Raw genomic sequence first — 56,595 nt, 5'->3', positions numbered from 1 at the left:
GCCCGCACCGGTCCCGACCGGTCCCGTGCCGCTTCCCGAGGAGACATCACCATGGCTGCCACCGATGCCGCATCAGCCGTCCGGACCGCTTCCGCGCCCGACGTCCCGTCGAGGCGCGCCCGCTGGCCGCTGTTCGGCGTCGCCGCCGGACTGCTCGGCACGGTGGCCACGCTGGTCACCGACGTCCACCCCGAGGAGCGCCCCGGCGGCTTCACCTCGACGGTGATCTCGGACGTCTCCCGGACGAAGGCGCATGCCGGCATCGTCGCCGGATTCCTCGTCGTGGCGCTGCTGCTGGTGCTGGCCGGGGCGTGGCGGCGCCGGGTCGAGCCGCAGGTGCCCGGCAGCACGGCGGCCCATGTGGTCAGCGGCGCCCTGGCCGTCTACCTGCCCGGAGGCATGGACGCGGGCGCCTTCGACCGTGCGGGCCTGTATGTGCTGTTCATGCTCAACGACTTCGGCAGCTTCATCGGCTGGCTCGGTGTCGTGGTCGCCGCCGGCGCGATCGCCTGGATGGCGCTGCGGGAGCGTACGGTCTCGCGTTGGATCGGCGCGGTCAGCGTGCTGCCCGTGCTGGTGGTGACGGGGTTCGTGAGCGCCACCGGTCTGCCCGGTTTCCAGGGCATCGTGGGCCCGCTGTGGCTCGTGGTGGCGTTCCTCGGCCTGTCCTTCGGCCGCAGCCCGATCGTCAGGTGAGACCGGGGTGAGGAGACCGGTGGGACGGTCCGGTCGCCGGCGGCATCTGGTCCTGGTGCCGGCCGGCGTCCCGGTCGGGCATCAGCGCCGCGCGTGACGGATCGTCAGCGTCCGAATCCCATGGTGCCGGAGATCCGGATCGTCGGCCCGCCGGGGCCGGAGCGCCGCCGGGCCTTGTAGCGCGTGTCCTTCCATTCGGTACGCAGGCCGTCGAAGTCGACGATGGCGTCGCGGGGCACCGTGATCGTGGCCTTGCCAGTGCCGAGCTGCAACTCGATGTCGACCAGCGGGTGCTCGATGACCGCCTCGGACAGGTCCAGGTGCACGCGTCCGTACGCGGACTCGACCTTGAGAGCCCGCGGCACCCGCCAGGGACCGCGCCGGCTGATCCGTCCGCCGGCCGCGGCGATGAGGGACGTCGTGCCCGGGTTCTCCGGCGGGAGCGAGGCCAGGACCGGCGAGAGCTCGCCGTGCGTCCTGGCGGTCAGCGCCCGTTGGAGACGTTCGTCCATCTCCTCGTGCGAGAGGTGCCCGGCGGCGTACGCCTCCTGCACACGCCGGACGGCCGTGTCGCGGTCGTCTTCGCCGAGCGGGAGCGACGGGTTTTCCGGCAGGGAGGTCACCGTCCCACTGTAGTGGGCGTCGCGGGCACGGGCGGAACGGAACGGCCCGCGCGAACCCCGTTTCGCGCGGGCCGTTCTGACGTCACGTCACCGGAATCGACGCGGATCCTTCAGCACAGGCACGGCTCCGTACCCCAGCCCAGACCGAGGATGTCCCGGTCCCTGAACGCTCCGGAGTAGGCCTGCACCTCGTCCACGTCGCCGTGCAGGTATTCGCCCCAGCCGTCGCCGGCCTTCGCCCGGCCGACCTGGAGGGCGCCGGCGCTGTGCCAGCCGTCGGGCAGGGTCGCGGTCGCCTGGGCGTTGGTGTAGCCGTCGAGGTACAGCTTGATCGTGTCGGTGGCGTCGTCGTAGACCACGGCGAGGCGATGGCCCTGTCCTTCGCCTCCGTCGGCGGCCTCGATCTGTGAGACCACCCGCTCGGGTGCTCCGGCCTCGTCCTTCTCGGGCATCACCAGCTGCCAGGCGTGCGTGGACGGCTCGTAGCGCACCCTGAAGGCGTCGGTGTGCTCGCCGGCCTGCGACAGCGCGGTCATCGGGTGGGCCGGCTCGGCGTCGGCGAGGCGTACGACGACACCCAGGGTGAAGCTGTCCGCGGTGTCCACCACGGGCCCGTCGGCGGCGGCGTACCCGGTCTCGCCGTCCAGCGTCAGGTGGCCGTCGCCGACCAGGGCCGGCGGCACGTAGGGGCAGTCGGGGTCGAGTTCCGGGATGCAGGAGCCGTCGGAGCCCCGGTAGATCGAGGCCCCTGTGCCGAGCCGCAGCGGCGGGCCGTCCGACTGCTCGGGGCTCGCGCCGTCCGTCGCGGTCTCGAACGACCAGTGACCGAGCGACTTCGCTTTGCGCAGCGCCAGTTCGGCCACCTCGTTCGGCACCACGACCCGGTCGTGGACCCGTACGTCGCCGATGTCGCCGTGCCACCGGTCGCGGTAGCCGGTGGTGTCCCTGGCACGCCCGATCTGGAACGCGCCGGACGCGTCGTCGGGAGTCGCCCGCACGGCGGTGCCGGTCTCGTGGCCGTTGACGTACAGGTGAGCGAGGCCCGTCTCCGCGTCGTACAGCCCCAGCAGGTGGGCCCACTCGCCGGTCTCGGGGGCGCCGCCGGACACCCGCGCGTCTCCGATCGAGAACGTCCAGGCGGATCCGGAGTCCCGGCTGCGCAGCCCGAGGGCGAACTCGGGCTCGCCGTCCGCGTCCTGGCTGGCGACGGTCATGTTGCGGTCGGTTTCGGCGGGCCGCACCCAGGCGCTGACGGCGAAGGTCTCGCGGATGTCGGTGGCCGGGGCGTCCGGGGTGAGGAAGCCGTGCGCGCTGCCGTCGAGGGCGGCCGTGGCGGTGGCCGTGGTGCCGCTGGGCGCGGGGCCGCCGAAGGTCACGCCGGTGCCGGCCCGGGCGGCGGTGCCCGTCTCGGCGGCGGCCGAGCCGGAGCCCGCGGGGTCGTCCAGCTTCCAGCGGGCGACGGGGGCGCGGCCGGACTTCACGTTGAAGTCGTACTGCGTCTGCGCGCTGCTGCGGCCGGAGCGGTCGACGGCGTGGACCGTCAGCGACTTGGGCCCGGAGGTGAGCGGCAGATAGGGGATGGTGACGGCCGCTCCCAGCCGCGGGGCGGAGACGGTTCCATAGGGGCCGCCCAGGAACTCGTACCGGTACGACACCACGTCGTCGGAGGGCGAGTCCACCGTGAAGTGGCCGTAGACGCCCACTCCGTCCACCCAGAACTGCTCATCGGGGGTGGGGTATTCGGGGGAACCGACCGTCGGCTTGTCGGGGCTCACGTCGTCGTGGACGAACGAGCAGACCGAGCCGTCGCCCTCGTCGCTCCACGCGGAGGTCGCCTCGCCGTCATCGGCGCGGACGTGCTAGGAGATGATGGTGTTCGCCGGGATGTCGTCCGGCATCTGCCAGTACTGGCGCGAGCCCGACGACAACGTTGCCGAGGTGTAGGTGCGGCGCTGCTCCGCCCCCGCCGTGTCGGTCCACCAGGCTTCGAACTCGCCCGTGACCGGGCTGTATTCGGACGGCTGGTTGTCCTCCTCCGGGTCGTACAGTACGGCGCTCAGCCTCGGCGGTGCCGAGACGTACGCCGTGGCGTCGCCCGTTCCGCACGCCTTGCCGCCGGACTTGAGGTCCTGGACGAGCGGCTGCTCGGGCGGCAGGTTGTCCACCGCGTACGCCGTGCCGCCGCCCGCGGTCAGCAGCGCCGCCAGGCAGGTCGCCACCACGGTCCCTCGGTGTCTGCTCGCCCTTCGTAACCTGGTCAAGTGTCCCTCCCCTGTGAGCCCTTGAGGCACGTGGATCACATGAATCACACGCACCGGATCAAGCTAACAGGGGCCACTGACAAGCCGTCTGGAATATCGGCGCCGGCAGCGTTCAGCGCGGTGCGGGCCGGCGCGGTGCGGGCCGGCGCGCGGGGTGAGCCGGTGCCGCGCGGACCGCGCGGCGGCCGGGGCGGGGCGGGCCGGTGGGGGTCAGAGCCAGTGCCAGGTGAGCGGGCCCTCGCACTGGCCCGCGAGGCGGCCCAGCCGTGGGTGGAGGCCGAGGCGCTGATGGTGCTGGGCCAGGTCGCCCGGGCGAGCGGCGACCTGGCGGCGGCCGACGCACTGATCGTCCGCGCGGTATCGGCGGCCCACGCGTCGGGGCACGAGTGGGCCGCGCTGTCGTCCACCTGGATCGGCCTGAAGATCGCGATGGACATGGGCGACCGGGATCATCTGGTGCGCCGTGCCCGGGAGTTGGTGCAGGAGCTGTACGAGGAGTGGGACGTCACCTCCTGGCTGGTCGGCCTGCACTCGCTCGCGGGCTGCCTGACGCTGCTGGGCCGCCCCGGGGACGGCGCCGTGCTGCTGGGCACGGTGGCGGCGATCGGCGGGCGGATCGGCTTCTTCCCGGAGCGGATGGACCCGCTGGACGGGCCGCGCAACGCCGAGGCCGTGCGGGCGGCGCTCAGCGCGGAGGAATTCGACGCGCGGTTCGCCGAGGGACGCGGGATGGCACGCGCCGAGGCGACCGCGTACATCCGGGACCTCCTGGGATGAGGCCGCCCGCAGGGTGCGCCGCCAGGTGCGCGGGGCGCCGGTGCCGCGGGGCGCCGGGTGTCCGGAGCGCCGTACGGGCCTGTCTGGAATCTCTCTGGAATCGGATCCTCCGTTTCCGATCCGGTTCCCAGCCGCTTCCCAGCCCCGGCGGACACCCTGGGGGCATGGCAGGCGGCGAGACCCCTCATCGGCACCCTTCGCCGCCGTGCCGCGACCGGCCTTCCGGCGCCGTACGGGGGGCGGCGCCGGGCAGCCGGGTCTCATTTCTCCAGGTCGGCGCGCATCGCGACGAACAGCTTGCCCGCCTCGGCCGGGGTGCTGCCGGGGAAGTGGGCCACGCCCGCGGTGCCGGCGTCGGCCCAGCCGCAGATGACGTCGCCGTCCTCGGCGAGCGAGGCGAGCATGCACTCCACCGAGCCGCCGAGGGCGCCCGGGTCGTCGACCGGCCGGGCCTCGGGCCGGCCCTGGTCGTCGTCCCACCGGATGTGGTCCAGCATGCCCCGCCACAGGTGCTCGCGGCGCCCGGTGGTCTCCTCGGGCACGTTGTCGACCGCGACGACGAGGACGGCGTCGCCGCTCCCCGCGCCGGAGCGGGCGTAGCCGTTCACCACCAGGCGCATGCCGCCGCGCATCTCGCCCGGGTCGATGACCGTGTCGCCGGGCGCGTCGGGCCCGGTGACCCTGGCCAGTCCGCCCGCCGTGGCGGCGTCGACCACCCGGCGCGTGCTCGGGGTGGCGGTGGGCCGGGCGGTCCGCGTCTTCCCGGGCCCGGCGGACGGACCCGTCCTGGAGGAGCCCTTGGACATGCCCTTGGAGGAGCCCCTGGAGGTGCCCTTGGAGGTGCCCTTGGACGATCTGCCGTGCGCGCCCCCGAGGCCGTCGGTCCGGCAGCCGGCCAGCAGCACGAGGGCGAGGACGGCGGCGGTGAGTGCGGGAATACGCGTGACGCGCATGAACGGCTCCCCCTGACGACCGGCGGTCTGCCGCCGGCCGGATCGACGCGGACGGGCGCGGCGCTCGGAACGAGGCCCGCCCTCGATATGACGAGGCGTCACCACAGGACCGGTGACCGCCTTCCTGTCAGACGGTGCCGTCGACCGCTGGCAATCACCTGGGAAGCGACTGGATACGCGCACCCAGTGCTCGCACGGGCCGGCGTCCACGGCGTGGCGGCTGGGGGACGGCACCGCTCTCCGGCCCGCCCGGCGGGGCCTTCCGACCGCCGGTCAGGGGCGGCGGACGGCGTAGGCGACGGTCTCGCCGAAGGTGAACGAGCGGCCCACGGCGACGGCCTCGTCGAAGGCCGCGGCGCCCAGCGTCTCGCGGGCGTGGACGGCGGCGGCGTCACGCAGCGAGTCGTCCGGCTGGTAGTAGCCGTAGACCGGGGAGCCCACGGACTCGCGCAGGAACTGTGCGGCGCCCAGCAGCGTCGCGACGCGTACGGCGTCCCCGGCGGCGTCCTCCACGACCGCCAGCGCGTCGAGGAAGTAGGCCAGGTTGGCCAGGTCGCGCGTCTGTTCCGACAGGCGCACGCCCTCCTCCAGGTGCTCCCTGGCCCGCTCGTGGTCGCCCTCGCTGATCCTGGCCTGGGAGAGGTTGAACAGCGCGACGTAGATCGCGAGGAGGTCGCCGCGGCTGCGTGCGGAGGCGAGCCCGAGTGCGATGTACGGGACGGCGTCCGCGGGACCCGTCTCCATCATGATCGCGGTGCCGAGCCACACGTGGATCAGCGACCACAGCCACGGGCCCGTCTCACCGGCCCGCTCCGCCAGCGGGATCGAGTCGCGGAACAGGGCCGCGGCCTTCCCCGGGTCGCCTTCGGCGAGCGCGACCAGTCCGATGCCGGGCAGCGCATGTGCCCGCGCCGCCACGTCCCGCGCCGCCTCCCCGTCCGCGTCCGCCTGCTGCCACCAGCGGCCGGCGGCCGCGAAGTCGCCCTGCGCGAAGGCCATCGCGGCGGCCGCGGACCGCACCCGGGAGCGCAGCCCGGCCGGCAGCGGCTGCTCCAGGGTCGCCTCCAGCGCGCGGCGGCCGACCAGCAGGTCCCCCCGCAGCCACCAGTACAGCCACAGTGCCCAGCCCAGCCGTCCCGCGGTCTCGGGCGAGCCGTCGCTGAGCGCCCAGTGGATCGCCCGGGTCATGTTGCCGTGCTCGGCGTCGGTCACCTCCAGCCAGCGCACCTGGTCGGCGCCCATGTGCTCCAGCGCGGCCCGCTCGGCCAGCGCCAGGAAGTGGGCGGCGTGGGCGTGGCCGGCCGCCCAGGCTTCCGCACGGCCGCGGGCGAGGTGGGTCCGGGCGTACTGGGCCACCGGTTCGAGCATGCGGTAGCGGAACCGGCCGTCCCTGTCGGTGACCGTGACGACGAGCGACTGGTCCACCAGTTCCGCCAGCGGCCCGAGCACCGGGTCGTCGCCGTCCGGGCCGGAGCCGACGGCCTCCGCGGCCTCCAGGGTGAAGCTGTCGGAGAAGGCCCCCAGCCGCCGGAACAGCCGTTGTTCGGGCTCGCCGAGCAGGCCGTAGCTCCAGTCGAGGGTGGCGCGCATGGTCCGCTGGCGGTCGGGCAGGTCCCGCGCCCCGTCGGCGGTCATCGCCTCGTCGAGCCGGGCGAGCAGCAGCGACGGGGGCAGGAAACGGGCCTTGGCCGCGGCGATCTCCAGGGCCAGCGGGATGCCGGCGAGCCGCTCGCAGACGGCGGCCACGGTGGGGGCGTTGTCCGGGGTGAGCGCGAATCCGGGCGCCACCGCGCGGGCGCGTTCGACGAACAGCCGCACCGCGGAGGCCGACCCGACCGCCTCCGGGTCGGTCCGCGAGCCGGACGGCAGGTCCAGGGGGTGCACCGGGTGGACGGTCTCGTCGCGGACGCGGAGCGCCGCCCGGCTCGTCACCAGCACGCTCAGCAGCGGGCACGCGGCGACCAGCCGGGCCACCGCCGGAGCGGCGTCGATGACGTGCTCGAAGTTGTCGAGCACGAGCAGCATCCGCCGGCCTTGCACCTGGTCGACGACCAGCGCCTCGACGTCCAGCCCCTCCTGCGCTCCGGGCACGACGGCGTGGCCGACGGCCGACAGCACCAGCGCCGGGTCGCGCACCGAGGCGAGCGCCACGAAGACGGTCCCGTCGGGGAAGTCGTCCGCCAGCCGCCGGCTCACCGCCACGCCCAGCCGCGTCTTGCCCACCCCGCCCGTGCCGGTGAGCGTCACGAGCCGGTGCTCCGGCCGCCGCAGCAGCGCGGCGACCTCGGCGATGTCGCGGTCCCGGCCGACCAGCGGCGTGCCCGGCGTGTGCGGCGACCGGCGCGCGGCGGCGACGGCGTCCGAGGTGTCCGGCGGGCGCGCGGCCACGGGTGCCGCTTGCGCGCCGTCCGGGTCCGCCGGTGGCGGCGCGGGCGGCCACAAGGACGGCCGGACCGCGGGCCGCGGCGCGGCCGACGCCGGCCGGGCAGCGGGGGGCGCGGCGAGGCCGTCGTCCTGCGCGAGGACGGCCGTCTCCAGCTGCCGCAGCCCGGGCCCGGGGTCGACGCCCAGTTCCTCGGCGAGGGTGCGGCGTGCGGCGCGCAGGGCGCCCAGCGCGTCGCCCTGGCGCCCCGACCGGTACAGGGCCAGCGTCAGCAGCTCCCAGCCGCGTTCGCTCAGGGGATGCTCGGCGGTGTGCTTCTCCAGGTCGCCGACGATCACGGCGTGCCGGCCCGCCGACAGTTCGGCGGCGTACAGGTCCTCCTGGGCTGCCAGGCGCAGACCGTCCAGGCGGGCGATCTCGGGCAGGGCGAAGGTGGCGTCGGCGAACTCCGCGTAGGCCGGGCCCCGCCACAGGGCGAGTCCCTCGCGCAACGCCGCCACCGCCGCTGCGGCGTCGCCGCCCTGGAGGAGGTGCTGCCCGCGTTCGGTCAGCGTGGTGAACCGCTCGGCGTCCACCGCCTCCGCGTCCAGCCGCAGCGCGTAGCCGACGCCCTCGCGCACCAGGACCTGGGCGGGCTGCCGGGCGGGGCGGCCGGGTTCCAGCAGCTTGCGCAGTTCGCCGACGTAGGAGTGGAGCGTGGCCGCGGACGCGCTGCGTGTCTGCCCCCAGGCGTCGGCGCGCAGCCGGTCCTCCGGGACCATCCGGCCGCGCGCGGCGACCAGCACGGCGAGGACGGCGCGCTGCCGCAGTCCGCCGAGGCCGGTGTGCCGGCTCGAGACCGTGGCCGTCATCGGCCCCAGCACACCGACCTGTATGTCCACCGATGCCCCGCCTTTTCTCACAGTTCCGGCGCATAGCGTGCCAGACGGCGGCGGTTCACGGCGACAGCGGGATCACCGGGGACGCAGAGGATGCAGGGGACATAAGCGCTGAAGGTGACATACCGGTCGGCGGACCGGCGTGGTGGCCCGCGTCATGGCTTACGGCAAAGGGCTCGAAACCTCGCGGTGTGCGAGGCCCCGAGCCCTTCGACGGTCCGGCCGCCGGGTCAGTAGCCGCCCGTGGCGCCGCTGTCGGTGCCCATGTCCCACATGCCCCCGTCGCTGCACGCGCCCGTGGGGCGGACGGTCGCCGACTGCACGAGGTCGGGTGCGACCACGTTGACCTGCGCGGCGGCGAGCGAGTTGCTCATGATGTACTCCGAGTGGAAGAAACTCTTCGTCACCGACGTCTTGCCGGCCGGGACGCTCAGCGTCTCCTCCTTCATCGTGTCCTTCATCGTGTCCTTCATCGTGCTGCTGGTCGCGCCGTAGCGGACGGTGACCTTGCCTCCCCGGTGCCCCTCGGCGAGGGTGATGACCGCCGTGTAGCTCTCCGGCACGGCCGTCTTGCACTTCACCGAGGTGAGACTGGCGGGCACGACGGCCAGCGACACGCCCGTGACCCTGAGGCCGCCGCCGGCCGACCCCTGGTCCGCCCCGTCCCCCGCGGCGGAGGTCCCGGCCGACGGGCGGCCGGTGCCGTCCACGTCGATGGCGGCATCGTCCGTGCGGCATCCCGAGGCGAGCAGGACGCCGCCGACGGCCGCCGCCACGAGACCGCGCCGGATCCCCCGCGCTCCCCCGCTCCCGGCCACCCGAAAGTACCTCTTGGTCCCCTTCGTCCCTGTCTCACCCATGCGGCGTTCCCCGTTCCCCGTCGTCCGTCAAGCCCGGCGCACCGGGCGGCTGCGGTGAGGCGATCGCCTCACCGCCCACGATGGGCGACGGCACTGGCAGTCGGCTGGGAGCGCGCTGGACGGGGGCCGGGCATCCGCCTCCGAACGAACAACGCCTTCGCGGCGTCGGTGTTCAGGGAGTCCGACGCGTTCTCTTCGCGTGTTCGGCCTCCGCGTCCGCGGACGGAACGTCCGAGCCGATGTGACATGAGGAGGCATGGTGATGAGGGCTCTGCGCGCGACCGGCGGAACGGGATCAGCATGGGCGCTGGCGGCGGTGGTCACGGCCACGGCGGCTGTCGGCTGCACGGCGTCGGGCAGCGGGGGTGACGGCGGGTCGGCGGCCTCCTGCGCGTACCTGGTGAGGTATCAGGAGCGCACGTACCTGGGTACGGGAGTCGCCGGGTTCACCATCGGCGAGGAGCTCGGTGCCGCCACGATCCCGCCGTGCGACGACACACCGGACGACGACAGCGACGGCCGAACGACGCCGGACCTGACAACGGCGTACTCGATCAAGGGGGTCGACCCGAGCGTCGCCATCGCGTTGGAGCGGGCCGGGGACGACGTCATGTTCGTCGACGTCGATTCGGGCAAGAGTCTGCCCGAGATCAAGGAGCTGATCCACGGCTCCTGACCGGGGCCGCGTGGGGGGATCAGGGGAAAAGAGGAAAGCAAGGAGTGCACCCACTCCTTGCCACTCTCAACCTATAGCGTACCGGGGGGCTTGCGGCAAGGCCCCGTCGGTGTCGCACAATCACCGGCCTGGCCATCACCACGGCCGCAGCCGCCGTCGTGCGGCTCTGCCCTCGCCTTGCCGCCGCGCGCCATGTCCGGTGCGGCCCCAGATCGGAGCCCATTACCGTGAAACCGCTGACCACCAGCGTGTTCGACCTTCCCGACCGCCTGTCCGCCAAGGCCGACCCGGCACTGATCGCCGACGACGAACGGCACTTCGCGGCCATCGCGGAGTGCCTGGAGCTGACGATCGCCGAACTGTCCGGCCGCCTCGACGCCGAGCGCAGGGCACCCGGTGGGCTGGGGCGGCAGGCGATGGACCGGGACGCGGAGATCCACCGGCTGACCGCGCGCCTGCGCGCACTGCGCCGCTTCGGTCTGGACCTGTGCCTCGGACGCATGGTCGGCACGGACGACCCCGAGCCGGTGTACGTGGGCCGGCTCGGCCTCACCGACAGCACCGGCCGCAGGCTGCTGGTCGACTGGCGTTCCCCCGCGGCCGAACCGTTCTTCGGCGCCACCCACGCCAACCCGATGGGGCTGACGAGCCGGCGCAGGTATCGCTGGAGCCGCGGCCGGATCGGCGACTACTGGGACGAGGTCTTCACCGCCGACGGGCTGGAGCGGCACGCCGCGCTCGACGACCAGTCCGCCTTCATCGCCAGCCTGGGCGGTACGCGCTCGCCGCGGATGCGGGACGTCCTCGGCACCATCCAGGCCGACCAGGACGCCGTCATCCGCGCGGGATCCCGCGGCGCACTCGTCGTCGACGGCGGTCCGGGCACCGGCAAGACCGTCGTCGCGCTGCACCGCTCGGCCTACCTGCTCCACTCCGACCCCCGGCTCGGTCACCGCCGGGGCGGCGTGCTGTTCGTCGGCCCGCACCGGCCCTACCTCGCCTACGTCGCCGATGTGCTGCCCAGCCTCGGTGAGGAGGGCGTGCAGACCTGCGTCCTGCGGGACCTGGTCGCCGAGGGCGCCGGGGCGACCGTCGAGACCGACCCGGAGGTGGCCCGGCTGAAGTCCTCCGCGGACATGGTCCGGGCGATCGAGACGGCCGTCAGGTTCTACGAGGAGCCGCCCACCGAGGGGATGACGGTCACCACCCACTGGTCCGACATCCGGCTGAGCGCCGACGACTGGGCCGTGGCGTTCGACGCCGCGGAACCCGGAACGCCGCACAACGAGGCACGCCACCAGGTCTGGGAGGAACTGCTCACGATCCTCGTCGACAGGCACGAGGGCGAGGTGGAGGGCGAGGGCGAGGTCTCGCCCGATCTGCTGCGGCGCTCGCTGCGGCGGAACAGGGAGCTGGTGACGGCCTTCGACCGCTCATGGCCGCTGCTCGAAGCGGCCGACCTGGTGTCGGACCTGTGGACGGTGCCCGCCTATCTGCGCCTGTGCGCCCCGTGGCTGAGCCCCGACGAGGTGCGCAGGCTGCGGCGCGCCGACGGCCGCGCCTGGACGGTGTCCGACCTGCCGCTGCTGGACGCGGCGCGGCAGCGGCTCGGCGATCCGGAGACGGCGCGGCGCAAGCGCCGGCAGGAGGCGGTGCTCGCCGCCCAGCGCGAGCGGATGACACGGGTCGTCGACACGCTGATCGAGGCCGTGGCCGACTCCGGGGCCGACGGTGACGACGGCGAGGGCCTGGTGACCATGCTGCGCGGCGCGGACGCCCGGGTCAGCCTGGTCGACGAGTCCGAACTGCCCGTCGTCGACCCGGACCTGCTGGCCGGCCCGTTCGCGCACGTCGTCGTGGACGAGGCGCAGGAACTGACCGACGCCGAGTGGCAGATGCTGCTGGCGCGGTGTCCGTCGCGGAGTTTCACCGTCGTCGGGGACCGCGCCCAGGCCCGGCACGGGTTCACCGAGTCGTGGCAGGAGCGGCTGGAGCGGGTCGGGTTCGACCGGATCCGGCTGGCCTCGCTGAGCATCAACTACCGGACGCCGCGGGAGGTCATGGCGGAGGCCGAGCCGGTCATCCGGGCCGCGCTCCCGGACGCCAACGTGCCTGTCTCCGTCCGCGGCACCGGCGTCCCCGTCGAGCACGGCTCCGTCGCGGACCTGGACGCGGTCCTCGGCGCCTGGCTCACCTCGCGCGCCGACGGGATCGCCTGCGTCATCGGCGATCCCGGGTTCCGGCCGACGGCCCGTGTCCGGTCGCTGTCCCCGGAGCTGGCGAAGGGGCTCGAGTTCGACCTGGTCGTCCTCGTCGGTCCGGAGAGGTTCGGCGACGGCATCGAGGGGGCGGTCGACCGTTACGTCGCGATGACCCGGGCGACCCAGCGACTCGTCGTCCTCACCGGCTCCTGAGGCCGGCCGGGCGTGACGTGCTCGCGGACGCCGACAGGCACCCGGTAGGCCGGATCTGACGGGGTATCCGGGCAGGGACCGCGTATCCCGTCGTCCCCGAGGAGGCAGGTGCGATGCGCGCCTTGAACCGCCGGCTCGAACGCAGTCTCACCGCGCAGGCGCTCATGGTCTTCGTGCCGGCTCTGGGCATCACCGCCCTGGTGCGCCGCAACGAGCATCCGGCGGTGTGGGTGGTCCAGTCCGTCCTCTACACCGCCATCGCCGTCGCCTTCCTGGCCGTGCAGCGTCGCCGGGCCGCCCGCGCGGCCGGCACCGACCCGGGCGGCGTGGCCGAACTCAACCGCAAGATCCGGCGCCGCGAGGTGCCGAGGGATCCCGGGGAACGGGCGGCCATGCGGCGGCTGCTCACCCAGCACCTGGGCCAGATGGAGCGGGGCCGCCGCTGGCTGCCGTACTGGCTGGGCTTCATGGGCCTGATCGCGGCCGGCGTGCTCGTCCTCGGGGTCGTCAACGGGCATCCGGTGTTCCCCGCCTTCTCCGCCCTCGCCGTCGCCGGGTTCTGCTATTGGACCCTGTGGATGCGTCGCCGCTCCCTGGAGCGCTGCCGCTTCATGCGCGACGCCCTGCGCGACGCCCTGCGGGACGGAAGCGAGCGGGCGGCCTGAGCTCCGCGCCTGGCCCGCACGGACGGCACCGCTCCCCCACCCACCTGCCTTCTGACGTCACGTCAGGTCGCCCGTCGCGCCGTGCGCCGTGCGCCCTGCGCCGTGCGTGGATCTTGGCGGGTAGCCGTGCGGCGGGCGGGTACCCGCGGCCGTATGGGATCTCTGGGCTCACCCGTGCTGCTGTTGCTGTTCCTCGCGAGCGCCGCCGTGATCTGGTACGCGGGGATCAAGCTGTCCGGCACCACCGACGTGCTCTCCGAACGGCTGCACCTCGGCAGTGCCCTGGGCGGGCTGATCCTGCTGGCCATCGCCACGAACCTGCCGGAGATCGCCATCACCGCGACGGCGGCCGTGGGCGGGCAGCTGGAGGTCGCGGTCGGCAACATCCTCGGCGGCATCGCCGTACAGACGGTGGTGCTGGCGGTGCTGGACGCCGTCGGGGCCGGGCCGCGGGCGCCGTTGACCCGCATGGCCGCCAGTCTCGTACTGGTCCTGGAGGGCGTCCTCGTCATCGTGGTGCTGGCCGTGGTCGTCATGGGCACCCAGCTGTCCGGGGACCTGTCGTTCGCCCGCGTCACCCCCGCGCCGCTGGCCGTCGCCGCGCTGTGGGTGATCGGCCTGGTGCTGCTGGACCGGGCCGGCAAGGGACTGCCCTGGCGCGAGGGCGGGGACGCCCCCGGCGCGCAGCCGGAGCCGCGCGGGCACTCCAAGGGCAAGAAGGAGAAGGCCGCCACGGACCAGGGAGTCAGCACCCTGCGCGCGGTCCTGGTGTTCACCGCCGCCGCCGCGGCGACGCTGGCCGCCGGGGTGGTCATCGAGCGCAGCGGTGAGACGTTCTTCGCCCGCCAGGGTCTGAGCGGCATCCTGTTCGGCGCCACGGTGCTCGCCGTGGCCACCTCCCTGCCCGAGATCAGCACCGGGCTGACGTCCACGAAACTCGGCGACCACCAGCTCGCCGTCAGCGACATCTTCGGCGGCAACGCCTTCCTGCCGGTGCTGTTCCTGCTCGCCGCCGTCCTCTCCGGCAAGCCGGTGCTGCCCGCCGCGCACGACACCGACGTCTACCTCACCGCCCTCGGGATCGTCCTGACCGGCGTCTACGTCGCCGGTCTGGTCTTCCGGCCGCACCGCCAGTACCTGCGGATGGGCGTCGACAGCGTCGCCGTCGTGGTGCTGTACGGCGTCGGTGTCGCGGGTCTGGCCACCATCGGGTCCTGAGCCGCCCGGGCGGCCGCGCGGCCGCCCGGCCGACGAGGGCTTTTCGACGGGCGTGATCAGGGAACCCGGTGGCCCGTGCGCATCGCCCGGACGGATCCCGAACCGATGAGGAGGCCGACGTGAGCCACGAGCGGGACGCCCAGCAGGACCCGACCACGCAGCACCCCCGGCCCGACTTCCCCTCGCAGGACCAGCCGCATCCGGGCTGGACCGGCCCGATGGACCCGCCGCCCGACCACGGCGAGGAGTCCTACCGCGGTTCCGGGCGCCTGGAGGGGCGCAAGACGGTCGTCACGGGCGGGGACTCCGGCATCGGCAGGGCCGTCGCGCTGGCCTACGCGCGTGAGGGCGCCGACGTGCTGTTCACCCACCTGGAGGAGGAGGCGGACGAGGCGCGCGAGACGTCCCGGCTGGTGGAGGACGCGGGCCGCAAGGCGGTCGCCGTCTCGTGCGACATCCGCGAGGAGGACCACTGCCGGGCGCTGATCGAGCGCGCGGTCGCGGAGTTCGGGCGCATCGACGTCCTGGTGAACAACGCCGCCTACCAGATGTCGCAGCCGGACGGCATCGAGGCCATCACGACCGCGCAGTTCGACCGGGTGCTGCGCACGAACCTCTACGGGATGTTCTGGCTGACCAAGTTCGCCCTGCCGCACATCCCCGCGGGCGGCAGCGTCATCAACTCCGCGTCGGTGCAGGCGTACAAGCCCAGCCCGCACCTGCTGGACTACGCGATGACCAAGGGCGCGATCGTCACCTTCACCCAGGGCCTGGCGCAGATGGTCGCGGAGCGCGGCGTCCGCGTCAACGCGGTCGCTCCCGGCCCGGTGTGGACGCCGCTGATCCCGGCGACGATGCCCGACACCGCGGAGTTCGGCAAGCAGAGCCCGCTGGGCCGTCCGGCGCAGCCGGCGGAACTGGCGCCGGCGTACGTCTACCTCGCCTCCCAGGACGCGAGCTTCGTCACCGCGGAGATCCTCAACGCCACCGGCGGCACCCCCCTGCCGTAGGTCCCGGCCCGGTCACCGCACCCCACCACCCATCGAGTTCACCCACGGAGGCTCACGTGAGCACGCACACCCTTGTCCTTCAGCCGTCGGCGGGCGTGGTCCCTCCCTGGGCCGCCGTCGCCGTCCTCGTACTGGTCATGACCGCGGTGCTGGTGGCGCGCACCTACCGCAGGGGAGACCGGTACCGGAGATGAGACCGGCGCCGGAGGCGGGCCGGTGACCGCCGTGCGCCGTGCCCGGCCCGGTGGCCGTCATCGGGCCAGGGCGGAGGCGAGTTCCCGGGTGGCCTGGACGAGTTCGGCGTTCCGCTCGGCGAGCAGGCGCGGGATGGCGCCGCTCTGGTCGCGTACGGCGCGGCGGGCCGCCGACTCCCATTCGACGTAGTCGTTGTGGTGACGGCGCAGCTTGGGGTAGGCGGCGGCCGTGGTCTCCCACTGCCGCGCGTCCGCGATGTTCTTCAGCAGCCGCAGGATCCGCGCCCGGCAGGTGACCTGGGGGCGCTGGGCGAGGTCCCACAGGAAGGGCACGGTGACGGCGGTGGCCTGGCCGACGACGAAGCCGTACTGGCAGATGCGGTGGCGCAGCCTGTCCAGCGCGGTGTCGGCGGCGGCCGGGTCGCCGGAGGCGATGGCGGCGAGCAGGAACGGGATGGCCGCGGCGGACCCGGTGGCGTCCTCGATGTCGCTCCAGGGCACGCGTACCAGGTCCCCGAACACCGGTGCCGGTTCCGTCTGGGTCGGGACGCCTGTCATGGGTCTTCTCCGAGCCGTCGTCTCAGGGGCACGACCGGGTGGGCAGCATGGCCCAGACGGTCTTGCCGGCGGGGTTGCACCTGGTCCAGCCCCAGTGTTCGGACAGGGCCTCGACGATGTGCAGGCCGCGTCCGTGCTCTTGCAGCGGGCTGGTCAGGGGCCGGTACAGGGGCAGGCTGTCGCTTCGGTCGGTGACCGCGCACACCAGGTGGCGGGGGCGCAGGGTGAGCTTCAGTCGCGCCCCGAAAGCGGTCTCGTCGGCCGGGGTGGGCGGCCGGGCGTGCAGCACGACGTTGCCGACGAGTTCGCTGACGACGGCGAGCGCGTCGTCACGGCAGTGCTCCAGCTCCCAGGCGGCGAGGGTGCGGCCGGTGAAGTCCCGCGCCCCGGCGCAGCCGTGGTCGTCGCCGGTCAGCCACAGGGTGGCGGTCAGCGGTGCGTCGCGCCGGGAAGCACCGGCCGGTGGGGTCCGCTTCGCCGACCGGGCGGGCGGGACTTCCGCACCAGGCCCCGACCAGGGTGCTGGGTGCACGGGCAGCGACACAGCGCCTCCCTGAGGTGACGTCAGGACAAAGCGTCAGCGCGGACGTTGACGCCTTGGCTATTATCCACGCCGTCAGCGACTCCGTGCAATTTCACGGAAAATTGCGCACGGTCGAGTGAAGGAGCCGCCACGCGGAGCACGCCGCTTCAGAGCGGCCGGCGTGACGGAACACGTGGAGGAGGATGCCGTGGCATCGGTTCCGAACGGAGTGCGGGCGAGTTCATTGGGCGTCGACTGGATCAAGAGCCACCACAGCAACGCCGAGGGCAACTGCGTCGAGGTCGCCGCCCTGGCCGGCGGAGGCATCGCCATGCGCAACTCCCGTGATCCGCACGGGCCGGCGCTGATCTACACGCCGGCCGAGGTGGCCGCCTTCCTGGCGGGCGCGAAGGAGGGCGAGTTCGACCACCTTCTGTGACCCGGAGACACGACCGCCACCGCACCCGGAGACGGCTGGGGCACGGCCAGGACACAGCCCCGAGACTGCTCGTTCTCCGCACCCCTTGAGACGACCCGTTCTCCGCAGCCCCGAGACGGCCCGTCCTCCGCACCCCCGAGACGGCCCGTCCTCCGCAGCCCGGAGGCGGACAGCGGCCCTCCGCTTCGGTCGGTGCATGCGACAGCGGGTCCCGCAGTGCGATAATGCGTCCTGTCGCCGTCTGCCCACCGGGAGTCAGGATGCCCTCCGAGTCACCGCGTATCTCCCGCCTGGAAACGTATCTGAGCCGCACCGAACCCGCCCCGACCCTGCTGAAGATGCTGGTCGGCGTGCAGTTGGCGGGCCTCCGGGAGGACGCGGGCCTCGCACAGGAGCAGGCCGCCCGCGCGGTGGGCTTCAGCGCGGCGAAGCTGTCGCGGATCGAGGCGGGCAAGGGCCGCCGGCCGCCCACCGAGGCGGACGTCCGCGCGCTTCTGGAGCTGTACGGGACCGGGGAGCACGAGACGTCGGTGCTGCTGCAGTTGCTGCGGCGGGCCGGGGAGCCGGGATGGTGGCAGCGGTTCGACAAGCGGCTGATGCCGGAGTGGTTCGACCGGCTGGTCGGGCTGCAGGAGGCGGCCGACGCCATCCGTACCTTCGAGATCCAGTACGTGCCCGGACTGCTGCAGACACCGGCCTACACCCGAGCCGTGGTGGAGCGCGGGCTGCCCACGGCGACGGGCCGCGAGGTCGAGCGCCGCGTCGAACTGCGCATGCGGCGGCGGGAGTTGCTGGAGCGGCCGGACGCGCCGCAACTGTGGGCGATCATCGACGAGTCGGTGCTGCTGCGGGTACTGGGCAGCCGAGAGGTGATGCGGGAGCAGCTCGAGCACCTGATCAAGATGGCCCGGCTGCCGCACGTGACGCTGCAGATCGTGCCACTGGACGTCACGAACGCCTCCGCGCCCGCCATCCCCGTCACCTACCTGCGGTTCGGCGGCGCCGACCTGCCCGACGTCGTCTACCTCGAGCACATCAGGAGCGCCACGTTCCTGGAGGACCGCGACGAGACGGAGGAGTACCGGGTGGCTCTGGACCGGCTGGCCGACGAGGCCCTCAACCCCCGTGAGTCCCTGGTCCGCCTCCGCGACACCGCCGTCCAGCGGTACGCGGAGACGTGACCGGGATACCGGCTAGCGCAGGCGCCCCACTCCCCCGAACTCGATCCACTCCTGGGTGAGCTGACGGGGCGCCACCTCGCTGTCGGGACGCCAGGTGGACACCTCCACCAGGCCCGGTTCGAGGATGTCCATGCCGTCGAACCACTCCGCGACATCCTTCTCCTCGCGCACCCGCCCCCAGTTGCCCTGCGTGGCCTGGCCCATGAAGTCGGTGACGAACTTCCGCACCTCGGGGTCGTCGCTGACCAGCTGGCACATCACCAGGTGGCTGCCCGGCGCCAGCCGTTCGGTCACCCGCCGGATCACCGCGAGGGGGCCGTCGGTGTCACTGTCCGGGATGCAGTGGAACACCGAGTTGAACAGCACCGCCACCGGCTGGGAGAAGTCGATCAGCCGCTGGGTGTCGGGGTGGGACAATATGCTTTCGGTGTCGCGGAAGTCCGCCTGGATGACGGCGGTGCGCTCGTTCTGCTCCAGCAGGGCACGGCCGTGCACCAGGACCATCGGGTCGATGTCGACGTACACCACGCGCGAGGACGGGTCGATCGCCTGGGCCACGTGGTGCACGTTGTTCTGGGTGGGCAGCCCGGATCCGTGGTCGAGGAACTGCCGCATGCCGTACTCCTCGGTCAGCGTCCTGACCACGCGCTGCAGGAAGCGCCGGTTGTTCAGGGCCAGCGCCCGCGTGCTCGGCACCACCTTGTCCAGTTCCTCGCAGGCGGCCCGGTCGGCGGCGTAGTTGTCCTTGCCGCCGAGGTAGTGGTCGTACATGCGCGCAGCCGTCGGCACCGTGGCATCGATCTTGGTGGACAACTGCTGCTTCCCGGACTCCATCGTCTCCCCAACTCCCTGCGCGCACATGGCGGCTTCGCCCTTGAGGCAGTCCATCCTAGGGACACGTCACCTTGTACGACCACCGGTTGACGGTACGTCAGGCAGGGGTCAGCTCCGCCGCAGTCCCGCGACGAGGAGTCCGACCAGCCGGCGCGCGTCGTAGCGGGGATCACCCTCCGCGCCGATGCAGAGGTTGCCGGCGCCACGCATGAGCGCGAAGGCGTCCATGCCGGGGCTGATCTCGCCGGCGTCGGCCGCGGCGTCGAGCAGCCGGGCGCACACGGGCACGAGGCGGTCGAGGAAGTAGGCGTGCAGCGCCTCGAAGCCGGCGTCGTCGGACTGCAGCACGGCGGCGAGGCCGTGCTTGGTGACCAGGAACTCGACGAAGCGGTCGATCCACTCCCGCAACGCGTCGTACGGGGTCGCGCAGCTCGCCAGCAGAGCGGGACCGGCCTCGGCGCAGGCTTCGACCTGGTGCCGGTAGACGGCGATGATGAGGTCCGCCCGCGTCGGGAAGTGCCGGTAGATCGTGCCCAGTCCGACGCCGGCCTTGGCCGCGATGTCCCGCACCGGCGCCTCCACGCCCGAGGCGACGAAGACCGCGGCGGCCGCGTCCAGCAGCGTCTCCTTGTTGCGCCGGGCGTCCGCCCGCCTGGACGGGACCGCGCGCCCCGCACCCTCCTCGCCGTCGTTCACGGCGCACTCCTTCCACGGCCGGGCCTTGCTAAACGGAACAACGTTCCGTATCTTCGGTTCCGGAACGACGTTCCGTTTCTCATGATGCCAGAGCGGGAACCCCCGGCCAAGCCGTGCCCCCGCCGGCACCCCACCCCTTGCCTCCCGGAGGAACACAGCCATGCAGTACCGCACCCTGGGCCGCACCGGCGTTCAGGTCAGCTCCCTCGCGCTCGGCGCGATGAACTTCGGAAGGATCGGACGGACCAGCCAGGACGAGGTCACCGCCCTCGTCGACACCGCCCTCGAGGCCGGGATCAACCTCATCGACACCGCCGACAAGTACGGCGACGGCGAATCGGAGGAGATGACCGGCAAGGCGATCGCCGGACGCCGCGACGACGTCGTGCTGGCCACGAAGGCCGGACTGCCCATGGGCGACGGGCGCAACAGCCGGGGCGGTTCGCGCCGTTGGCTGGTCACCGCGGTGGAGGACAGCCTGCGCCGTCTCGGCGTCGACCACATCGACCTGTACCAGATCCACCGGTGGGACCCGAGCACCGGCGACGAGGAGACCCTGTCGGCGCTGACCGACCTGCAACGCGCGGGCAAGATCCGCTACTTCGGCTCCTCGACCTTCCCGGCGCACCGCATCGTGCAGGCCCAGTGGGCGGCCCGCGAGCACCGCCTGGGCCGGTACGTCACCGAGCAGCCCGGCTATTCCGTCCTGCAGCGCGGGGCCGAGACCCATGTGCTGCCGGTGACCGAGGAGTACGGCCTCGGCGTACTGGTGTGGAGCCCGCTGGCCTCCGGCTGGCTGTCGGGCGCGATCCGCGAGGGCCGGGAGATCACCACCAACCGTTCGACGTTCATGCCGCAGCGGTTCGACACCGCCATCCCCGCCAACCGGGCCCGGCTCGACGCCGTCGAGCGGCTGGCCCGGATCGCCGACGAGGCCGGCCTGACCATGATCCAGCTCGCGCTCGGATTCGTGACCGCCCACCCGGCCGTGACCTGCGCGCTCATCGGCCCGCGCACGCAGGACCACCTGCGCGCACAGCTCGCCGCCGCCGACACCGTGCTGTCCGCCGACGTCCTCGACGCGATCGACGCCGTCGTCGCCCCCGGCGTCGACCTCGCCCCCCACGAGAAGAACGACACCCCGCCCTCCCTCCTCGACCCGGCACTGCGCCGACGGTGACCGTCCCGCCGTCCCGCCCGCAACCGCCACGCCCACGCGGCGGCCGTCCGTTCCTACACTGACCGCAGAACCGGGCAGGGGAACCAGGCAGGGGAACCGGGCAGGAGACCCAGGGACGAGGAGGTGCCGCGGGTGACGTCGGCGACGCGGAAGCGGCCCACGGGGCTCTTCGTCGGACTGTGCACCCTGGACGTCATCCAGCTCGTCGACCGTCCGCCCGGTCCGGACGAGAAGGTGACCGCGCGGGAGCAGGTCGTCGCCGCGGGAGGCCCGGCGGCGAACGCGGCGGCGGTCTTCAGCCACCTGGGCGGTACGGCCGCGCTGCTCACCGCGATCGGCCGGCACCCCCTGGGCGTGGCTGCCGCGGCGGACCTCGCCCGGCTGGGCGTGCGCGTGACGGACCTGGCGGCCGACTCGCCCGGACCACCGGCGGTGTCCTCGATCCTGGTGACCGCGTCCAGCGGGGAGCGCGCCGTCGCCTCGACCAACGCGGCGCGGCACCGGCTGCTCCCGCCCGACGGCCTCGACGAGCTGGTGGCCGGCTACGACATCGTCGAGTCCGACGGCCACCATCCGCGGCTGGCCCTGGCGGCCGCCCGCGCCGCACGTGCCGCCGGCCGCCCGGTCCTCTACGACGGCGGAAGCTGGAAGGACGGCACCGACCGCCTGCTGCCCCTGACCGATGTCGCCGTCTGCTCGGCCGACTTCCGCCCGCCCGGCACGGGCTCGCCCACGCAGGTACTGGAGTTCCTGCGGGCCCACGGCGTCACCTGGTCGGCGGTCAGCCGCGGCGGGCGGTCCATCGTGTGGGCGGGACCCGAGGGAGGCGGCACGGTGGAGGTGCCCGCCGTCAGCGTGGCGGACACGCTCGGCGCGGGGGACGTCCTGCACGGCGCCCTCGCCCACCACCTCGCCGCCCACGGCCCCCTGACGACGCGGGCCTTCGTCACGGGCCTGCGGGCAGCCGCCGCGCTCGCCTCGCAGGCGTGCGCGACGTTCGGCACCCGCGCCTGGATGCTCGGGCGGTGACCGGGAACCCGTCGAGGTGCGTCCGGGGGTGACCGCCGTCAGAGTGGACCGCGGACGTGCCCGACCCCGCCCACGAGGAGGCCCGCCCATGGCGAAGGACAAGGACAGCTCGCCGAAGAAGGACTCGAAGAAGGGACCGGAGAAGGGACCGGAGAAGGGACCGGAGAAGGCATCGGAGAAGGGATCGGGGGGATCGGAGACGGAACCGCACAAGGGCGACAAGGTCGCCTGGCGCACGCACGGCACCGAGACCACCGGCACCGTCGAGCAGAAGATCACCGAGCGGACGGAGGCGGCCGGACGCACGGTCGACGCCTCGCCCGACGACCCCCAGTACCAGGTCCGCAGCGACAAGTCCGGCCGGTCGGCGGTGCACAAGCCGTCCGCCCTGAAGCGGAAGAAGCAGGCGTAGGCGCAGGCAGCGGGCCCGGACGCGGTGGGCTCCCCCGCCCTCCTGGCCCGGAACGGAAACCGCCCCATGCAGACGTTTCTGCCCCACCCCGACTTCCGGCTGTCGGCGCTGGAACTCGACCGGCGCCGGCTGGGCAAGCAGCGCGTCGAGGCGCTGCAGGTGCTGCGCGGCCTGACCGTCCCGGGGTACGGATGGCGTCACCACCCCGCCGTGCGCATGTGGACCGGGTACGAGGAGGCGCTCGTGCGCTACGGGCTGGAGGTCTGCCGGGTGTGGCGCGAGCTGGGCCACCAGGACAGCTGTGCCGCCACCCTGGTGGCCGACTTCGCCGCCTTCCGCCCCGGCACTCCGCCGCGCGGCCAGGCGGAACTGGCGGCGGCCGGCGAGTTGCCGCCGTGGCTGGGCGACGAGGCCTTCCACCTCAGCCACCGGTCCGCCCTCGTCCGCAAGGACCCGGACGTCTACGCCGCCAGGTTTCCCGGAGTGCCGGACGACCTGCCCTACGTCTGGCCGGACTCCGACCGGCGGCACCCGGACGGAGCCGGCCGCTGAGCGCGTCCGTCCGCGGCCACGGGCGGACCTCAGACGTCCTCGACCGTCGCCGTCACCGGCGTACCGGTCTCGACCGTACGGCTGACCGTGCACAGCCGGTCGTGCGAGGTCCTGACCGCGCGGGGCAGGATGGCGCGGGCGCGCTCGGCGCCCGCGCCGTCCTCGAAGGCGACGGAGAAGGTGACCGTGAGGTCGGTCAGCCGGTTGCCGAGCTCGTCGTCGGTCTTCCGGCCGGTCACGGCGACGGAGAACCGGGTGGGCTCCGCGTGCCGGGTGGTGGCGAGGTCGACGTCGACCGCCGTGCACCCGCCCAGCGCGGCGAGCAGCAGCTCGACCGGGGTGAACTCCTCCGCCCCGTCGGGACCGGCACCGGTGCCGAAACTGATCGTGCCGCCGCGGGCGTTGGTGGCGGTGAAGCGGCCGGGGCCGGTTCGCTCGACGGTGACGGAGCGCAGACTGTCGTCGGTCATGACGGCGACCCTAACGCGGACGTGCCGAGGACGCCCCAAAGGCTATCGCCCTCGGCAACGCGGCGGCCCGGTGTCAGCGCCGGCGGCGCGGCACGGACCATGCGCTGCCGATGCCCGCCAGGTGCAGGGCCAGCGCGGTGAGGCCGAGCAGCATCACGTTGGTCGAGGTGAAGGTGTCGTTGGTCGAGATGTCGGCCGCGTTGATGAGAAACGCGATGAAGAACAGGACCGCGGAGAAGATCGCCAGCACGGGGGCCGTCCCTTCGGATCGTCGAATCCGTCACGGTGCGTGCGGTCCTGATGCCCCCGACTCGCCGGGGCACACGCCGCAACCGGAGGCCGGTCCGCGGCGGAATCACTGTCGGTACCTGTCGGCGGGCGCGGAGGAGGAGGGCTGAGGAGCCGTGGACATGTGGAGGGTACGTCCGGACGGCGGCCGGCCGGAGGGGCGTGGCTGCGCTCACCTGGGCGGCAGCGCTCCCGTCGCCGTGCCGGAGCGCCCGCCGGGCTGCGCGCGGTGCGCGGCCCGCGGGCGGACCTGGCTGCACCTTCGGACGTGCCTGACCTGCGGGCACGTCGGCTGCTGCGACAGTTCCGCCGGAGCCCACGCGACCGCGCACTACGAGGAGACCGGGCACCCGGTGGCGTGCTCCGCCGAGCCCGGCGAGGTGTGGGCCTGGTGCTACGCGGACGAGGTCTATCTGGAGCCGGCGCCCGGCGTCGGTCCGGAGCCGGCGCCGGGCGGCGGAAACGAGGCGCGCTGAACAGGCCGTACGAGGGGCGATGCCGGGTACACGTACGCGCGCCCGCCGCGGACCGCGTCCGAGGCCGGCCCCGGCGTGGAGGACGAGAGGAGCACGGGAGATGACCCTGCGGTCGGTGGAGACACCGGACACGCCGGAGCCGAAGCCGGAGCTGCCCGCGGCTGCGACGACAGCGACGGCGACGGCTGCGACGGCTGACGTGCGCGAAGGCACGACGGACCGCACACGCGTCCGCAAGCAGCGGCTGCGAAGACGGCTCGAACGCCTGATCGGCATCGCCGCGACGGAGGGCAACGACCTCACGCCGCTGCGCAACGGGGACGCCATCTTCCCCGCCATGCTGGAGGCGATCCGCTCGGCGCGGCACACGGTCGACATGATGACCTTCGTCTACTGGCGCGGCGAGATCGCCCACGAGTTCGCGGACGCCCTCGCCGAACGCGCCCGGGCCGGGCTGCGGGTGCGCCTCCTGCTCGACGGGTTCGGCGCCCAGAAGATCGAGCGGGACCTCCTCGACGCCATGGACGCCGCGGGCGTGCAGGTCGCGTGGTTCCGCAAGCCGGTACGCCTGTCCCCGCTGAAGCAGAACCACCGCTGTCACCGCAAGGCCCTCGTCGTCGACGAGACCACCGCCTTCACCGGAGGGGTCGGCATCGCCGAGGAGTGGTGCGGCGACGCGCGTCATCCCGGTGAGTGGCGGGACACCCACGTCCGGGTGCGGGGCCCGGCCGTCGACGGCATAGCCGCCGCGTTCGCGCAGAACTGGGCCGAGTGCCATGACACGCTGCACGACGAACGCGACCGCTTCATCGAGCACGAGCAGGTGGGCGGCGCGACCGTCCAGGTGGTGCGGGGCTCGGCGAGCTTCGGCTGGCAGGACATGCAGACGCTGATCCGGGTGGTGCTGGCCTCCGTGGAGGAACGCTTCCGGCTGTCCACCGCCTACTTCGCCCCCGACGACTACTTCGTCGGCCTCCTCGCGGACACCGCCCGGCGCGGGGTGCGGGTGGAGATCCTGCTGCCCGGCCCGCACACCGACCAGCGGGCCTGCCGGCTGGCCGGACAGCAGCACTACGAGACGCTGCTGGCGGCGGGCGTCGAGATCCGCGAGTACCAGCCGACCATGCTCCACACGAAGATCATGACGGTCGACGGCGTCGCCTCGCTGATCGGGTCCACCAACTTCAACCGGCGTTCGCTGGAGCACGACGAGGAGGTCATGCTCGCGGTCCTGGACGAGGAGTTCACCGCGGCCCTGGACCGCGACTTCGACGCGGACCGCGAGCGGAGCGCCCCGGTGGACCTCGCCCGGTGGCGGCGCCGGTCCCTCCTCCAGCGGGCCAGGGAGACCGCCGTCACGCCGATCAGACGGTTCCTGTAGACCGGCGCGACCCGGCGCTCCGGCACCGCTCGATAGGGTGTGGTTAAAGAATCACCCAAGAAACACCCAAGTCGAAGAGGGGGCAGCCGTGGGCGCTGCGCGCGTGAGCAGTACGCCGTTGCCGGGCATCGGGGTCCGTTACGACCTGACCACGCGGGAGCAGCAGCGCCTGTCCGTGGTCGCGCACCGGGACGGGGCGCGGACCCTCAGCGCGTACCGCGAGGACGATCCCGACGCCTGCGCGCTGTCCGTACGGCTGTCGGCCGGGGAGGCGGAGGCGCTCGTCGGCGCGCTGATGCCCGCGCACCACAGGGCCGGACTGCTGTCGACGACCGAGCTGGGGCTGGTGGCCGAGCGGATCGAACTGGCCGCCACCTCGCACTGGAACGGGCGGCTGCTCGGCGACACCCGCATGCGGACGCAGACCGGGGTGTCGATCGTGGCCGTGCTGCGCCTGGCCGAGGCGATCCCCTCTCCGGGACCGGACTTCCGGCTGGCCGGCGGCGACACCCTCATCGTCATCGGCACCCGTGAGGGCGTGGAGGCTGCCGCCGCGATCCTCGGTCGGGAGTGATCCGGCATGCACTCCTCCGCCGTCTTCCTCATCGAATTCGGGGCGATCATCCTCGCCCTGGGGCTGCTGGGCCGGCTCGCCGGGCGTTTCCGGTTCTCCCCCGTCCCGCTGTACCTGCTCGCCGGGCTCGCCTTCGGGCAGGGCGGACTGCTGCCGCTGGACACCAGTGGGGAGTTCGTGGCGATCGGCGCCGAGATCGGCGTGATCCTGCTGCTGCTCATGCTGGGCCTGGAGTACACCGCCAGTGACCTGGTGTCCAACCTCAAGACGCAGTACCCGGCGGGGCTGGTCGACGCCGCGCTGAACGCCGTACCCGGCGCCGTGGCGGCGCTGCTGCTGGGCTGGGGGCCGGTGGCCGCGGTGGTGCTGGCCGGGGTGACGTGGGTGTCCTCGTCCGGGGTGATCGCCAAGGTGCTCGGCGATCTCGGGCGGCTGGGCAACCGGGAGACCCCGGTGATCCTCAGCATCCTGGTCCTGGAAGACCTCTCGATGGCGGTGTACCTGCCGATCATCACCGCGCTGCTGGCCGGGACGGGGCTGGCGTCCGGCAGCGTCACGCTGGCCGTCGCCCTCGGTGCCGCCGGGCTGGTGCTGGTGGCGGCGGTGCGGTTCGGCCGGCACATCTCACGCTTCGTCTCCAGCGACGATCCCGAGAAGCTGCTGCTGGTGGTGCTGGGGCTGACCCTGCTGATCGCCGGGCTCGCACAGGAACTGCAGGTCTCGGCCGCCGTCGGCGCCTTCCTGGTGGGCATCGCGCTGTCCGGCGAGGTCGCCGAGGGCGCGCACAACCTGCTGGCGCCGCTGCGGGACCTGTTCGCCGCCGTGTTCTTCGTCTTCTTCGGCCTGCACACGGACCCCTCCAGCATTCCGCCGGTCCTGCTGCCCGCCCTCGCGCTGGCCGCCGTCACCGCGCTGACGAAGATCGCCACCGGTTACCTGGCGGCGAGGCGGGCCGGCGTCTCGGCCAGGGGACGCTGGCGGGCGGGCGGCGCCCTCGTCGCGCGCGGCGAGTTCTCCATCGTCATCGCCGGACTCGCCGTCACCGCCGGGGTCGAACCCTCCCTGGGCCCGCTCGCCACGGCCTACGTGCTCATCCTGGTCGTCGTGGGCCCGCTCACCGCCCGCTGGACCGAGCCCGTGGCGCTCCGGCTGACCTCCCGCCTGAGCAGCCCCGCCCCGGCGGCCGAACCCCGGCCCGCGACCGTGCCCGCGCTCGCGGAACCGAACGAGGGCGACTGAGACGGGCTCCGGCGGGGCTCCAGCACGCCCAGCTCCAGCACGCCCAGCGCGAACTCCTGGTGCGGCGGGGCCGCGCTCGCGAGGAGGACGAAGCGGGCGCCCGGTACCTCGGTCAGGGCGTCGCCGAGGTAGTGCTCCTCCTCGAACCGCTCGGTGACCAGGTCCATGGGCCCGCCGAAGCCGAGCAGGAGCAGCGCGAGCAGGCGCCGGCGCGGTGACACGATCTCGGAGAGCGGGGGCACGTCGTCGGCCGGCGACACCTCGTCCTCCAGCGGCTCGAGCGCGTCCTGCACGGGTTCGCCGATGGCCGCCACGAGGTCGTCGGCCAGCAGGTCCAGGGCGCCGTAGAGGGAGGCGGCGGCGCCGCGGGCCGCGAACTTCTCCGCGCCCAGCGACCGGAGGTGCCCCACGTCCAGTGCCAGGTTCTCGCCGTAGGCCACCGCGAGGTAGCGTCCGCCGCACCACTCCGGTCGGCGCCGGTCGCTGTCCGCCTCCGCGAGGCGGCGCAGTGCTTCGTCCACGTCCATGCCGCGCAGTCTGCCAGCCCGGCGGCGGGATTCCCCGCCGGACACCACGCAGCGGCGTTGCCGCCGGCTCGGAGATCGAGGGCAACGCCGCTGGGGCGCCGGGTCTTCGCCATTTCCTGCCCCGGCGTCCGGGCGTCTGCCCGGGCACCGCGCCGTCATGCTCGGCCGAACGGACGAAACGCCGGCCGCCGTGAAGTAGCAGCCAGGGCGGGCGGGATCAGCGCCGGGGTCGGGGGCGCGGTCGTATCAGCGCCGCCCTGGGGCGCGGTCGTATCAGCGCCGCCCTGGGGTGCGGTTCAGGCGGCCAGCGGGCGGTCGGCCGCGCCGTGGGGCGTGTCGCGCAGGGAGATCCGTACCGTGACGCGCTTGCCCACCGGCTCGCGTGTCACCTCGTAGGACTCCACCAGGGCCAGCACGATCTCCAGGCCGTGCCGGCCGAGGCGCTCGGGGTCCGGGGCCTGCGGCGCAGGCAGCCGCTGGTCGGAGTCCCAGACCGCGATCTCGACCGTGTCCCCGACGATCCGCAGGTCCATCAGCACGGGGCCGGGCGCGTACTTGCGGGCGTTGGTGACCAGCTCGCTCACCACCAGCTGGGTCACGTCCACCGCGCGCACGGACACCGGCACCCGGTGCCGGGACCGCGCTCTGCCGAGGAACGCGCCCGCCACGCGGCGGGCCTCGGCGATGGAACCGTCGTCCCCGTCGAAACCCGCCATCGCCTGTATCCGCTCAGCACCCTGAGCGGTGTCGTCCTCGTCCGGGGACGCCGACTCCATACAGCTCGCCTTCACCACGCTCACGCCGTGACTTCTACCCCCGCTGGCGCAAGCATGCAGTCCTGACCCGATCGGCTCACGGATCGAGACGTATCTCACCCGCGCGGGGGCGCTTCAGCCGCGGCTGCGGGGCAGCCGAACCACCTGGACGAAGAAGTCGTCGATCTGGCGGACCGCCGCGATGAACTGGTCGAGGTCCACCGGCTTGGTGACGTAGGCGTTGGCGTGCAGCTTGTAGCTGCGCAGGATGTCCTCCTCCGCGGCGGAGGTGGTGAGCACCACCACGGGGATGTGGGACAGGTCCGGGTCGGACTTGATGTGCTCCAGGACCTGCCGGCCGTCGTACTTGGGCAGGTTCAGGTCCAGCAGGATGAGGTCCGGTGTCGGCCCGTCCGTGTACTCGCCGCGCCGGTAGAGGAAGTCGAGCGCCTCCTCGCCGTCGCGGACCACGTGCAGCGTGTTGCCGATCTTGTTGTCCTCGAACGCCTCCCGCGTCATCAACTCGTCGCCGGGGTCGTCCTCGACCAGGAGGACGTCGATCGGGGTGGCGCCGGGCTCGGTCATGTCAGGGCCTTTTCATCGGTGTCGTGAGGCGCGTCGTCGCCGGCCTCGGCGGTGAGCGGCAGGGTGAAGCGGAAGCGGGTGCCGTCGGTGTGGCCGGGGTCGATCCATATCCGGCCGCCGTGGTACTCGACGATCTTCTTGCACAGGGCGAGTCCTATGCCCGTGCCCCCGTAGGCGTCCCGGCTGTGCAGCCGCTGGAAGATCACGAAGACCTTCTCGGCGAACTCCTGCGGGACGCCGATGCCGTTGTCGGTGACGCTCAGCAGCCGGCTGCCGGGGTTCTCGGTGCTCTCCTCGCAGGTGATGCGGATGTCCGGGGCACGGTCGGGGTGGCGGAACTTGACGGCGTTGCCGATGAGGTTCTGCCACAGCATGGCCAGCAGCATCGGGTCTCCGACCACCCGGGGGAGCCTCTCCGGGCGTTCGACGCGCGCCCGCGCCTCGGTGACGGCGGTGTCCAGGTTGGCCAGCGCCTTGTCCAGCGCCTGGTCGAGCTCGACCGGCAGGTGGGCGTCGTTGACCCGGCCGACCCGGGAGAAGGTGAGCAGGTCGTTGATGAGCACCTGCATGCGTTTGGCGCCGTCGACGGCGAAGTCGATGTACTGCAGGCCGCGCTCGTCCAGCTTGTCGCCGTACCGCTTCTCCAGCAGCTGGCAGAAGGAGGCCACCTTGCGCAGCGGCTCCTGGAGGTCGTGCGAGGCGACGTAGGCGAACTGCTCCAGTTCCGCGTTGGAGCGGCGCAGCTCCACGGCCTGGACGTCGAGGTCGGCGGCCTGCCGGGTGAGGAGGTCCTGCTGGGTGCGGGAGGCGTCGAGTTCGGCGACGATCCGCTGCCGCATCTCCTCCACGGCCGCGGCGACGGCGGTGACGTCCTTCGGACCCCCGCCCGTGATGACGTGGCTGAACTCGCCGCGGGCGACCCGGCGGGAGGAGTCGCGCAGCGCCGCCAGCGGGCGGGCCACCAGCAGCCGGATCAGCACCGTCAGCACCGCGCCGGTGAGCAGGAACAGGACCACCAGCGCGGTGAGGACCGCCGCCCGGACGGTCCGCTGGTGCGCCAGCCGTTCCTTCTCGGCGTGCACGGCCCGGGTGAGGTCGGCGGTCTGCGCCGCCCACTGGGCGCGCACCTGGTCGAAGGCCTTGCGGCCCCGTTCGGCGGTCGCCTTGTCGATCGTCCCCGGCTGTCCTTCGGTGACGTCGGCGATCAGCGGCTCGGCGTAGGTGCGGCGCCAGGTGTCCGCGTTCCGCTCCACCGACCGCAGGTCCCTCAGGAGGGCGGGCCGGTCGCCGACGAGCGCCCGCAGGCGGGCGGCCGAGCGGGCCTCGTCCCGCCTGCCCTGGGAGTACGGTTCGAGGAACTGCCGGTCGGCGACGATGGCGTAGCCGCGCACCCCCGTCTCCTGGTCCACCAGGGCCGCCTGCAGCCGGTACGCCTCGGTCTGGGCCGGCAGGACGCGGCCGGTCAGCCGGTCGGTGATGTCCGCGGTCTGTCCGAGCAGCCGCGCGCCGATGACGGTGCCCACCACCACCAGCACCATCATCAGGACCACGACCAGCTGGAACCAGCCCAGCACCGTCAGCCGGGGACCGCTCGGCGGCCTGCTCGTCCCGTCAGTCACACGCACACTCCGACCCGTTCGTCCGGCTCGTTCAGTTCCAGCTCAGATGCAGGACGGCGACGTCGTCGTCGAGACCGCCCTGTTGTTCCGCCAGCTCCTCCGCGCGCTGGATCAGCCCGTCGACGAAGTCCTCCGGCGCCAGCCCGGCCGTCTCCCGGGCCAGCCGCAGCAGCCCCTGCTCGCCGAGGCGCTCAGGGCCGCGTCCGACGTACCCCTCGAACAGGCCGTCGGTGAACAGCACCACCGCCGCTCCGGGCGGCACCCGGAACTGCTCGACCGGCCACCGGGCCCGGCCGGGCACCACGCCGAGCGCCGGTCCGGCCGGTACCTCCACCCACTCCACGCGCGCGTCCGGCGTGCGCAGCAGCATCCCCGGGTGTCCGGCGCGGATGATGCGGGCCCGGCGTTCGCCCGGCGCCGCGGTCAGGGTGGCCAGCGTGGCGAACACCTCGGTGCGGGCCCGCTCGGCGACGAGGATCTCCTCGAGCCGCGCGATCTGCTCGGCGCCCGTGACACCGCTGAGCACGAGGGTGCGCCACGCGATGCGCAGGGCCACGCCCAGCGCGGCCTCGTCCGGTCCGTGTCCGGACACGTCGCCGATCAGCGCGTGCACGGTGCCTTCCGTGCTCTGCACTATGTCGAAGAAGTCGCCGCCCAGCAGCGCCTGGGAACGGCCGGGGCGGTAGCGCGCCACCACCTCGACGCCGTCGCCGCGCAGCAGCGGGCGCGGCAGCAGGCCGCGTTCCAGGCGGGCGTTCTCCCGGGCCTGGAGCTGGCTGGCGCGCAGCGCCACGGCCGCCCGTTCGGCTTGCTTGCGCTGGATGGCGTAGCGCACGGCCCGGCCGAAGAGGTCCGGTTCGACCCGCCCCTTGACCAGGTAGTCCTGGGCGCCGGCCGCCACCGCGGCCAGGCCCGTCTCCTCCTCGGCCAGTCCGGTGAGGACCACTACGGCCACCTGGTCGGCGTGCGCCCGGATCTGTGAGACCGCCTCCAGCCCGCGGGCGTCGGGAAGGTTGAGGTCCAGCAGCACGCAGTCCGGGTTCTCCCGCAGCAGGGCGTCGCGGGCGTCGGTCATCGAACGGACCCACCGCAGCCGTATCCGCAGGGCGCTGTCGGCGACCAGTTCCTCCACCAGCAGCGCGTCGCCGGGGTCGTCCTCGACCAGCAGCACCGTCGGCTCGCGCCACTGCCACGGCACGCCGACGTCGACGCGGACGGGAGAGGCCGACCCTGCAGCCCTCGGCTGCGACGTCACCATTGTCCTGCCTTCCCCGCCTCACGTCCGCCCCGACCGTTGTCGGCCGACAACAGTCGGGAGCATACTCGCGTCCCGATCTCCGTGCCGCACGGTCCGGGCACGTCCGTACCCCCCGACCTGTGCTTCCGCTCCCCTTCCCGGCCGTTCCCGGTGCGCCGGGGCGCCGGGCGCGGCGGGCCCGGAGGCGGCCGGAGGGGGAAACATACCGAACCCGGGCGGAGGCCGGGGGCACGACCGAGCCCCGCCGGGTGCGTCGGCTCCCGGCGGGGCACGGAAAGGCGCGGGGACGGGGTCCGCGGCATGCGGCCGCGGCCCGGTGGACCGGATGCTCACCCCGTGGTGAGCAGTCCCTCGCGCAGACGGGTCAGCAGGCGGCTGAGCAGGCGGGAGACGTGCATCTGCGACACGCCCAGACGCTCCCCGATCTCCGCCTGGGTGCGCTCCTCCACGAAGCGCATGTGGATGATCAGCCGGTCGCGTTCGTCGAGCCGGGAGATCAGCGGCGCCAGGGCGTGGAAGTCCTCCACGAGCTCCAGCGCGGCGTCCTCGCAGCCGATGAAGTCCGCCAGGACGCTCTCGCCGTCCTCGCTGGTGGAGATGGCCGCGTCCAGGGAGGAGGAGTTGTAGCCGTTGGAGGCCAGCCGCGCCTCGATGACCTCCTCCTCGGTCAGTGACATCAACTGGGCGAGTTCGGCGACCGTCGGCGTGCGGCCGAGCCGGCTGCTCAGTTCCTCCGTCGCCTGCGCCAGCTGCACCCGGGCCTCCTGCAGCCGGCGCGGCACGTGCACGGCCCAGGAGGTGTCGCGGAAGAACCGCTTGATCTCGCCGACGATGTAGGGGATGGAGAAGGAGGTGAACTCCACCTCGCGGGAGACCTCGAACCGGTCGATGGCCTTGATCAGCCCGATGACACCGACCTGCACGATGTCCTCCATCTCCTCCGGCCCGCGGCTGCGGAACCGTGCGGCGGCGTAGCGCACCAGGGAGATGTTCATCTCGATCAGGGTGTTGCGCGCGTACTGGTACTCCTCGGTGCCCTCCTCCAGCACCGCCAGCCGCGCCAGGAAGTGACGGGTCAGCTCGCGGGCGTCCTTGGGAGCGATCCGGGAGGGGTCGGCGACCTCCGACAGTTGCCCCGCACCGGCTTCGGTCGTCAACGCCGCCGTCATGTTGGTTCCCTCTCCCTCGGTCTCGAACGGCCGGTCGGCCGCCCGGGCTGGCAGGTACCCCCGAATTCCCATTTCATCCCCCCTTTCGTCAGAGTGTTCGTCACCGTGTTCGGCGGGCGCCGCCGGCGACCCGGCCCGCCAGGCTTCCGAGCAGGCGGCTGCGGCCGTGGCCGGGCACGGTCCACAGCGGGTGTCCGCGCACGCCCCAGGACCGCAGGAGGGCGTTGGCGGCCAGGAATCCGGTGGTGGCGGCCCGCTCCATCAGCGCCACGGGCAGGTCGGTGCGCACCAGGTCACCGGCGAGCACCAGACCGGTCTGCGGGGTGTGCACACCGGGCCGCTCGTCGTGGCCGCCGACCGGGAACATGGGGCAGTCCCGGCGCCACTCGTGCCGTTCGTCGAGGATCCGCGCGGCCCGGGTCTCCGGGTAGACCCGGCCGAGCTGGTCGATCAGCCGCTTGGTCTCCACCTCACGGTCGGCGTCCTCGGGCAGCGCGTATCCGTGCAGTTCGACCACGGATCCGCCGGTGCGCCCGGCCCAGCGGGCGGCCTGCGACTCCCAGCGTTCGAGGACGCTGACGTTGTCGAGGGAGCCGTAGCCGGCGGTGCCCAGGAAGCCGGGCCGGTCCCGGGCGACGGGGCGGTCCAGCCAGAGGCGCGAGACCAGGAAGGGAGGTGCGGTGCGCAGCCGGGCGACGCGTTCGCGCCAGGCGGCGTCGCCCAGTCCCGGGGACCGGCCGACCAGGGAGCGCAGTCCGGGGGTGTCCAGGGCCAGTACGACGCTGTCGTGCCGGGTCTCCGCGCCGCCCGCGGTGACCGTGAAGGCGCCGTCCGCGGCCGGGGACACGTGCTCGACGGCCGTGGAGGTGCGCAGGGTGACACCGTGCTGCCGCAGGTAGCCGCCGAGCGGGTCCCACAGGGCCGCCGGGAACGGGTCGCGGGGCACGTCGAACAGCAGCCCTTCGGCGGAGCCGAGGAAGTAGATGTGGAACATCAGGACCATCTCGGCGGCCGACAGGTGCCGGGGGTCGGCGAAGAAGCTGCGGGAGAAGACCTCGAAGGCCAGGTGGCGCGCGGCCTGCGGGAAGCCCAGCGCCTCGAGGAAGTCGTGGGCGCTGACGCCGTCGAGCCGGTCGTAGACGTCGGGCACGCGGACGTCGAGGAGCCCCAGCGCGGTGGCCGGGTTCATCCGCACGAGGTCCCGCGCGCGGAAGGAGGGGCTGAGCGCGACGAAGCCGAGCGCGCTCAGCGGCGGGGTGCGCGGGACCCTGCGGAAGCTGTCGTGCAGTCCGTTCGCGTGGAGCAGCGGGTAGTCGGGCAGGCCGGTGAGGCGTTCCAGGCCGGGGTCGGTGCGGCGCAGCAGGGCGCGCAGATTGTAGTACTGGCGGAAGAAGGCGTGGAAGCCCCGGCTCATGGTCGCGGGCGAGCCGTCGTACAGGTCCACCGGCCAGCCGCCCACCCGGCCGCCCAGGTAGGGCTCGCGCTCGTACAGCGTGACGTCGACGCCGCGCTCGGCGAGGGCCGTGGCGGCGGCGAGGCCCGCGATGCCGGCGCCGACGACGGCGGTGCTGCGGGGCGTCCCGCTCACCCGGGGCGCTCCGGGCGGCGCGGGCAGGTGGACGGCGCGCCGGTCCCCGCCGGGACGGGCGGCGGGCGCGGCTTCGCGGGTCATCGCGGCCCCCCGGCGGTGGAGCGGGCGCGGCGGCCGACGACCGTGTGGGTGATGCCGGTCTGCCATCCGGGCAGCGGCAGGACCCGCACCCGGTCGAACCCGGCGGCGCGGACGCGGCCCGCGAACCGGTCGGCGGTGTCGAAGCCGACGACGCTGCGCCACAGGTGGCGGTACAGGTCGCCGTCGCCGAGCGCGGTGGCGACGGGCAGCACCAGCCCCCGGCACACGGCGGTCCACACCGCGCGGTGGGCGGGACGGCCGCTGAGGGTGTACTCGTGCACGGCGAGCCGGCCGTGCGGGGCGAGCAGCCGGTGGACGGTGGCCAGTACGGCGTCGGGGTCCGTCACGTTGCGGAAGAGGTAGGCGGCGAACACCGCGTCGAAGGGCCCTTCGACCCCCGCCTCGGCGAGGGCCTCCACCGGGGCGCACACGAAGCGGACGCCCTTCGGCCAGGGCTTGGCCGTCGCGCGGCACAGCATGCAGGCGGAGGCGTCCACGGCGGTGATCTCGGCGTCGGGCAGCGCGGCGCACAGGGCGGCGGTGGACGCGCCCGTGCCGCAGCCGAGGTCGAGCACGCGCAGTCCCGTGCCGGGACCCGGCAGGCCGAGCCGGCGTACCGAGCGGCGCAGGTGGGCGTGGTAGCCGGGGTTGGCGGCGACGAGTCTGTCGTAGCCGGGTGCCGCGCGGTCGAACGCGGCGGCCAGGTCCGCGTCGTGCAGCAAGGTCATGCCGTCTCCTGGAGCGGGTGGTCGGGTGTGGGGCGTGCGGTGTGCGGGGCGTGGGGGCACGGGGTGTGCGGTGGGCTGGGTGTGCGGTGGGCTGGGTGTGCGGTGGGCTGGTCGTGTGGTGGGCTGGTCGTGTGGTGGGCTGGGTGTGCGGTGGGCCGGTCGGGGTGTACGCCGGTCGGGGCGCGGGGGGTGCGGTGGGGCGCACGCCGGTCAGGGTCCGGGGAAGGGGCGGCGGGGCAGCCGGGGGACCTCCGCGGCGGCGCGGAGCATGGGCAGGACGGGGGTGCGCAGGCCGATGCCGACCTCCTCGTGCAGGCGGGTGCCGCCGTCGAGGAAGCGCAGCAGCCGGGCCATGGGCACCCGGGAGAACAGGCCGGAGAAGAAGGCCGCGCCGTCCACCAGGCCGCCGTCCAGGGCGTGCAGCAGGACGGCGTCCATGGCGCGGGAACGCGCCGAGTGGGGCTGCGGCGGCACCGGACGGCGCCCCTGGCTCAGGGCGGCCGCGACGGCGGCGGTCTGCCGCTGCACGCCGGCGAAGGTGTAGCCGGTCGACGGCCGGGTCGCTCCCCCGGCCGCGCCGATGCGGAAGACCGACGGCGCCGTCTGCCGGGGAAAGGGACCGTCGGTCATCGGGATGACGCCGGTCTCGGTGCCGACCACCTCGAAGTCCTCGAGGCCGAGCACGCTGCCGGTGTAGTGGCGCAGCGCCGCCTCGTAGGCGTCGGCGGACAGCACCGCCGGGGAGAACTCGGTGTACTCCACCAGGGCCTGCCCGGAGCCGGTGGGCAGGACGTAACCGAAGGACAGGCCCTTGGCGGGCTGGGCGGTGCGGAAGTCCATGAGCTCCACGCGGGCCGGGTCGAACGCGGAGCGGCCGGTCCGCACGAACCAGCCGTGGAAGTGCTGCAGCAGCGTGGTCCGGGCGGCGGGCAGGCTGCCCGGCGGACGGGAGTCGAACACCCAGCGGGCCCGCACGGACAGGGCCCGGCCGTCGGATGTCCGGGCGTGGACGCGCGCGCCGTCGGGGACGCCCTCGACGCTCTCGACCGTCGCCTGGAGCCGCTGCACCCGTCCACTCTGTGCGAGGTCGTGCCCGACCAGGTACTCGAAGTCGTCCGAGCGGAGCATCTTGTACGTCAGCGGGGCGATGTCGTCCTCGATGGGCTCTCCGGTGGGCCGGTGGACGCGCAGGCGCCGCCAGGACGCGGTGACGGCGGCGTCGTAGCGGCCGCGGCCCGCCTCCCAGAAGCACCAGGTGCGCGGCGGCGGGCGCAGCGGGCCGGGCGGGGCGTCGACCAGGACGGCGGACAGCCGTCGGGCGCCGGGCTCGGGGCAGGACAGGCGGTGCGCCAGGGACAGCCCGGCGGCTCCCGCTCCGATGATGGCGACGTCCGCCTCGAGCACGTCCCGCTCACTCCTCCCGCACCGGTCCCGCCTGTCCGGATCATTCCCGCCGGGGTACCCGTTCGGATGCGGTACGTCACCTGCGCGGTCGCTTCCCGCGTGAGCCTACCGAGCCGTACCGGCTCCGGCGCGGCGTGCGCATCGTTCGTGCACTGGTGTCACGCCGCGTGCTCGTCCTCGCCGTCGGCGAGACGGCTGGCGAGTCGGTGCAGTCCGCGGCGGGCGTGGCTCTTGACGGTGCCCAGCGGCCACCCGGTGAGTTCGGCGATCTGGGTCTGGGTGAGGTCGTCGTAGAAGGCGAGGTTGAGCACGCGACGCTGCGGTGCGGGCAGCCGCTCCAGTTCCCGGGCGAGCAGGACCCGGTCGAGCGCCGCCTCCGGCCGGGCCCCCTGGTCGGGGACCGTCAGCAGCAGCCTGGCGCCCGCCGCCGCGACGAGCTCGGTCCGCCGAGTACGGGCCGACAGCGCGTCGGCGATCTTCCGGCGGGCGATGCCGACGAGCCAGGCCGGCAGGGTCCCGCGCCCCGGGACGAACCCGGCCCGGCCCCGCCACGCGGCGAGGAACACCAACTGGGTGACGTCCTCCGCCTCCCTCGCGTCGCCCAGCGAGCGCTTGGCGAGGGTGTGCACCAGCGGGCCCCAGCGGCGGTGGACGACCTCGAGACACGCCTCGTCCCCGGCGAGGAAACCGTCGACGAGTTCGGTCTCGTCGAGGTACTCGAGGGTTTGCTGTGCGGTCGTCATGGCTACTCCTCTGCTGAGCCTGATCACCACTGAGAGCGACTAGGACCACTCCACCGTGCGGATTCGATGCACCCCTGCACAACTCGCATCGTCTTTGCATCGAAAATTCGGCAGCAGCCGGCGCGAGAGCCGTCATCCGGCAGGGATCGCCGCATCCGTCGCCCCGGCCCGCGCGGAACCGATGACGACGATGACGACGACGCCAGCTCTGATCGCGAGGATCTCGATGAGGGGAACCGGCATGAGCCCCACCGCGGCGAAGGATCACCGTGCGGACCGACGTCCGCCGGACCGCCCCCGCGCCGACCGGCCGTACGGCGCCCCGCACGGCGCCCCCACCGCCGCGCACCCGGCGGGCGCGGACGACCCGCACGCCGTGGACGGCGACATGACCGGCGCGGACGACCCGCACGCCGTGGACGGCGACGCGACCGGCGCGGACGATCCGCGCGCCGTGGAGGCCGGGGCCCGTCCGCACGCCGTGGACGGCGACGCGACCGGGGTGGACGATCCGCGGGTCGTGGACGCCGACGTGACCGGGGCGGTGCGCGGGGTCCTGGCCGGCCTGCTCGCCGAGCGGGTGGCCGCGGCCGAGGCGGTCGACCCGCTGTTCGCACGGGACCTGGCGGCGCGGGTCGCGCGGTTCACGGAGGACGGCGGCAAGTTCACCCGCTCCCGGTTCGTGTGGTGGGCGCAGCGCGCCTGCGCCGGCAGCGCGCCCCCGGCGCCGCACGCCGCCCTGCGGATCGGGGCCGCCCTGGAACTCATCCAGACCTGCGCCCTGGTCCACGACGACGTGATGGACGCCGCGCCGCTGCGCCGCGGCCGTCCCGCGCTGCACGCCGACGTCGCCGCCCAGTACGCCCGCGCCGCCGGACCGGGCAGCGCCCGCCTCGGCCAGGCGGCCGCCATCCTGGCCGGCGACCTGGCCCTGGCCTGGGCGGACGACGTGGTCGCGGACACCGAGCTGACGCCGGACACCGCCCACCGGGTGCGGGAGCTGTGGAGCATCATGCGGATGGAGATGGTCGCGGGGCAGTACCTCGACGCCCACGGCGAGGCCACCTCGGCGCGGTCCCTCGCCCGGGCGATCCGCGCCGCCTGCCTCAAGAGCGCGCTGTACTCCGTGGAGCGTCCGCTGGCGCTGGGCGCCGCCCTGGCCGGCGCGGACCCGCTCACGACCCGGGCGCTGTGCTCGGCCGGCCGCTGCGTCGGCCTCGCCTTCCAGCTGCGCGACGACCTCCTCGACGTCTTCGGCGACCCCCGCCGCACCGGCAAGCCCGCCGGGGGCGACCTGCGCACCGGCAAGCCGACCTACCTCGCCGCCGTCGCCCGGGCGCGGGCCGAGGCGGCGGGCGACCGGCACGCCCTGACGGTGCTGCGGGACACGCTCGGCCGGGCCGACGCGTCCGACGCCGAGCTGGACGCCGTGCGCGAGGTGTTCACGGCCACCGGGGCACGGCGGACCGTGGAGGGCAAGATCGGGCGGCTGGTGGCGCAGGGGCTGCGGCACCTGGACGCCGCCCCGCTGGAACCGCACGCCGGACAACGGCTGACCGCGTTGCTGCGCTCCGCCGCCGCGCCGCCACCGACCGGCACCCCGGACGCCGGGGACGCCGCGGGCGCCGCGGGCGCCGCGGGCGCCGCGGGCGCCGCGGGCGCCGCGGCGGACGGCGCGGTCCCCGTCTCCCTGCTGCTGACCGCCGCTGACGAGGGGGCGCGCCGATGACCCGCACCGTTCCCGGCCGCACCGACCACGTCGTGGTCGTCGGCGCCGGTCTGTCCGGGCTGGCGGCCGCCCTGCACCTGCTCGGCGCCGGACGCCGGGTCACCCTGGTCGAGCGCGACGAGTCGCCCGGCGGGCGTGCCGGGCGCCTGGTGCGGGGCGGCTACCACATCGACACCGGGCCCACCGTGCTGACGATGCCGCACCTCGCCGACGAGGCCTTCGCCGCCGTCGGCGACAGCCTGCACGCCCGCGTGGAACTCCTGCCGCTGCACCCGGCGTACCGGGCCCGCTTCGCCGACGGCAGCACCCTGGACGTGCACACCGGCGCCGAGGCGATGGAGGCGGAGGTGGAACGCTTCGCCGGCGCGCGCGAGGCGGCCGGCTACCGCAGGCTGCGCGCCTGGCTGGAGAAGCTGTACCGGGCGCAGATGCGCCGCTTCATCGACGTCAACTTCGACTCCCCGCTGCAACTGCTCGGCCCGGACCTCGCCCGGCTGGCCGCGCTCGGCGGGTTCGGCCGGCTGGACGCCCGCATCGGCCGCTTCGTGCACGACGAACGGCTGCGGCGGGTCTTCTCCTTCCAGTCCCTCTACGCGGGCGTGTCACCGGCCCGCGCCCTGGCCGCCTACGCCGTGATCGCCTACATGGACACCGTGGCCGGCGTGTACTTCCCGCGCGGCGGCATGCACGCGCTCCCCCGGGCCATGGCGGACGCCGCCGCCGACGCGGGGGCGGAGCTGCGCTTCGGGGAGGCGGTCACCCGGCTGGAGCGTTCCGGGGACCGCGTCACGGCCGTCGTCACCGAGCGGGACCGGATCCCCTGCGACGCGGTGGTCCTCACGCCCGACCTGCCCGTCGCCTACCGCCTGCTCGGCCACACCCCGAAGCGCCCGGTGCCGCTGCGGTTCTCCCCCTCCGCCGTGATCCTGCACGCCGGGACGGACCGCACCTGGCCGTGGCTGGCCCACCACACCATCTCCTTCGGCGCGGCCTGGCGGCAGACGTTCACCGAACTCACCGAGACCGGCCGTCTGATGAGCGACCCGTCCCTGCTCATCACCCGCCCCACCACCACCGACCCCGGCCTCGCCCCGCCCGGACGGCACCTGCACTACATCCTGGCCCCCGCCCCCAACACCGCCCTCGGCCCCAGCGCGGCGGACTGGGGCGACCTCGCCCCGGGCTACCGCAACAGCCTGCTCACCGAGCTGGAGCGGCGCGGCCTCGACGGCGTCGCCTCCGCCATCGAGGAACAGTGCCTGGTCACACCGGCCGACTGGCAGGCGCAGGGACACGCCGCCGGCTCGCCCTTCTCCGCCGCCCACACCTTCGCGCAGACCGGCCCGTTCCGGCCGCGGAACCTGGTGCGCGGCACGGCCAACGCGGTCCTGGCCGGCTGCGGCACCACCCCCGGCGTCGGCGTGCCGACCGTGCTGGTGTCGGGGAAGCTGGCCGCGGCGCGGATCACGGGCGGCGGCCGCTCCCGACGCTCCGGCGCGCCACCGCGGCCCGTCGTGCGGGAGGCCCGGGAAGGGAGGCCGGCGTGACCGACCGCGAACTCGACGCAGCCGGCATCGCCGATCCCGCGCTGCGGCAGGCGTACACGCACTGCCGGCGGCTCAACGCCCGGCACGGCAAGACGTACTTCCTGGCCACCCGCCTGCTGCCGGTGGAGCGCAGGCCCGCGGTGCACGCCCTGTACGGTTTCGCCCGCTGGGCCGACGACATCGTCGACGCCCTCGACAACGGCGGCCCGGCGGCCTCCGCGGACGACCGCTCGGCGCGGCTGGCCCTGCTGCAGCGCGAGCTGGAGACGGGGCTGCGCGCCGGGGACAGCGACGAGCCGGTGGTCCGGGCCCTGGCCGACACCGCGGGCCGCTACGCCATCGACCACCGGCACTTCGCCGACTTCATGACCGCGATGCGCGCCGACCTGGACGTCACCGGCTACGCCACCTACCGCGACCTGCGCGGCTACACCTACGGCTCGGCGGAGGTGATCGGCCTGCAGATGCTGCCGGTGCTCGGCACGGTCGTCCCGCGCGAGGAGGCGGAACCGCACGCGGCGGCCCTGGGCGTGGCGTTCCAGCTGACGAACTTCCTGCGGGACGTCGGCGAGGACCTCGACCGCGGCCGTGTCTACCTGCCCGCCGACCTGCTGTCGGCCCACGGCGTGGACCGCGACCTGCTGCGCTGGAGCCGTGACACCGGACGCCCCGACCGCCGGATCACCGCCGCGCTGCGGGAGTTCGAGCGGCTGACACGCGAGGTGTACCGGGACGCGGCGCCCGGACTGGCCATGCTCGAACCGGTCTCCCGGCCGTGCATCCGCACGGCGTTCGTGCTGTACGGGGGGATCCTGGACGCGGTCGCCGAGGACGGCTACCGCTCGGTGCAGCGCCGGGCCGTGGTCCCGCGGCGGCGCCGTGCCGTGGTGGCCGCCGACGGTCTGGTCCGGGTCGTCGCGGCGAGGCTGCGCGCCCGCGGGGCCGGGGACCGGACGGCCGCCGTCTCCCCCGCACAGACCGCACAGACCGCACAGACCGCAGACCGCGCAGACCCCGCCGGCCGCACCGGCCGGGACGGCTCCGGGTCCGCGTCCGAACCGATGCAGGAAAGGGTCGCCTGATGCCCCGCCGACCGCAGGACCGTGGCCGCTATCCCCTGTCGCTCCGCCGGCACCCGGTGCGCTGGGATGAGCAGCGGCCGACCTGGCGCCAGGCGCGCCCCGCGGTGATCGCCGAGGCCCTGAAGCGGGCCCAGGCGCGCCCCTCCGGCAACTGGTTCGTCGTGGGCGCGTCGCGTGACGTGCGCGGCGACCGGCCCCTGTCCGGCACGGTGGCCGGGCGGGAGGTCGTGGTGTGGCGCACCGCCGACGGGCGGCTGGCGGCGGGTCCGGGCATCTGCCCGCACCTGGGCGCGCCGCTCGCGGACAGCCCGGTGCGCTGCGGGACGCTCGTGTGCCACTGGCACGGGCTGGCCCTGGACGGGGCGCCGTTCGCCGGGTGGGAGCCGCTGCCCGTGCACGACGACGGCGTCCTGGTCTGGGTGCGCCTGGACCCGGTGGGCGGCGAGGCGCCGCTGGACGCCCCCGTCGTACCGCCCCGCCCGGAGCCGGCCCGCTCCCTCGCCGCCGTCTACACCGGGGTGGGGGTGTGCGAGCCCGAGGACGTCGTCGCCAACCGGCTCGACCCGTGGCACGGGGCCTGGTTCCATCCGTACTCCTTCGTCGACCTCACGGTCGTCGGCACGCCGGGCGGGGACGGGACGGACGGGGAGGGGACGGACGGGGACGGGGCGGACGCCGACGACGGCTTCACCGTGGACGTCTCCTTCAAGGTCGCGGGACGGCTCGTCGTGCCGGTGCGGGCGGTCTTCACCACCCCCGGACCGCGCACGGTCGTCATGCGCATCACCGAGGGCGAGGGGCGGGGTTCGGTCGTCGAGACGCACGCCACCCCGCTGGGTCCGGACGAGCGGGGCCGTCCCCGCACCGCCGTCGTCGAGGCCGTCGTAGCCTCCTCCGAACGGCCCGGATTCGCCGCGGCCCGCAGGATGGCCCCGGTGTTGCGCCGGTTCATGGAGGCGACGGCCGGACGGCTGTGGCGCGACGACCTGGCCTACGCGGAACGCCGCTGGCAGCTGCGTTCCACCGGGCGTTTCCCGGGCTGACCCGAACGGGACGCCGGCCGTCCCGCTTCCGCGCCCTCCGGCGCGGGGCCCCGCGTGGGCCCCGCGCCCCGGCGTGCCGCTCGGGCCCGGACCTGCTGCACTCTCTCCATGGGCCCTGACCGGACCGGCGCCCCGCCGGAGACCCCGCCGCCCCGGCCCGAGCTGATCACCTTCGGGCACGGCACCGCGGACCGGGCGTCGCTGACGGACCTGCTCCGGGGCGCCGGCGTGACCGCCGTCGTCGACGTCCGGACCGCGCCCGGCAGCCGCCGCCACCCGGACATGTCACGGCAGCGGCTGGCGCGGTGGCTGCCCGAGGCGGGCGTCGCCTACCGCTGGGAGCCGCGCCTGGGCGGCTTCCGCAGACCGCCGCCGGACTCGCCCGACACGGTCTGGCGCAACGTCTCCTTCCGGGGCTACGCCGCGCACACCCGCAGCCCGGAGTTCGTCGCCGCCGTGGACGACCTGCTGCGGCAGGCACGCGCGGAGCGCACCGCGGTGATGTGCGGCGAGGCGGTGTGGTGGCGGTGCCACCGGCGCCTGATCGCCGACTTCGCCGTCCTGGCCCGCGGCGCGCTCGTCCGCCACCTCATGCACGACGGACGCCTCACGGCACACCGCCCGACTCCGGGCGCCCGCCTGCGCCCCGACGGCCTCCTCGTGTACGACGACGACACCGCTCGTGGTTGATCACCGCTCTGCCGGCAGGTTCTTCCGGAAGACCGTGGAACTGTGCCGGACCCTCATACCCACGCTCAGGTACAAGTCGAGTGCGCCGGTCTCCGAGTGCGTCCCGAGCGTGCACGCCTGCCGTCCCCGCTGGTGGAAGCCGCGGAACACGGTGCGGAGCAGGAGACGGGCGATGCCCCGGTTTGCGGTGATCGCGGCGGATGGCGACCTGCTCGATGCGGCCCTCGCCGGTGTCCGGGAGATCCAGCGCGAGCGCGACGCCGACCAGTTGGCCGTCGGCTAACGCCAGCGCCGACATCGCGGGGGCGAAGGCGGGGCGGTCGACGGTGTGCCGGGCCCACTCCTGGTAGGACTGGCGCCGCTGCTGCCATTCGTCGAAGGCGTCCTCGACGACCCGGTGTGCGTCGTGCTCGTCGCCGGGGCCGAACGGCCGGACCGTGATGCCGGCCGGGGGCTCGGGCACGGCCGGTTCCTCCGGCATCGGGAACTCCAGCAGCCATTCGGTCACCATCGGCTCGTATCCGCGCGAGCGCAGCAGCGCGACAGCATGTCTGTCGCTGTCCGGGACCGTCTGGACGATGCGCGCGCCACCCGTCTGCCGGGCGCGGGCCTCGGCCCAGTCCAGGAGCGCGCCGCCCAGGCCGCGGCCGCGGTGCTCGGGGTGGACGTCCACCTCCGAGCGCCGGTTCACCCAGGCCCGAGCGACCAGCTGCCCTGCCCGGTCGTGGATCTGCCGGGTGTCCAGCTCCGGGACCAGCCCCGGTCTGGCCAGGTCGGCGGCGACGCGGCCGAGATCGGTGTGCGCCTGTCCGTGGAGCTCCCGCTCGCAGGCCGTGACCAGGCGATGGACGTCGCCGAGGTCGTCGGCAGTGGTCGGACACGCCCGGTATCCAGGCGGCAACTCCGGCATGAGGTCTGACAACTGTGGACGCTCCTCCCCCAGGGGCGGGACCGGAGAGCGATCCCGCCTCGTAGCCCGGTGCCAGCGTAGGGAAAGCGGTTCGGCACGGTCAGGTCCTGGGGATGCCGGTCCTGGCCGCGATCCCCATCGGCGATCCGCGCCGGAGGCCGGTCGTTGCATCCGTCGACGCTGCCGGAACCGAAGCAGGGGTGGCATGACCGGTTCTGTTACCGCCGGTCGCGTGATGTGAGCGGAGGCGGCTGTGATCGACGTCGGGGGCTGTCACCCGGGCGGGACGCGGTGGACGTGAGCGAGGAGGACGCCGGGGCCTTCCCCGCGGCCGGGGTGACCACCGGCTTCCTCGCCCGGCGCCTGGGTGTGTCGCCCACCACCCTGCGGTCCTGGGACCGCCGCTACGGCCTCGGCCCGGCGGCCCGCGCCGACGGACGCCACCGGCGGTGGTCGCCCGACGACATCGCCATGGTCTTCGAGATGTGCCGGCTCACGGCCTCGGGCATCCCCCCGGCGGAGGCGGCACGGGCCGCGAAGGAGCGCGCCGGCACGGGCACCACCGGCACGGGCACCACCGGCACGGGCACCACCGACGCAGGCACCGCCGACACGGGCACCACCGGCACGGGCACCACCGACGCAGGCACCGCCGGCACGGGCACCACCGGCACGGGCACCACCGGCACGGACATCGTCGGTACGGGCATCGCCGGTACAGGCGCCCTCGGCCGGGTGCCGGCGTCGGTCTCCGGTCTCGTCCACGGCGCCGTCCCCGTGCCGCCGGACGGCCGCCCGGCGGCACGCGCCTCGCGCTCCCCCAGCGGCCTGCCCCTGGGCGACGTGCGGCAGGAGTGCAGGGGCCTGGCGCGCGCGGCCGTCCGGCTGGACGCGGCGGGCGTGCAGGAGCAGCTGACGTCGGCGGTGCGCACCTACGGCCTGGTCGTGGCCTGGGAGGAGATCCTCGCGCCGGTGCTGCGGGCCGTGGGCCGCAAGTGGCAGTCCGCCGGAGACCGGTACCTGGAGGTCGAGCACCTGCTGTCCTGGCACATCTCCGCCACGCTCCGCCACGCCTACGTGCACGCGGCGGCGGCCCCGCGCCGGCCCGGGATCCCTCCGGTGCTGCTGGCCTGTCTGCCCGACGAGCAGCACACCCTGCCCCTGGAGGCGCTGGGCGCCGCGCTGGCGGAGCGGGGCGTGCCCACGATCGTGCTGGGCGGCGCGGTGCCCGCCGAGGCGCTCACCGACGCGATGCGGCGGGTCGGTCCCGGCGCCGCGGTGCTCTGGTCGCAGTCCCGGTCCACGGCGGACATGCCGCTGGCGCGCCGGCTCGCCGTCACCCGCTGGGGTGTGCGCGGCGCCCGGACGCACAGCGCGGTACTGCTGAGCGGCCCCGGCTGGGGACGCGCACAAGGGCCCGGCCTGCTCCGTCCCCGGGGACTGCACGAGGCCCTGCGGATGCTCGGGACGCGGGATTCCTGAAGGCCCCCCGGGTATCGGACCGGGTATCGGAAAACAAATTCGAGTACCCCCGAATGCGCTGGCCATTCCACCGGGTTCGGAAGTTTTTCGGGCGGACTGAAGTGCTCGCATCAGCCTTTGGTTGTCGCACGACAACTGGGTTAACCTTCACCGGATTTTCTCATCCGGCCGATCCACGGACTGCGGAAATGCGGACGGTGAGCGGGGCCGAAAGGAACCCGGCACGGTTCCGAGCCCTCGGGGTGAGGGCTCTTGGGGAAGCGGGAAGCGGAACGAGGGCGCGCATGACCAGCAAGACGATCGAGGCCGTGGACCGGGCCCCGGGCGAGCAGGAGCTGCGGCAGCTGCTGGCCGGACTGACCGCGGTACGTGACGGTGACTTCGGCACCCGGCTGCCGTCCGACGGCGAGGGCCTGCTCGGCGACATCGCCACGGTGTTCAACGGCATGGTGGACCAGCTGTCGGTCTTCACCTCGGAGGTGACGCGCGTCGCGCGCGAGGTGGGCACCGAGGGCACCCTGGGCGGCCAGGCGGAGGTGCCGGGCGTCTCGGGCACCTGGGCCGACCTGACCGACTCGGTCAACGCCATGGCGGGCAACCTGACCACCCAGGTCCGCGACATCGCCCAGGTGGCGACCGCGGTCGCCAAGGGCGACCTGTCGCAGAAGATCGACGTCCCCGCGCGCGGCGAGATCCTTCAGCTGAAGGAGACCGTCAACACGATGGTCGACCAGCTGTCGTCGTTCGCCGCCGAGGTCACCCGCGTCGCCCGCGAGGTCGGCAGCGAGGGCCGGCTCGGCGGGCAGGCGCAGGTGCCCGGCGTCGGCGGCGTGTGGCGCGACCTCACCGACTCGGTCAACTTCATGGCCGGCAACCTCACCTCCCAGGTCCGCAACGTCGCCCAGGTGACCACCGCGGTGGCGCAGGGCGACCTCTCGCAGAAGATCACCGTCGACGCCCGCGGCGAGATCCTGGAACTGAAGAACACCATCAACACGATGGTCGACCAGCTCTCCGCCTTCGCCGACGAGGTCACCCGCGTCGCCCGCGAGGTCGGCACCGAGGGACGCCTGGGCGGGCAGGCGGACGTCAAGGGCGTCAAGGGCACCTGGCGCGACCTCACCGACTCCGTGAACTTCATGGCGGGCAACCTCACCGCGCAGGTCCGCAACGTCGCCCAGGTCGCCACGGCGGTCGCGCAGGGCGACCTCTCCCAGAAGATCACCGTCGACGCCCGCGGCGAGATCCTGGAACTGAAGAACACCATCAACACGATGGTCGACCAGCTCTCCGCCTTCGCCGACGAGGTCACCCGCGTCGCCCGCGAGGTCGGCACCGAGGGCAACCTGGGCGGACAGGCCATCGTGCGGGGCGTGTCGGGCACCTGGAAGGACCTCACCGACAACGTCAACGTGATGGCGTCGAACCTGACCGGTCAGGTGCGCTCCATCGCGCAGGTGGCCACGGCCGTCGCGCGCGGCGACCTGTCGCAGAAGATCACGGTCGAGGCCAAGGGCGAGGTCGCGGCGCTGGCCGACGTCATCAACACGATGGTCGACACGCTGTCCGCGTTCGCCGACGAGGTCACCCGCGTCGCCCGCGAGGTCGGCACCGAGGGCCGCCTGGGCGGGCAGGCGAACGTGCCGAACGTGGCGGGCACCTGGAAGGACCTCACCGACAACGTCAACTCCATGGCCAACAACCTCACCGGCCAGGTGCGCAACATCGCGCTGGTGACGACCGCGGTGGCAGGCGGCGACCTGTCGAAGAAGATCGACGTGGACGCCCGCGGCGAGATCCTGGAGCTGAAGACCACCATCAACACGATGGTCGACCAGCTGTCGTCGTTCGCCGCCGAGGTCACCCGCGTCGCCCGCGAGGTCGGCAGCGAGGGCCGGCTCGGCGGACAGGCCGAGGTGGAGGGCGTCGAGGGCACCTGGAAGCGGCTGACGGAGAACGTCAACGAACTCGCCGGGAACCTCACCCGGCAGGTCCGCGCCATCGCCGAGGTCGCCAGCGCCGTCGCCGAGGGCGACCTGACCCGCTCGATCACCGTGGAGGCGTCCGGCGAGGTCGCCGAGCTGAAGGACAACATCAACTCCATGGTGGAGTCCCTGCGCGAGACCACCCGGGCCAACCAGCAGCAGGACTGGCTCAAGACCAACCTCGCCCGCATCTCCAGCCTGCTGCAGGGCCACCGCGACCTGCCCGTCGTCGCCGAGCTGATCATGGACGAGCTGACGCCGCTGGTCTCGGCGCAGTACGGCGCGTTCTACCTGGCGGAGGACACCGCGCGCGGTCCCGAACTGCGGCTGGTGGGCTCCTACGGCTACCCCGACGACGCCGGCCGGCCCGACCGCATCCCCGTCGGCCGCTCACTGGTCGGGCAGGCCGCCCGCAACCGGCGCCCGATCAGCGTGGAGGAGCTGCCGCCGGGCTACGTGACCATCTCCTCCGGGCTCGGGCAGACCGTGCCCAGCGCCCTGGTCGTGCTGCCCATCGTGGTCGAGGAGCAGGTCCTCGGCGTCATCGAGCTGGCCTCCGTCGCCCGCTTCACGCGGATCCACCAGGACTTCCTGGCGCAGCTGATGCCGACCATCGGCGTCAACCTCAACACCATCGTGGCCAACGCCCGTACCGACGAGCTGCTGGACGAGTCGCAGCGGCTGACCGCCGAACTCCAGGCGCGGTCGGAGGAGTTGCAGGTGCAGCAGGACGAACTGCAGCGCTCCAACGCCGAACTGGAGGAGAAGGCCTCCCTGCTGGCCTCGCAGAACCGCGACATCGAGGCGAAGAACCTGGAGATCGAGCAGGCCCGGCAGGAGCTGGAGACCCGCGCCCAGGAGCTGGCGCTGGCCTCGAAGTACAAGTCGGAGTTCCTGGCGAACATGAGCCACGAACTGCGCACCCCGCTCAACAGCCTGCTGATCCTGGCCCAGTTGCTGGCGCAGAACCCCTCGCGCAACCTGACCCCGAAGCAGGTCGAGTACGCGGGCATCATCCACTCGGCGGGCTCGGACCTGCTGCAGCTGATCAACGACATCCTCGACCTGTCGAAGGTCGAGGCGGGCAAGATGGACGTCGCCCCCGAGCGGGTACCGCTGCGCAAGCTGCTGGAGTACGTCGAGGCGACGTTCCGGCCGATGACGACGCAGAAGAGCCTGGACTTCACGGTGGCCACCGCGCCGGGCACGCCCGCCGACCTGCTCACCGACGACTCCCGGCTGCGGCAGATCCTGCGCAACCTGCTGTCGAACGCGGTGAAGTTCACCGAGCAGGGCGGTGTGGAGCTGCGCATCGAGCCCGCCGCCGACCGGGAGGTCCCGCCGGGCGTCCACCGCGGCGGCCCCGTCGTGGCCTTCCGGGTCAAGGACACCGGCATCGGTATCCCCCGGCAGCACCTGGAGACGATCTTCGGGGCGTTCCAGCAGGCGGACGGCACCACCAGCCGCAAGTACGGCGGCACCGGCCTCGGCCTGTCCATCACCCGGGAGATCGCCCACCTGCTCGGCGGCGCCGTCACGGTCGACAGCGCGCCCGGCCGGGGCTCCACGTTCACGCTCTACCTGCCCGTCGCGCGCGCCGACTTCGAGGACCTCCTGGACGGCGGCGGCCGGCCCGCGGAGATCGCGCACTCCTCGGCCGCCTCGGATGCGCTGCCGCAGGCCCCGGCGCAGGCCGCCGGGCACAGCGGGACGCAGGAACAGCGCAGGCGCCGGCTGCTGGTCGTGGAGGAGCGCCCGCGCGGACTGCTCACCCTGGTCGCCGAGCGCGCGGTCGCCGACATCGCGCCGGACCCCGACGACCCGCTGGGGGCGATCGACATCATCACGGCCGTCGGCGCCCAGGAGGCGGCGGCGACGCTGGCCGCCGAACCGTGCCACTGCGTGGTCCTGGAACTGGGCATGCCCGACGACGAAGGCGCCCGGCTGCTGGAGGCCATGCAGGGCGACTCCGCGCTGTCCAGCGTGCCGGTGCTGGTGCACACCGGTCACCGGGTGGACCTGGCGCACGAGCAGATGCTGCGCTCCCGCGCCGACGGCCGCCCGCTGGACTTCCTCTCCAGCCTGGACGAGCTGCGCGAACGCGTCACGCTGCACCTGTCGGCCGAGGAGCCGGGCGACGTGCTGTCGCTGGTGCGCGCCGAGGAGTCGCAGCGCCCGGCCGCGCAGGTCGCGGACGACGCCTTCCTCGGCCGTACGGTGCTCGTGGTGGACGACGACGCGCGCAACCTGTTCGCGCTCAGCGGGGTGCTGGAGCTGCACGGTTTCCAGGTCCTGCACGCCGACAACGGCCGCAAGGGCATCGAGATGCTGCTCGCCCACCCGGACGTGTCGCTGGTCCTGATGGACGTGATGATGCCGGAGATGGACGGCTACGCCGCCACCGCGGAGATCCGCGCGATGCCGCAGTACGCCGAGCTGCCGATCATCGCCGTCACCGCCAAGGCCATGCCGGGGGACCAGGAGAAGAGCCTGGCGTCGGGCGCGAACGACTACGTCACCAAGCCCGTCGACACCGACGACCTCATCGGCCGCGTCCGGCGCTGGCTGTCGGCGTGAGACCACGTCACGCCGCCGTGCGCACCAGCCGATCACATGGCGTCCCCGGACGCCGGAGCCGAGGAACAGGTCAACCGTGAGCGATCTCCAGCAGCCGTCCGAGCCGGAGGGCACCGGCCTCCCCCCGGGTGAAGCGCCCGGCGACGAAGCGGCGGGCCTCGGTCTGCTCGCCGCGGTGCCGTCCGCCCGCGACGGCGGAGCCCAGGAGGACGCGGACGGCCGGGCCACGCCGGTGGGCCGGCTCGCGGCGACCGTGCAGCGGCTGCGCCGTGAGGTGCGGGAGGCCCAGGCGGAGGCGGACGGGCGTGCCCTGATCGAACTGGCCAAGGGCATCCTCGTCGAGCGGCTGGGGTGCGGGCCGGCGCAGGCGGCGCGGCAACTGGCCGAGCTGACCGAGCAGGCCGGCGTCACGCCGCTGGAGTTCGCGGTGGAGGTCATCAACCAGGCCTCGCGGGACCGGCTGTCCGAGGTGACGACCGCGTTCCTCGCGGCCACGTCGGACCGTGCCGGGGACGACGCGCAGGGCGGTGAGTCCTCCGCCGTGCGGCTGCGGGCCGCCGAGAGCGGTGCGCTGGCCGCCGACGACGCCCAGGCGGTGGCCGACTCGCTGCTTGAGCACGCCCTGACACCGCTCGGCGCGGTGGCGGTGGCGATCTGGGCGCTGGGCGCCGACGGTTCCCTCACCCTCGTGGGCAGCGCCGGGTTCTCCGTCGCGGAGGCGGGGCGCTGGCGGTACGTGCCGCCGGGCGTGGCGACCGTGGCCCGGCGCGGGCTGGGCGAGCGGTCCGGCCGGTGGATCGGCTGCCTGTCCGAGACCGGCCTGCCCTCGATCGGCCAGCACCACCACCCCGACGGCGGCCGGGTCGCCGTACCGGCGAGCAACGGCGGCCGGATCCACGGCGTGCTGGAGATCGTCTGGCCCGCGCCGCTGGAGCCGCAGCCGCCGCAGATCGTCCGTCAGGTCGAGGCGCTGGCCGAGCTGTGCGCGCACACGCTGGAGAACCACGCCCTGCACCGCCCGGACGACGATCCGGCGCCGCGCCCGCTGCCCGATGTCGCCGAGCTGACGGCCCTGGCCGACGGGCTGCACGACCCGGCCCTGGTGCTGGTGCCGCACCTGGACTCCGCCGGGGAACTGGTCGACTTCCGCATCCACCACGTCAACAGCCGCTTCCTGGACCCGGCCGGCCGGCCGCGCGGTGTGGTCAACGGCGCCCTGCTGCTGGAGGCGTACCCGATGGCCGCCGGCGAGAGCGAGCTGTTCGAGCAGGTCGAACGGGTCTACGCGACGGGTGAGCCGTTCCGTGCCCACCGCATGCGGCTCACCGCCCTGGTGGACGACGTCCCGCTGGCGGCGGTCGCCGACATCAACATCAGCCGCCACGGCGGCAGCGTGCTGCTGATCTGGCGCATAGAGGACGAGACGGCGCGCCTGGCGAGCCTGCTGCAGCACGCCCAGCGCCTCGGCCGCATCGGCGGCTTCGAGGAGAACCTGCTCACCGGCGAGATCACCTGGAACGGGCAGCTCTACAGCCTCTACGGCCGGCCCGCCACCAGCGGCCCGGTACCGCTGGAGGACCTGCCCGCGCACGCCCACCCGGACGACGCCGTGGCCATCGGCAGGTTCCTGCGCACCCTGGTGAACCACCGCCGGCCGGCGTCCACGGCGTTCCGGCTGCAGCGGCCCGACGGGGTGACCCGGCACATCCGGGTGGTGGCCGAGCCGGTCCTGGACTCCGACGGCCGGCTGTTCGTCGTACGGGGCGCCTACCAGGACATCTCCGCCCACCACTGGACGGAGGTGGCGCTGGCCGCCACCCGCGACCAGCTCGCGCACACCGAGCAGCAGGCGAGCGAACGCAACCGGCTCGCACTTCAGTTGCAGCACGCCATCATGCCCCCGGCGCAGGCCCCGCTGGAGGCTCCCGGCCTGCGCGTGGCCGTGCGCTACCGGCCCGCCGAGACGCAGCAACTGGTCGGCGGCGACTGGTACGACGCGGTCGTGCTGCCGTCGGGGCTGGTGCTGCTGTGCGTGGGGGACGTCGCCGGGCACGGCATCGAGGCGGCCACCAGCATGGTCGTCCTGCGCAACGCCCTGCGCGGGCTGGCCGTGACGGGCGCGGGGCCGGGCCAGCTGCTGTCCTGGCTCAACATGGTGGCCCACCACCTGACCGGCGCCGTCACGGCGACGGCGGTCTGCGGCCTGTACGACCCCGAGCGGCGCACCCTGCGCTGGGCCAGGGCGGGTCATCTGCCGCCCGTCCTGGTGCGCGGCACCGACTCGGCGGCGCTGCCCCTGCTCAAGGGCCTGCTGCTCGGCGCCCTGCCGGAGGCCACGTACGAGGAGCACGAGGTCCAGCTGGCCGTCGACGACACGCTGCTGATGTACACGGACGGCCTGATCGAACGCCGTGACCGGTCCGTGGAGGAGTCGCTGGCCCAGCTCCTCACGGCCGCGCGCACGGTCCCGCCCACCCTGGAACAGCAGCTGGACCGGCTGCTGACCTACAGCAGGTCCGACACCGACGACGACACCTGCATCGTGGGGGTGCGGGTGGCGTAGACGGGGGCGGCACGGCGCGCGGGCCGGCGGCGGGCGTCACCTGACCGGGCTCCGCCGTGCTGGTCCGATCAGTGCACGAGCGCCACGTCACAGGTCTGCCGCCGCGGAGGCGGGGCACCAGAACTCCTGTCTCACCCCACGGAGAAGGAGATGTGAACATGGCGAAGGACCTCACTCCCAAGTACACGGTGCCGGGCATCGAGCGCGAGGCGGCCGGCCGGCTCATCGACGTCCTCCGCCTGCGGCTGCACGCCCTGAACGACCTCCACCTCACGCTGAAGCACGTCCACTGGAACGTGGTGGGGCCGCACTTCATCGCCGTGCACCAGATGGTCGACCCGCAGGTCGACCGGGTGCGCGACATGGCCGACGACGTCGCCGAGCGCATCGCCGCCCTGGGCGGGGTCGCGCAGGGCACGCCCGGGTCGCTGGTCAAGGAGCGCACCTGGGACGACCACTCCATCGGCCGCGAGGAGGCCATCGCGCACCTCGGCGCGCTGGACGTCGTGTACACGGGCCTGATCGAGGACGTGCGTTCCGCGATCAAGGTCGTCGGGGAGATCGACCCGGCGACGGAGGACCTGCTCATCGAGCAGCTGCGGGACCTGGAGCAGTTCCAGTGGTTCGTCCGGGCGCACCTGGAGAACGCCGGCGGTTCGCTGACGACGGCTCGGGCGGACACCAGGGCCCCGGGGAGAATCCCGTTCGCCCGTTTTGGTCACGGGATGCTGTGCAGGTTGAGGGCTGCGTCGGGGCGGGTGACAGGATCGGGATCGACGCGGCGGCGGTGTTGCCCACCTCCTGGATGTTCTGCGGGTGCCGCTCCGCGGGAATGCTCAGCTCGGCCGCGACCGCGGCCGCCACTCGGGCGTTGGCCTGGTGGACGACGAGCCGGTCGACGTCCTCGGTCCGCCAGCCGACCGCACCGGCCGCCGCCCGTGCGGCCTGCGCCATGCGCTCGACTGCCTGGCGGAACACCGCGCGGCCCCGCTTCTGGAAGTAGCCGTCCTCGACGCTGATGAGGTCGCGCTGTTCACCATCGCTGCCCAGCACGGTCCGGCCGAGCGCGCCGGCATCGGCCGCGGGCCCGCGCCGCAGGACGACCGCGCCAGCGCCGTCGCCGAAGATCGGCACCGTGGTGCGGTCGAGGGGGTTCAGCAGGGTGGTAAACCGTTCGGCGGCGACCACCAGCACCCGGTCGGCGTGCCCGGCGGCGATGAGGCCGCCGCCCGTGGCCAGGGCGTAGAGGAAGCCGGTGCACACCGCCGCCACATCGAAGGCGGCCACACCGGTCAGACCGAGCCGGGCGGCGACCTCGGGAGCGGTGGCGGGACAGGTGCGGTCCGGGGTGGTGGTCGCGAGCACCACGGCCTGCACCTCCTGGTCGTCGGCGGACTTCAGCGCCCGGGCGCCCGCCTCCGCCGCCAGTTCCGCGGTGGACACCCCGGGGCCGGCGACCCGCCGGGCACGGATACCGGTTCTGCTGACGATCCAGTCCTCGGTGGTGTCCAGCCGGGCACACAGCTCCGCGTTGGTCACCACGTGCGGCGGCAGCCAGTACCCGGTGCCGCAGATCACGGCGGCGTCCGCCGCCGGGCCGGCCGGGCGGGAGGCGTGGCCGGTCATGCGCGCACGCTCCGAAGTTCCTGGGCGACGTCGACGATGAGGTCCTCATGCCCGGCCACCGCTTGCCGCCTGCCCAGTTCGAAGAAGATGTCGCGGGGGTCCACCCCTTCGCGGCGGGCGATGTCCAGCACCCGTGTCTTGAAGCCGGAGAAGACGCCGGCGAGACCGCTCACCAGGCTGACCGAGTCGATCGTGGGCGGTGCCGGCATCAGCTCCCGCTCGGCGAGGTCGGCCGCGTCCAGCAGCCGGTACAGATCGATCCCGGTCTCGAAGCCCATCCGTTCGAGCACGGGCACTACGACCTCCAGCTGGGTGTTGCCGGCCCCGGCGCCGAAGCCGCGGGCGCAGGCGTCGATGATCCCGGCCCCGGCCTGCGCCGCCGCCACCGAGTTGGCGACGGCCATGCCGAGGTTGTTGTGCCCGTGGAAGATCACCGGTACGTCCACGGCCTCGACTATCTTCGAGACGCGTTCCGTGACGTCCGGCGGCAGGTAGTGGCCGGAGGAGTCGAAGATGCCGACGGCCGACGCCCCGAACTCCGCGAGCCGGCGGCACTCCTCGGCCAGCCGCTCGGCGTCGGCCATGTGGCTCATCAGCAGCAGACATTGCGCTTCGACGCCGGCGTCCCGCAGGAACCCCAGGTGCCGCTCCGTGAGGTCGCCCTCCGTGCAGTGGGTGCCGAACCGTACCACGTCTGCGCCGTGGGCCAGGGCGCGGCGCAGGTCACGGGTGGTGCCCCAGCCGGGCAGCATGAAGACGCCCATCTTGCTGTTCGGCAGGGCCTCGCGCACCGTCGACAGCATCTCGTCGTCACTCAACGCGGCCTGCCCGACCTGGAGCGAGGAGGCACCGAGGCCGCTGCCGTGTCCGACCTCGACGACGGGCACGCGGGCGGCGTCGGCGGCTGCCGCGTAGTGGCTCAGCTGCTCGCGGTTCAGCACGTGCCGGACCGCGTGGTGGCCGTCGCGCAGGGTCGGGTCGTGGATCACGACGCGACGCGGCCCTTCGTCGGACAGTGTCATGACACCCCCATGGTGGCCGTCGGTGCCCCGTTCACCGCGCACTGCTCGGCGACCAGGACCGCCGCCGAGTTGATGATGTCGAGGTTTCCCACGTGGCGCGGGATGCGGTCACCGGCGGCGGCGACCTCGACCGCGACGAACACCCGGTCATCGGCCACGGTGCATGCCTTCACCGCGAACCCGGGTGCGAACCCGTGTACTTCCTCGGCCGCCTGTGCTACCGCCGCGCTCACGGCGTCGGCGTCGATGCCTGAACCCAGCACCGACATCGCCACCCGGAACATCACCGGTGGGGACGCCGGGCTCAGGTTGACCATGACCTTCACGTCGGGAACGTGGGTTAACCTGCGCGTTTCACTTGGGGGCGTGTCCGGATCATGAGCGGCAAAGCGAAAGTGCCTTCTGACCTGGGACGATAGGGCTTGTCTAAGGCTTCTGT

At 73.7% G+C, this 56,595-nt stretch carries 48 protein-coding genes and 4 pseudogenes; 27 read left to right on the top strand and 25 right to left on the bottom strand.

Going from position 1 to position 56,595, the window contains the following annotated elements:
- Window positions 1-51: 51 nt before the first annotated feature.
- Entirely contained in the window at window positions 52-696 is a 645-nt protein-coding gene (locus ACH4ZX_RS29580) for a hypothetical protein (protein WP_398279201.1), read from the top strand.
- Between the two features lie 81 nt (window positions 697-777).
- Here ACH4ZX_RS29580 and ACH4ZX_RS29575 read toward each other — a convergent pair.
- The 3 genes and pseudogenes from ACH4ZX_RS29575 to ACH4ZX_RS29565 all read right to left on the bottom strand — a co-directional run bounded on the left by ACH4ZX_RS29575 (window position 778) and on the right by ACH4ZX_RS29565 (window position 3,541).
- Window positions 778-1,319: pseudogene (locus ACH4ZX_RS29575) on the bottom strand (DUF1707 domain-containing protein).
- A gap of 110 nt (window positions 1,320-1,429) precedes the next feature.
- Window positions 1,430-3,094 (bottom strand): LamG-like jellyroll fold domain-containing protein, encoded by a 1,665-nt coding sequence (locus ACH4ZX_RS29570; protein ID WP_398279198.1) that lies wholly within the window; start codon window positions 3,092-3,094, stop codon window positions 1,430-1,432.
- 84 nt (window positions 3,095-3,178) lie between these two features.
- A complete protein-coding gene (locus ACH4ZX_RS29565; protein WP_398279195.1) occupies window positions 3,179-3,541 on the bottom strand; it encodes a hypothetical protein in 363 nt (120 codons plus the stop codon).
- A gap of 258 nt (window positions 3,542-3,799) precedes the next feature.
- Here ACH4ZX_RS29565 and ACH4ZX_RS29560 point away from each other — a divergent pair, with 258 nt between their 5' ends.
- On the top strand, window positions 3,800-4,357 hold the full coding sequence (locus ACH4ZX_RS29560) for a hypothetical protein (RefSeq protein ID WP_398279192.1): 558 nt from the start codon (window positions 3,800-3,802) through the stop codon (window positions 4,355-4,357).
- A gap of 260 nt (window positions 4,358-4,617) precedes the next feature.
- On the opposite strand, the gene ACH4ZX_RS29555 is transcribed toward ACH4ZX_RS29560, so the two are convergent.
- The 3 genes from ACH4ZX_RS29555 to ACH4ZX_RS29545 all read right to left on the bottom strand — a co-directional run bounded on the left by ACH4ZX_RS29555 (window position 4,618) and on the right by ACH4ZX_RS29545 (window position 9,431).
- On the bottom strand, window positions 4,618-5,310 hold the full coding sequence (locus tag ACH4ZX_RS29555) for a hypothetical protein (RefSeq protein WP_398279189.1): 693 nt from the start codon (window positions 5,308-5,310) through the stop codon (window positions 4,618-4,620).
- Window positions 5,311-5,583: 273 nt separating this feature from the next.
- Complete coding sequence (locus tag ACH4ZX_RS29550) at window positions 5,584-8,574, bottom strand: AfsR/SARP family transcriptional regulator (protein WP_398279186.1); 2,991 nt, start codon at window positions 8,572-8,574, stop codon at window positions 5,584-5,586.
- Between the two features lie 227 nt (window positions 8,575-8,801).
- The gene (locus ACH4ZX_RS29545) at window positions 8,802-9,431 is read right to left on the bottom strand and encodes a hypothetical protein (RefSeq protein WP_398279183.1); all 630 of its coding nucleotides are present in this window, start codon (window positions 9,429-9,431) and stop codon (window positions 8,802-8,804) included.
- A gap of 256 nt (window positions 9,432-9,687) precedes the next feature.
- Here ACH4ZX_RS29545 and ACH4ZX_RS29540 point away from each other — a divergent pair, with 256 nt between their 5' ends.
- The 6 genes from ACH4ZX_RS29540 (at window position 9,688) to ACH4ZX_RS29515 (ending at window position 15,608) form a co-directional block, all read left to right on the top strand.
- Window positions 9,688-10,107, top strand: coding sequence for a DUF6281 family protein (locus ACH4ZX_RS29540; RefSeq protein WP_398279180.1), 420 nt, complete (start codon window positions 9,688-9,690; stop codon window positions 10,105-10,107).
- 227 nt (window positions 10,108-10,334) lie between these two features.
- Window positions 10,335-12,521, top strand: a complete 2,187-nt coding sequence (gene helR / locus ACH4ZX_RS29535) for an RNA polymerase recycling motor ATPase HelR (RefSeq protein ID WP_398279177.1) — start codon at window positions 10,335-10,337, stop codon at window positions 12,519-12,521.
- Window positions 12,522-12,634: 113 nt separating this feature from the next.
- Window positions 12,635-13,186, top strand: coding sequence for a hypothetical protein (locus ACH4ZX_RS29530; protein WP_398279174.1), 552 nt, complete (start codon window positions 12,635-12,637; stop codon window positions 13,184-13,186).
- A 153-nt stretch (window positions 13,187-13,339) separates the two neighbouring features.
- A complete protein-coding gene (locus tag ACH4ZX_RS29525) occupies window positions 13,340-14,404 on the top strand; it encodes a sodium:calcium antiporter (protein ID WP_398279171.1) in 1,065 nt (354 codons plus the stop codon).
- A gap of 119 nt (window positions 14,405-14,523) precedes the next feature.
- Window positions 14,524-15,414 carry an SDR family oxidoreductase gene (locus tag ACH4ZX_RS29520; RefSeq protein ID WP_398279168.1) on the top strand — a complete coding sequence of 297 codons (891 nt, stop codon included), beginning with the start codon at window positions 14,524-14,526 and terminating at the stop codon, window positions 15,412-15,414.
- A 56-nt stretch (window positions 15,415-15,470) separates the two neighbouring features.
- Complete coding sequence (locus ACH4ZX_RS29515) at window positions 15,471-15,608, top strand: hypothetical protein (RefSeq protein ID WP_398279165.1); 138 nt, start codon at window positions 15,471-15,473, stop codon at window positions 15,606-15,608.
- 57 nt (window positions 15,609-15,665) lie between these two features.
- On the opposite strand, the gene ACH4ZX_RS29510 is transcribed toward ACH4ZX_RS29515, so the two are convergent.
- Together ACH4ZX_RS29510 and ACH4ZX_RS29505 are read right to left on the bottom strand one after the other, a co-directional pair.
- The gene (locus tag ACH4ZX_RS29510; RefSeq protein ID WP_398279162.1) at window positions 15,666-16,166 is read right to left on the bottom strand and encodes a hypothetical protein; all 501 of its coding nucleotides are present in this window, start codon (window positions 16,164-16,166) and stop codon (window positions 15,666-15,668) included.
- Window positions 16,167-16,188: 22 nt separating this feature from the next.
- The gene (locus ACH4ZX_RS29505) at window positions 16,189-16,710 is read right to left on the bottom strand and encodes an ATP-binding protein (RefSeq protein WP_398279159.1); all 522 of its coding nucleotides are present in this window, start codon (window positions 16,708-16,710) and stop codon (window positions 16,189-16,191) included.
- Window positions 16,711-16,897: 187 nt separating this feature from the next.
- On the opposite strand from ACH4ZX_RS29505, the gene ACH4ZX_RS29500 reads away from it, so the two are divergent.
- Together ACH4ZX_RS29500 and ACH4ZX_RS29495 are read left to right on the top strand one after the other, a co-directional pair.
- Window positions 16,898-17,128, top strand: coding sequence for a DUF397 domain-containing protein (locus ACH4ZX_RS29500; RefSeq protein ID WP_398279358.1), 231 nt, complete (start codon window positions 16,898-16,900; stop codon window positions 17,126-17,128).
- 260 nt (window positions 17,129-17,388) lie between these two features.
- On the top strand, window positions 17,389-18,309 hold the full coding sequence (locus ACH4ZX_RS29495; protein ID WP_398279156.1) for a helix-turn-helix domain-containing protein: 921 nt from the start codon (window positions 17,389-17,391) through the stop codon (window positions 18,307-18,309).
- Between the two features lie 12 nt (window positions 18,310-18,321).
- On the opposite strand, the gene ACH4ZX_RS29490 is transcribed toward ACH4ZX_RS29495, so the two are convergent.
- Both ACH4ZX_RS29490 and ACH4ZX_RS29485 read right to left on the bottom strand, forming a co-directional pair.
- Entirely contained in the window at window positions 18,322-19,143 is an 822-nt protein-coding gene (locus ACH4ZX_RS29490) for an SAM-dependent methyltransferase (protein WP_398279355.1), read from the bottom strand.
- 108 nt (window positions 19,144-19,251) lie between these two features.
- Entirely contained in the window at window positions 19,252-19,839 is a 588-nt protein-coding gene (locus ACH4ZX_RS29485) for a TetR/AcrR family transcriptional regulator (RefSeq protein WP_398279153.1), read from the bottom strand.
- 160 nt (window positions 19,840-19,999) lie between these two features.
- Here ACH4ZX_RS29485 and ACH4ZX_RS29480 point away from each other — a divergent pair, with 160 nt between their 5' ends.
- The 4 genes and pseudogenes from ACH4ZX_RS29480 to ACH4ZX_RS29465 all read left to right on the top strand — a co-directional run bounded on the left by ACH4ZX_RS29480 (window position 20,000) and on the right by ACH4ZX_RS29465 (window position 23,012).
- A complete protein-coding gene (locus ACH4ZX_RS29480) occupies window positions 20,000-21,019 on the top strand; it encodes an aldo/keto reductase (protein ID WP_398279150.1) in 1,020 nt (339 codons plus the stop codon).
- Between the two features lie 132 nt (window positions 21,020-21,151).
- A complete protein-coding gene (locus ACH4ZX_RS29475; RefSeq protein WP_398279147.1) occupies window positions 21,152-22,048 on the top strand; it encodes a PfkB family carbohydrate kinase in 897 nt (298 codons plus the stop codon).
- Between the two features lie 202 nt (window positions 22,049-22,250).
- Window positions 22,251-22,460, top strand: a pseudogene (locus ACH4ZX_RS29470) (DUF2945 domain-containing protein); the annotation flags it as partial.
- Between the two features lie 66 nt (window positions 22,461-22,526).
- Window positions 22,527-23,012, top strand: coding sequence for an MSMEG_6728 family protein (locus ACH4ZX_RS29465; RefSeq protein ID WP_398279144.1), 486 nt, complete (start codon window positions 22,527-22,529; stop codon window positions 23,010-23,012).
- Window positions 23,013-23,041: 29 nt separating this feature from the next.
- Here ACH4ZX_RS29465 and ACH4ZX_RS29460 read toward each other — a convergent pair whose 3' ends face one another.
- Window positions 23,042-23,482: an OsmC family protein gene (locus ACH4ZX_RS29460; protein WP_398279141.1), complete on the bottom strand. Its 441-nt coding sequence runs from the start codon at window positions 23,480-23,482 to the stop codon at window positions 23,042-23,044.
- Between the two features lie 73 nt (window positions 23,483-23,555).
- Complete coding sequence (locus tag ACH4ZX_RS29455) at window positions 23,556-23,732, bottom strand: hypothetical protein (RefSeq protein WP_398279138.1); 177 nt, start codon at window positions 23,730-23,732, stop codon at window positions 23,556-23,558.
- Between the two features lie 160 nt (window positions 23,733-23,892).
- Between ACH4ZX_RS29455 and ACH4ZX_RS29450 the strand changes: the two genes are divergently transcribed.
- From ACH4ZX_RS29450 to ACH4ZX_RS29435, 4 genes are all read left to right on the top strand, one after another.
- On the top strand, window positions 23,893-24,246 hold the full coding sequence (locus tag ACH4ZX_RS29450) for a UBP-type zinc finger domain-containing protein (RefSeq protein WP_398279135.1): 354 nt from the start codon (window positions 23,893-23,895) through the stop codon (window positions 24,244-24,246).
- Window positions 24,247-24,346: 100 nt separating this feature from the next.
- On the top strand, window positions 24,347-25,627 hold the full coding sequence (locus ACH4ZX_RS29445; RefSeq protein ID WP_398279132.1) for a phosphatidylserine/phosphatidylglycerophosphate/cardiolipin synthase family protein: 1,281 nt from the start codon (window positions 24,347-24,349) through the stop codon (window positions 25,625-25,627).
- 103 nt (window positions 25,628-25,730) lie between these two features.
- Window positions 25,731-26,201: a cation:proton antiporter regulatory subunit gene (locus tag ACH4ZX_RS29440; protein WP_398279129.1), complete on the top strand. Its 471-nt coding sequence runs from the start codon at window positions 25,731-25,733 to the stop codon at window positions 26,199-26,201.
- Between the two features lie 6 nt (window positions 26,202-26,207).
- On the top strand, window positions 26,208-27,440 hold the full coding sequence (locus ACH4ZX_RS29435) for a cation:proton antiporter (RefSeq protein WP_398279126.1): 1,233 nt from the start codon (window positions 26,208-26,210) through the stop codon (window positions 27,438-27,440).
- Window positions 27,441-28,263: 823 nt separating this feature from the next.
- Here ACH4ZX_RS29435 and ACH4ZX_RS29430 read toward each other — a convergent pair.
- The 9 genes from ACH4ZX_RS29430 to ACH4ZX_RS29390 form a co-directional block, all read right to left on the bottom strand.
- The gene (locus ACH4ZX_RS29430) at window positions 28,264-28,767 is read right to left on the bottom strand and encodes an ATP-binding protein (RefSeq protein ID WP_398279123.1); all 504 of its coding nucleotides are present in this window, start codon (window positions 28,765-28,767) and stop codon (window positions 28,264-28,266) included.
- Window positions 28,768-28,857: 90 nt separating this feature from the next.
- Window positions 28,858-29,307: a response regulator gene (locus tag ACH4ZX_RS29425; RefSeq protein WP_398279120.1), complete on the bottom strand. Its 450-nt coding sequence runs from the start codon at window positions 29,305-29,307 to the stop codon at window positions 28,858-28,860.
- Window positions 29,304-30,848: a CHASE3 domain-containing protein gene (locus tag ACH4ZX_RS29420; protein WP_398279352.1), complete on the bottom strand. Its 1,545-nt coding sequence runs from the start codon at window positions 30,846-30,848 to the stop codon at window positions 29,304-29,306. Before ACH4ZX_RS29420 ends, ACH4ZX_RS29425 begins: the two co-directional genes overlap by 4 nt.
- Before the next feature lie 109 nt (window positions 30,849-30,957).
- Complete coding sequence (locus ACH4ZX_RS29415; protein WP_398279117.1) at window positions 30,958-32,184, bottom strand: PP2C family protein-serine/threonine phosphatase; 1,227 nt, start codon at window positions 32,182-32,184, stop codon at window positions 30,958-30,960.
- A gap of 329 nt (window positions 32,185-32,513) precedes the next feature.
- A complete protein-coding gene (locus tag ACH4ZX_RS29410; RefSeq protein ID WP_324789560.1) occupies window positions 32,514-33,353 on the bottom strand; it encodes a SigB/SigF/SigG family RNA polymerase sigma factor in 840 nt (279 codons plus the stop codon).
- A 100-nt stretch (window positions 33,354-33,453) separates the two neighbouring features.
- Window positions 33,454-35,025, bottom strand: a complete 1,572-nt coding sequence (locus tag ACH4ZX_RS29405) for an FAD-dependent oxidoreductase (protein WP_398279113.1) — start codon at window positions 35,023-35,025, stop codon at window positions 33,454-33,456.
- Window positions 35,022-35,753, bottom strand: a complete 732-nt coding sequence (locus ACH4ZX_RS29400; RefSeq protein ID WP_398279110.1) for a class I SAM-dependent methyltransferase — start codon at window positions 35,751-35,753, stop codon at window positions 35,022-35,024. Before ACH4ZX_RS29400 ends, ACH4ZX_RS29405 begins: the two co-directional genes overlap by 4 nt.
- Window positions 35,754-35,963: 210 nt before the next feature.
- The gene (locus ACH4ZX_RS29395; RefSeq protein ID WP_398279107.1) at window positions 35,964-37,157 is read right to left on the bottom strand and encodes a lycopene cyclase family protein; all 1,194 of its coding nucleotides are present in this window, start codon (window positions 37,155-37,157) and stop codon (window positions 35,964-35,966) included.
- A 158-nt stretch (window positions 37,158-37,315) separates the two neighbouring features.
- The gene (locus ACH4ZX_RS29390) at window positions 37,316-37,900 is read right to left on the bottom strand and encodes an RNA polymerase sigma factor (protein ID WP_398279104.1); all 585 of its coding nucleotides are present in this window, start codon (window positions 37,898-37,900) and stop codon (window positions 37,316-37,318) included.
- Window positions 37,901-38,141: 241 nt separating this feature from the next.
- Here ACH4ZX_RS29390 and ACH4ZX_RS29385 point away from each other — a divergent pair, with 241 nt between their 5' ends.
- From ACH4ZX_RS29385 to ACH4ZX_RS29365, 5 genes are all read left to right on the top strand, one after another.
- Window positions 38,142-39,629, top strand: a complete 1,488-nt coding sequence (locus ACH4ZX_RS29385; RefSeq protein WP_398279101.1) for a polyprenyl synthetase family protein — start codon at window positions 38,142-38,144, stop codon at window positions 39,627-39,629.
- Window positions 39,626-41,176 carry a phytoene desaturase family protein gene (crtI, locus tag ACH4ZX_RS29380; protein WP_398279098.1) on the top strand — a complete coding sequence of 517 codons (1,551 nt, stop codon included), beginning with the start codon at window positions 39,626-39,628 and terminating at the stop codon, window positions 41,174-41,176. The genes ACH4ZX_RS29385 and crtI overlap by 4 nt, the downstream gene beginning before the upstream one ends.
- On the top strand, window positions 41,173-42,258 hold the full coding sequence (locus ACH4ZX_RS29375; protein WP_398279095.1) for a phytoene/squalene synthase family protein: 1,086 nt from the start codon (window positions 41,173-41,175) through the stop codon (window positions 42,256-42,258). Before crtI ends, ACH4ZX_RS29375 begins: the two co-directional genes overlap by 4 nt.
- The gene (locus ACH4ZX_RS29370; RefSeq protein ID WP_398279093.1) at window positions 42,258-43,301 is read left to right on the top strand and encodes a DUF5914 domain-containing protein; all 1,044 of its coding nucleotides are present in this window, start codon (window positions 42,258-42,260) and stop codon (window positions 43,299-43,301) included. The genes ACH4ZX_RS29375 and ACH4ZX_RS29370 overlap by 1 nt, the downstream gene beginning before the upstream one ends.
- A 108-nt stretch (window positions 43,302-43,409) precedes the next feature.
- Entirely contained in the window at window positions 43,410-43,991 is a 582-nt protein-coding gene (locus tag ACH4ZX_RS29365) for a DUF488 family protein (RefSeq protein ID WP_398279090.1), read from the top strand.
- On the opposite strand, the gene ACH4ZX_RS29360 is transcribed toward ACH4ZX_RS29365, so the two are convergent.
- Window positions 43,909-44,913 carry a GNAT family N-acetyltransferase gene (locus ACH4ZX_RS29360; protein WP_398279087.1) on the bottom strand — a complete coding sequence of 335 codons (1,005 nt, stop codon included), beginning with the start codon at window positions 44,911-44,913 and terminating at the stop codon, window positions 43,909-43,911. The two genes, ACH4ZX_RS29365 and ACH4ZX_RS29360, sit on opposite strands and share 83 nt — an antisense overlap.
- A 285-nt stretch (window positions 44,914-45,198) precedes the next feature.
- Here ACH4ZX_RS29360 and ACH4ZX_RS29355 point away from each other — a divergent pair, with 285 nt between their 5' ends.
- The 4 genes and pseudogenes from ACH4ZX_RS29355 to ACH4ZX_RS29340 all read left to right on the top strand — a co-directional run.
- Window positions 45,199-46,383: a MerR family transcriptional regulator gene (locus tag ACH4ZX_RS29355; RefSeq protein WP_398279084.1), complete on the top strand. Its 1,185-nt coding sequence runs from the start codon at window positions 45,199-45,201 to the stop codon at window positions 46,381-46,383.
- Between the two features lie 284 nt (window positions 46,384-46,667).
- Complete coding sequence (locus tag ACH4ZX_RS29350; protein ID WP_398279081.1) at window positions 46,668-50,945, top strand: HAMP domain-containing protein; 4,278 nt, start codon at window positions 46,668-46,670, stop codon at window positions 50,943-50,945.
- 76 nt (window positions 50,946-51,021) lie between these two features.
- Window positions 51,022-53,508 (top strand): SpoIIE family protein phosphatase, encoded by a 2,487-nt coding sequence (locus ACH4ZX_RS29345; protein WP_398279078.1) that lies wholly within the window; start codon window positions 51,022-51,024, stop codon window positions 53,506-53,508.
- Window positions 53,509-53,666: 158 nt separating this feature from the next.
- A pseudogene (locus ACH4ZX_RS29340) lies at window positions 53,667-54,191 on the top strand (Dps family protein); the annotation flags it as partial.
- Here ACH4ZX_RS29340 and ACH4ZX_RS29335 read toward each other — a convergent pair.
- The 3 genes and pseudogenes from ACH4ZX_RS29335 to ACH4ZX_RS29325 all read right to left on the bottom strand — a co-directional run.
- On the bottom strand, window positions 54,094-55,134 hold the full coding sequence (locus tag ACH4ZX_RS29335; protein ID WP_398279075.1) for a beta-ketoacyl-ACP synthase 3: 1,041 nt from the start codon (window positions 55,132-55,134) through the stop codon (window positions 54,094-54,096). The pseudogene ACH4ZX_RS29340 and the gene ACH4ZX_RS29335 sit on opposite strands and share 98 nt — an antisense overlap.
- Complete coding sequence (dmpG, locus tag ACH4ZX_RS29330; RefSeq protein WP_398279072.1) at window positions 55,131-56,156, bottom strand: 4-hydroxy-2-oxovalerate aldolase; 1,026 nt, start codon at window positions 56,154-56,156, stop codon at window positions 55,131-55,133. The genes ACH4ZX_RS29335 and dmpG overlap by 4 nt, the downstream gene beginning before the upstream one ends.
- Window positions 56,153-56,595 (bottom strand): annotated as a pseudogene (locus ACH4ZX_RS29325) (hypothetical protein); the annotation flags it as partial. The pseudogene ACH4ZX_RS29325 and the gene dmpG, both read right to left, overlap by 4 nt.

The sequence above is a fragment of the Streptomyces sp. NPDC020490 genome, assembly GCF_044335305.1.
Classification (GTDB): domain Bacteria; phylum Actinomycetota; class Actinomycetes; order Streptomycetales; family Streptomycetaceae; genus Streptomyces.
The sequence above is the reverse complement of the archived record's forward strand: the minus strand, read 5'-3'. Positions and strand labels throughout refer to the sequence as shown.

Excerpts from the sequence above, each read along its gene's own strand:
- ACH4ZX_RS29445 (WP_398279132.1), top strand. The coding sequence starts at position 24,347 with ATGACCCTGCGGTCGGTGGAGACACCGGACACGCCGGAGCCGAAGCCG.
- ACH4ZX_RS29510 (WP_398279162.1), bottom strand. The coding sequence starts at position 16,166 with ATGACAGGCGTCCCGACCCAGACGGAACCGGCACCGGTGTTCGGGGAC.
- dmpG (WP_398279072.1), bottom strand. The coding sequence starts at position 56,156 with ATGACACTGTCCGACGAAGGGCCGCGTCGCGTCGTGATCCACGACCCG.
- ACH4ZX_RS29335 (WP_398279075.1), bottom strand. The coding sequence starts at position 55,134 with ATGACCGGCCACGCCTCCCGCCCGGCCGGCCCGGCGGCGGACGCCGCC.
- ACH4ZX_RS29370 (WP_398279093.1), top strand. The coding sequence starts at position 42,258 with ATGCCCCGCCGACCGCAGGACCGTGGCCGCTATCCCCTGTCGCTCCGC.
- ACH4ZX_RS29580 (WP_398279201.1), top strand. The coding sequence starts at position 52 with ATGGCTGCCACCGATGCCGCATCAGCCGTCCGGACCGCTTCCGCGCCC.
- ACH4ZX_RS29435 (WP_398279126.1), top strand. The coding sequence starts at position 26,208 with ATGCACTCCTCCGCCGTCTTCCTCATCGAATTCGGGGCGATCATCCTC.
- ACH4ZX_RS29350 (WP_398279081.1), top strand. The coding sequence starts at position 46,668 with ATGACCAGCAAGACGATCGAGGCCGTGGACCGGGCCCCGGGCGAGCAG.
- ACH4ZX_RS29555 (WP_398279189.1), bottom strand. The coding sequence starts at position 5,310 with ATGCGCGTCACGCGTATTCCCGCACTCACCGCCGCCGTCCTCGCCCTC.
- ACH4ZX_RS29415 (WP_398279117.1), bottom strand. The coding sequence starts at position 32,184 with ATGGTGACGTCGCAGCCGAGGGCTGCAGGGTCGGCCTCTCCCGTCCGC.
- ACH4ZX_RS29425 (WP_398279120.1), bottom strand. The coding sequence starts at position 29,307 with ATGACCGAGCCCGGCGCCACCCCGATCGACGTCCTCCTGGTCGAGGAC.
- ACH4ZX_RS29530 (WP_398279174.1), top strand. The coding sequence starts at position 12,635 with ATGCGCGCCTTGAACCGCCGGCTCGAACGCAGTCTCACCGCGCAGGCG.
- ACH4ZX_RS29410 (WP_324789560.1), bottom strand. The coding sequence starts at position 33,353 with ATGACGGCGGCGTTGACGACCGAAGCCGGTGCGGGGCAACTGTCGGAG.
- ACH4ZX_RS29450 (WP_398279135.1), top strand. The coding sequence starts at position 23,893 with ATGTGGAGGGTACGTCCGGACGGCGGCCGGCCGGAGGGGCGTGGCTGC.
- ACH4ZX_RS29460 (WP_398279141.1), bottom strand. The coding sequence starts at position 23,482 with ATGACCGACGACAGTCTGCGCTCCGTCACCGTCGAGCGAACCGGCCCC.
- ACH4ZX_RS29480 (WP_398279150.1), top strand. The coding sequence starts at position 20,000 with ATGCAGTACCGCACCCTGGGCCGCACCGGCGTTCAGGTCAGCTCCCTC.
- ACH4ZX_RS29390 (WP_398279104.1), bottom strand. The coding sequence starts at position 37,900 with ATGACGACCGCACAGCAAACCCTCGAGTACCTCGACGAGACCGAACTC.
- ACH4ZX_RS29525 (WP_398279171.1), top strand. The coding sequence starts at position 13,340 with ATGGGATCTCTGGGCTCACCCGTGCTGCTGTTGCTGTTCCTCGCGAGC.
- ACH4ZX_RS29545 (WP_398279183.1), bottom strand. The coding sequence starts at position 9,431 with ATGGGTGAGACAGGGACGAAGGGGACCAAGAGGTACTTTCGGGTGGCC.
- ACH4ZX_RS29420 (WP_398279352.1), bottom strand. The coding sequence starts at position 30,848 with ATGATGGTGCTGGTGGTGGTGGGCACCGTCATCGGCGCGCGGCTGCTC.
- ACH4ZX_RS29465 (WP_398279144.1), top strand. The coding sequence starts at position 22,527 with ATGCAGACGTTTCTGCCCCACCCCGACTTCCGGCTGTCGGCGCTGGAA.
- ACH4ZX_RS29540 (WP_398279180.1), top strand. The coding sequence starts at position 9,688 with ATGGTGATGAGGGCTCTGCGCGCGACCGGCGGAACGGGATCAGCATGG.
- ACH4ZX_RS29490 (WP_398279355.1), bottom strand. The coding sequence starts at position 19,143 with ATGGAGTCCGGGAAGCAGCAGTTGTCCACCAAGATCGATGCCACGGTG.
- ACH4ZX_RS29365 (WP_398279090.1), top strand. The coding sequence starts at position 43,410 with ATGGGCCCTGACCGGACCGGCGCCCCGCCGGAGACCCCGCCGCCCCGG.
- ACH4ZX_RS29385 (WP_398279101.1), top strand. The coding sequence starts at position 38,142 with ATGAGCCCCACCGCGGCGAAGGATCACCGTGCGGACCGACGTCCGCCG.
- ACH4ZX_RS29400 (WP_398279110.1), bottom strand. The coding sequence starts at position 35,753 with ATGACCTTGCTGCACGACGCGGACCTGGCCGCCGCGTTCGACCGCGCG.
- ACH4ZX_RS29495 (WP_398279156.1), top strand. The coding sequence starts at position 17,389 with ATGCCCTCCGAGTCACCGCGTATCTCCCGCCTGGAAACGTATCTGAGC.
- ACH4ZX_RS29405 (WP_398279113.1), bottom strand. The coding sequence starts at position 35,025 with ATGACCCGCGAAGCCGCGCCCGCCGCCCGTCCCGGCGGGGACCGGCGC.
- crtI (WP_398279098.1), top strand. The coding sequence starts at position 39,626 with ATGACCCGCACCGTTCCCGGCCGCACCGACCACGTCGTGGTCGTCGGC.